The organism is Rhizobium sp. P1_B8 (genome assembly GCF_056406515.1).
Map to the genome: position 1 here is coordinate 1 of NZ_JBFTZZ010000030.1, position 56,157 is coordinate 56,157.

57 protein-coding genes and 1 pseudogene (1 of these 58 only partly in view) are annotated in these 56,157 nt (G+C 61.5%); 26 read left to right on the forward strand and 32 right to left on the reverse strand.

Annotated elements, in window-relative coordinates:
- Positions 1-335 (reverse strand): isocitrate/isopropylmalate family dehydrogenase (locus AC1D2N_RS28280; protein WP_477982430.1); only part of this gene is annotated, 335 nt, incomplete at its 3' end.
- Positions 336-521: 186 nt separating this feature from the next.
- On the opposite strand from AC1D2N_RS28280, the gene AC1D2N_RS28285 reads away from it, so the two are divergent.
- The 11 genes from AC1D2N_RS28285 (at position 522) to AC1D2N_RS28335 (ending at position 12,262) form a co-directional block, all read left to right on the forward strand.
- Positions 522-1,049, forward strand: coding sequence for a hypothetical protein (locus AC1D2N_RS28285; RefSeq protein WP_130652497.1), 528 nt, complete (start codon positions 522-524; stop codon positions 1,047-1,049).
- A 103-nt stretch (positions 1,050-1,152) separates the two neighbouring features.
- On the forward strand, positions 1,153-3,186 hold the full coding sequence (locus AC1D2N_RS28290) for an FUSC family protein (protein ID WP_130652496.1): 2,034 nt from the start codon (positions 1,153-1,155) through the stop codon (positions 3,184-3,186).
- Between the two features lie 4 nt (positions 3,187-3,190).
- Positions 3,191-4,021: an RNA methyltransferase gene (locus tag AC1D2N_RS28295; protein WP_018242212.1), complete on the forward strand. Its 831-nt coding sequence runs from the start codon at positions 3,191-3,193 to the stop codon at positions 4,019-4,021.
- Positions 4,002-4,805: a glutamate racemase gene (gene murI, locus AC1D2N_RS28300; protein ID WP_018242211.1), complete on the forward strand. Its 804-nt coding sequence runs from the start codon at positions 4,002-4,004 to the stop codon at positions 4,803-4,805. The genes AC1D2N_RS28295 and murI overlap by 20 nt, the downstream gene beginning before the upstream one ends.
- Positions 4,806-4,902: 97 nt before the next feature.
- Positions 4,903-6,078: an MFS transporter gene (locus AC1D2N_RS28305; protein ID WP_130652495.1), complete on the forward strand. Its 1,176-nt coding sequence runs from the start codon at positions 4,903-4,905 to the stop codon at positions 6,076-6,078.
- Between the two features lie 131 nt (positions 6,079-6,209).
- A complete protein-coding gene (locus AC1D2N_RS28310) occupies positions 6,210-7,721 on the forward strand; it encodes a helicase HerA domain-containing protein (RefSeq protein WP_018445195.1) in 1,512 nt (503 codons plus the stop codon).
- A 224-nt stretch (positions 7,722-7,945) separates the two neighbouring features.
- On the forward strand, positions 7,946-8,563 hold the full coding sequence (gene rpsD, locus AC1D2N_RS28315; protein WP_004676212.1) for a 30S ribosomal protein S4: 618 nt from the start codon (positions 7,946-7,948) through the stop codon (positions 8,561-8,563).
- 100 nt (positions 8,564-8,663) lie between these two features.
- A complete protein-coding gene (locus tag AC1D2N_RS28320) occupies positions 8,664-9,593 on the forward strand; it encodes a glutaminase (RefSeq protein ID WP_018242209.1) in 930 nt (309 codons plus the stop codon).
- Positions 9,594-9,653: 60 nt separating this feature from the next.
- Entirely contained in the window at positions 9,654-10,523 is an 870-nt protein-coding gene (gene ttcA / locus AC1D2N_RS28325) for a tRNA 2-thiocytidine(32) synthetase TtcA (protein WP_130652494.1), read from the forward strand.
- 46 nt (positions 10,524-10,569) lie between these two features.
- Positions 10,570-11,397: an inositol monophosphatase family protein gene (locus AC1D2N_RS28330; RefSeq protein ID WP_026188410.1), complete on the forward strand. Its 828-nt coding sequence runs from the start codon at positions 10,570-10,572 to the stop codon at positions 11,395-11,397.
- Positions 11,398-11,437: 40 nt separating this feature from the next.
- Positions 11,438-12,262 (forward strand): inositol monophosphatase family protein, encoded by an 825-nt coding sequence (locus AC1D2N_RS28335; protein ID WP_130652493.1) that lies wholly within the window; start codon positions 11,438-11,440, stop codon positions 12,260-12,262.
- 23 nt (positions 12,263-12,285) lie between these two features.
- On the opposite strand, the gene AC1D2N_RS28340 is transcribed toward AC1D2N_RS28335, so the two are convergent.
- The 7 genes from AC1D2N_RS28340 to AC1D2N_RS28370 form a co-directional block, all read right to left on the reverse strand.
- A complete protein-coding gene (locus tag AC1D2N_RS28340) occupies positions 12,286-12,759 on the reverse strand; it encodes a GNAT family N-acetyltransferase (protein WP_130652492.1) in 474 nt (157 codons plus the stop codon).
- Between the two features lie 74 nt (positions 12,760-12,833).
- Positions 12,834-13,673 carry an acyl-CoA thioester hydrolase/BAAT C-terminal domain-containing protein gene (locus AC1D2N_RS28345; protein WP_130652491.1) on the reverse strand — a complete coding sequence of 280 codons (840 nt, stop codon included), beginning with the start codon at positions 13,671-13,673 and terminating at the stop codon, positions 12,834-12,836.
- Between the two features lie 102 nt (positions 13,674-13,775).
- Positions 13,776-15,056, reverse strand: coding sequence for a multidrug effflux MFS transporter (locus AC1D2N_RS28350; RefSeq protein ID WP_130652490.1), 1,281 nt, complete (start codon positions 15,054-15,056; stop codon positions 13,776-13,778).
- A gap of 37 nt (positions 15,057-15,093) precedes the next feature.
- Positions 15,094-16,299 (reverse strand): multidrug effflux MFS transporter, encoded by a 1,206-nt coding sequence (locus AC1D2N_RS28355; RefSeq protein WP_032980411.1) that lies wholly within the window; start codon positions 16,297-16,299, stop codon positions 15,094-15,096.
- 137 nt (positions 16,300-16,436) lie between these two features.
- A complete protein-coding gene (gene grxD, locus AC1D2N_RS28360; RefSeq protein ID WP_018242201.1) occupies positions 16,437-16,772 on the reverse strand; it encodes a Grx4 family monothiol glutaredoxin in 336 nt (111 codons plus the stop codon).
- A 146-nt stretch (positions 16,773-16,918) separates the two neighbouring features.
- Entirely contained in the window at positions 16,919-17,740 is an 822-nt protein-coding gene (locus AC1D2N_RS28365; RefSeq protein ID WP_130652489.1) for a c-type cytochrome, read from the reverse strand.
- Positions 17,741-17,789: 49 nt separating this feature from the next.
- Complete coding sequence (locus tag AC1D2N_RS28370) at positions 17,790-18,020, reverse strand: hypothetical protein (RefSeq protein ID WP_018242199.1); 231 nt, start codon at positions 18,018-18,020, stop codon at positions 17,790-17,792.
- Positions 18,021-18,185: 165 nt separating this feature from the next.
- On the opposite strand from AC1D2N_RS28370, the gene AC1D2N_RS28375 reads away from it, so the two are divergent.
- Positions 18,186-19,439, forward strand: coding sequence for a hypothetical protein (locus tag AC1D2N_RS28375; RefSeq protein ID WP_130652488.1), 1,254 nt, complete (start codon positions 18,186-18,188; stop codon positions 19,437-19,439).
- Positions 19,440-19,473: 34 nt separating this feature from the next.
- On the opposite strand, the gene AC1D2N_RS28380 is transcribed toward AC1D2N_RS28375, so the two are convergent.
- The 4 genes and pseudogenes from AC1D2N_RS28380 to AC1D2N_RS28395 form a co-directional block, all read right to left on the reverse strand.
- The gene (locus AC1D2N_RS28380) at positions 19,474-19,707 is read right to left on the reverse strand and encodes a BolA/IbaG family iron-sulfur metabolism protein (protein ID WP_130652487.1); all 234 of its coding nucleotides are present in this window, start codon (positions 19,705-19,707) and stop codon (positions 19,474-19,476) included.
- Between the two features lie 19 nt (positions 19,708-19,726).
- Complete coding sequence (purL, locus tag AC1D2N_RS28385; RefSeq protein WP_130652486.1) at positions 19,727-21,958, reverse strand: phosphoribosylformylglycinamidine synthase subunit PurL; 2,232 nt, start codon at positions 21,956-21,958, stop codon at positions 19,727-19,729.
- Between the two features lie 132 nt (positions 21,959-22,090).
- A pseudogene (locus tag AC1D2N_RS28390) lies at positions 22,091-22,421 on the reverse strand (acyloxyacyl hydrolase); the annotation flags it as partial.
- 169 nt (positions 22,422-22,590) lie between these two features.
- Positions 22,591-24,009, reverse strand: a complete 1,419-nt coding sequence (locus tag AC1D2N_RS28395) for an aminotransferase-like domain-containing protein (RefSeq protein WP_130652485.1) — start codon at positions 24,007-24,009, stop codon at positions 22,591-22,593.
- A gap of 81 nt (positions 24,010-24,090) precedes the next feature.
- Here AC1D2N_RS28395 and AC1D2N_RS28400 point away from each other — a divergent pair, with 81 nt between their 5' ends.
- Positions 24,091-24,348: a DUF1127 domain-containing protein gene (locus tag AC1D2N_RS28400; RefSeq protein ID WP_130652484.1), complete on the forward strand. Its 258-nt coding sequence runs from the start codon at positions 24,091-24,093 to the stop codon at positions 24,346-24,348.
- A 43-nt stretch (positions 24,349-24,391) separates the two neighbouring features.
- Here the strand turns inward: AC1D2N_RS28400 and AC1D2N_RS28405 are convergent, their stop codons facing one another.
- The 7 genes from AC1D2N_RS28405 to AC1D2N_RS28435 form a co-directional block, all read right to left on the reverse strand.
- On the reverse strand, positions 24,392-24,784 hold the full coding sequence (locus tag AC1D2N_RS28405) for a hypothetical protein (protein ID WP_112903294.1): 393 nt from the start codon (positions 24,782-24,784) through the stop codon (positions 24,392-24,394).
- Between the two features lie 44 nt (positions 24,785-24,828).
- Positions 24,829-25,500: a phosphoribosylformylglycinamidine synthase subunit PurQ gene (gene purQ / locus AC1D2N_RS28410; protein WP_018445208.1), complete on the reverse strand. Its 672-nt coding sequence runs from the start codon at positions 25,498-25,500 to the stop codon at positions 24,829-24,831.
- Positions 25,497-26,051 carry an RNA 2'-phosphotransferase gene (locus tag AC1D2N_RS28415; protein ID WP_130652483.1) on the reverse strand — a complete coding sequence of 185 codons (555 nt, stop codon included), beginning with the start codon at positions 26,049-26,051 and terminating at the stop codon, positions 25,497-25,499. The genes purQ and AC1D2N_RS28415 overlap by 4 nt, the downstream gene beginning before the upstream one ends.
- A gap of 36 nt (positions 26,052-26,087) precedes the next feature.
- Positions 26,088-26,330: a phosphoribosylformylglycinamidine synthase subunit PurS gene (gene purS / locus AC1D2N_RS28420; RefSeq protein WP_018072257.1), complete on the reverse strand. Its 243-nt coding sequence runs from the start codon at positions 26,328-26,330 to the stop codon at positions 26,088-26,090.
- Positions 26,331-26,345: 15 nt separating this feature from the next.
- Positions 26,346-27,110, reverse strand: coding sequence for a phosphoribosylaminoimidazolesuccinocarboxamide synthase (purC, locus tag AC1D2N_RS28425; RefSeq protein ID WP_018242191.1), 765 nt, complete (start codon positions 27,108-27,110; stop codon positions 26,346-26,348).
- A gap of 250 nt (positions 27,111-27,360) precedes the next feature.
- The gene (locus tag AC1D2N_RS28430) at positions 27,361-29,658 is read right to left on the reverse strand and encodes a putative bifunctional diguanylate cyclase/phosphodiesterase (protein ID WP_130652482.1); all 2,298 of its coding nucleotides are present in this window, start codon (positions 29,656-29,658) and stop codon (positions 27,361-27,363) included.
- 96 nt (positions 29,659-29,754) lie between these two features.
- Positions 29,755-30,309, reverse strand: coding sequence for an RBBP9/YdeN family alpha/beta hydrolase (locus AC1D2N_RS28435; RefSeq protein ID WP_130652481.1), 555 nt, complete (start codon positions 30,307-30,309; stop codon positions 29,755-29,757).
- A 175-nt stretch (positions 30,310-30,484) separates the two neighbouring features.
- Here AC1D2N_RS28435 and AC1D2N_RS28440 point away from each other — a divergent pair, with 175 nt between their 5' ends.
- Together AC1D2N_RS28440 and AC1D2N_RS28445 are read left to right on the forward strand one after the other, a co-directional pair.
- Complete coding sequence (locus AC1D2N_RS28440; protein ID WP_026188409.1) at positions 30,485-31,291, forward strand: DUF2189 domain-containing protein; 807 nt, start codon at positions 30,485-30,487, stop codon at positions 31,289-31,291.
- A 132-nt stretch (positions 31,292-31,423) separates the two neighbouring features.
- On the forward strand, positions 31,424-31,903 hold the full coding sequence (locus AC1D2N_RS28445) for a low affinity iron permease family protein (RefSeq protein ID WP_047621273.1): 480 nt from the start codon (positions 31,424-31,426) through the stop codon (positions 31,901-31,903).
- A gap of 52 nt (positions 31,904-31,955) precedes the next feature.
- Here the strand turns inward: AC1D2N_RS28445 and purB are convergent, their stop codons facing one another.
- The 5 genes from purB to AC1D2N_RS28470 form a co-directional block, all read right to left on the reverse strand.
- Complete coding sequence (gene purB, locus AC1D2N_RS28450) at positions 31,956-33,263, reverse strand: adenylosuccinate lyase (protein ID WP_028733781.1); 1,308 nt, start codon at positions 33,261-33,263, stop codon at positions 31,956-31,958.
- A gap of 73 nt (positions 33,264-33,336) precedes the next feature.
- Entirely contained in the window at positions 33,337-33,822 is a 486-nt protein-coding gene (locus AC1D2N_RS28455; protein WP_047621271.1) for a hypothetical protein, read from the reverse strand.
- A gap of 32 nt (positions 33,823-33,854) precedes the next feature.
- Positions 33,855-34,580, reverse strand: a complete 726-nt coding sequence (locus tag AC1D2N_RS28460; protein ID WP_130652480.1) for a DUF2259 domain-containing protein — start codon at positions 34,578-34,580, stop codon at positions 33,855-33,857.
- Complete coding sequence (gene rpe / locus AC1D2N_RS28465) at positions 34,577-35,254, reverse strand: ribulose-phosphate 3-epimerase (protein ID WP_018242183.1); 678 nt, start codon at positions 35,252-35,254, stop codon at positions 34,577-34,579. Before rpe ends, AC1D2N_RS28460 begins: the two co-directional genes overlap by 4 nt.
- 64 nt (positions 35,255-35,318) lie before the next feature.
- Positions 35,319-36,401: an ABC transporter substrate-binding protein gene (locus tag AC1D2N_RS28470; protein WP_130652479.1), complete on the reverse strand. Its 1,083-nt coding sequence runs from the start codon at positions 36,399-36,401 to the stop codon at positions 35,319-35,321.
- Between the two features lie 286 nt (positions 36,402-36,687).
- On the opposite strand from AC1D2N_RS28470, the gene AC1D2N_RS28475 reads away from it, so the two are divergent.
- Together AC1D2N_RS28475 and AC1D2N_RS28480 are read left to right on the forward strand one after the other, a co-directional pair.
- Complete coding sequence (locus tag AC1D2N_RS28475; RefSeq protein ID WP_018242181.1) at positions 36,688-37,182, forward strand: flavin reductase; 495 nt, start codon at positions 36,688-36,690, stop codon at positions 37,180-37,182.
- Positions 37,183-37,214: 32 nt separating this feature from the next.
- Entirely contained in the window at positions 37,215-37,532 is a 318-nt protein-coding gene (locus tag AC1D2N_RS28480; protein ID WP_018072246.1) for a TfoX/Sxy family protein, read from the forward strand.
- On the opposite strand, the gene AC1D2N_RS28485 is transcribed toward AC1D2N_RS28480, so the two are convergent.
- From AC1D2N_RS28485 to AC1D2N_RS28505, 5 genes are all read right to left on the reverse strand, one after another.
- Positions 37,533-37,955 (reverse strand): NUDIX domain-containing protein, encoded by a 423-nt coding sequence (locus AC1D2N_RS28485; RefSeq protein WP_130652478.1) that lies wholly within the window; start codon positions 37,953-37,955, stop codon positions 37,533-37,535.
- 7 nt (positions 37,956-37,962) lie between these two features.
- A complete protein-coding gene (locus AC1D2N_RS28490; protein ID WP_130652477.1) occupies positions 37,963-39,525 on the reverse strand; it encodes a DEAD/DEAH box helicase in 1,563 nt (520 codons plus the stop codon).
- Positions 39,526-39,663: 138 nt separating this feature from the next.
- The gene (locus AC1D2N_RS28495) at positions 39,664-40,983 is read right to left on the reverse strand and encodes a peptidoglycan DD-metalloendopeptidase family protein (protein WP_130652476.1); all 1,320 of its coding nucleotides are present in this window, start codon (positions 40,981-40,983) and stop codon (positions 39,664-39,666) included.
- Positions 40,984-41,088: 105 nt separating this feature from the next.
- Positions 41,089-41,916 (reverse strand): ferritin-like domain-containing protein, encoded by an 828-nt coding sequence (locus tag AC1D2N_RS28500; protein WP_047621263.1) that lies wholly within the window; start codon positions 41,914-41,916, stop codon positions 41,089-41,091.
- Positions 41,913-42,386 carry a peroxiredoxin gene (locus AC1D2N_RS28505; RefSeq protein WP_018242176.1) on the reverse strand — a complete coding sequence of 158 codons (474 nt, stop codon included), beginning with the start codon at positions 42,384-42,386 and terminating at the stop codon, positions 41,913-41,915. The genes AC1D2N_RS28500 and AC1D2N_RS28505 overlap by 4 nt, the downstream gene beginning before the upstream one ends.
- 125 nt (positions 42,387-42,511) lie before the next feature.
- On the opposite strand from AC1D2N_RS28505, the gene AC1D2N_RS28510 reads away from it, so the two are divergent.
- On the forward strand, positions 42,512-45,910 hold the full coding sequence (locus AC1D2N_RS28510) for a YhdP family protein (RefSeq protein WP_130652475.1): 3,399 nt from the start codon (positions 42,512-42,514) through the stop codon (positions 45,908-45,910).
- Positions 45,911-46,132: 222 nt separating this feature from the next.
- On the forward strand, positions 46,133-46,453 hold the full coding sequence (locus AC1D2N_RS28515; RefSeq protein WP_026188406.1) for a hypothetical protein: 321 nt from the start codon (positions 46,133-46,135) through the stop codon (positions 46,451-46,453).
- Between the two features lie 58 nt (positions 46,454-46,511).
- On the opposite strand, the gene tyrS is transcribed toward AC1D2N_RS28515, so the two are convergent.
- A complete protein-coding gene (gene tyrS, locus AC1D2N_RS28520; protein ID WP_130652474.1) occupies positions 46,512-47,768 on the reverse strand; it encodes a tyrosine--tRNA ligase in 1,257 nt (418 codons plus the stop codon).
- 131 nt (positions 47,769-47,899) lie between these two features.
- Between tyrS and AC1D2N_RS28525 the strand changes: the two genes are divergently transcribed.
- Positions 47,900-49,018, forward strand: coding sequence for an anhydro-N-acetylmuramic acid kinase (locus AC1D2N_RS28525; RefSeq protein ID WP_130652473.1), 1,119 nt, complete (start codon positions 47,900-47,902; stop codon positions 49,016-49,018).
- Positions 49,015-49,542 carry a GNAT family N-acetyltransferase gene (locus AC1D2N_RS28530; RefSeq protein WP_130652472.1) on the forward strand — a complete coding sequence of 176 codons (528 nt, stop codon included), beginning with the start codon at positions 49,015-49,017 and terminating at the stop codon, positions 49,540-49,542. Before AC1D2N_RS28525 ends, AC1D2N_RS28530 begins: the two co-directional genes overlap by 4 nt.
- Here the strand turns inward: AC1D2N_RS28530 and AC1D2N_RS28535 are convergent.
- Together AC1D2N_RS28535 and AC1D2N_RS28540 are read right to left on the reverse strand one after the other, a co-directional pair.
- Positions 49,539-50,714, reverse strand: a complete 1,176-nt coding sequence (locus AC1D2N_RS28535) for an acyltransferase family protein (protein WP_130652471.1) — start codon at positions 50,712-50,714, stop codon at positions 49,539-49,541. The genes AC1D2N_RS28530 and AC1D2N_RS28535 overlap by 4 nt on opposite strands.
- Before the next feature lie 144 nt (positions 50,715-50,858).
- Positions 50,859-51,536 (reverse strand): alpha/beta hydrolase, encoded by a 678-nt coding sequence (locus AC1D2N_RS28540; RefSeq protein ID WP_003559715.1) that lies wholly within the window; start codon positions 51,534-51,536, stop codon positions 50,859-50,861.
- A gap of 217 nt (positions 51,537-51,753) precedes the next feature.
- Here AC1D2N_RS28540 and AC1D2N_RS28545 point away from each other — a divergent pair, with 217 nt between their 5' ends.
- The 5 genes from AC1D2N_RS28545 to sufD all read left to right on the forward strand — a co-directional run.
- Entirely contained in the window at positions 51,754-52,920 is a 1,167-nt protein-coding gene (locus AC1D2N_RS28545) for a cysteine desulfurase family protein (RefSeq protein WP_130652470.1), read from the forward strand.
- A 142-nt stretch (positions 52,921-53,062) separates the two neighbouring features.
- Positions 53,063-54,532 (forward strand): Fe-S cluster assembly protein SufB, encoded by a 1,470-nt coding sequence (gene sufB / locus AC1D2N_RS28550; RefSeq protein ID WP_018242169.1) that lies wholly within the window; start codon positions 53,063-53,065, stop codon positions 54,530-54,532.
- 60 nt (positions 54,533-54,592) lie between these two features.
- Positions 54,593-54,934 (forward strand): GIY-YIG nuclease family protein, encoded by a 342-nt coding sequence (locus AC1D2N_RS28555; protein WP_130652469.1) that lies wholly within the window; start codon positions 54,593-54,595, stop codon positions 54,932-54,934.
- Positions 54,935-55,035: 101 nt separating this feature from the next.
- The gene (sufC, locus tag AC1D2N_RS28560) at positions 55,036-55,791 is read left to right on the forward strand and encodes a Fe-S cluster assembly ATPase SufC (protein WP_018445225.1); all 756 of its coding nucleotides are present in this window, start codon (positions 55,036-55,038) and stop codon (positions 55,789-55,791) included.
- A 25-nt stretch (positions 55,792-55,816) separates the two neighbouring features.
- Positions 55,817-56,157: the beginning of a Fe-S cluster assembly protein SufD gene (gene sufD / locus AC1D2N_RS28565; protein ID WP_477982446.1), read on the forward strand. It continues 934 nt past the right edge of the window; 341 of the gene's 1,275 nt are visible here — the first part of the coding sequence; it begins with the start codon at positions 55,817-55,819; the stop codon falls past the right edge of the window.

The window sequence follows — 56,157 nt, forward strand, 5'->3', positions numbered from 1 at the left end:
ATCGGCTCGCGAAAGATGACGCCGCCGAGAATGTTGCGGATCGTGCCGTTGGGGCTCTTCCACATTTCCTTGAGGTTGAATTCCTTGACGCGGGCTTCATCCGGCGTGATCGTCGCGCACTTGATGCCGACGCCATACTTCTTGATGGCGTTGGCGGCATCGACGGTGACCTGGTCGTTGGTGGCGTCCCGGTTTTCGACGGAGAGGTCGAAATAGTCGATGTCGAGGTCGAGATACGGATGGATCAGCTTATCCTTGATGAGCTGCCAGATGATGCGCGTCATTTCATCGCCGTCGAGATCGGCGACGGGATTGGCGACCTTGATCTTGTTCATGTATCTGCCTCGTTCGAGCTTGAATGGGGACGGGGTCCCGGGTGGGTGATATGATCCGGAGCGCTATAGCATTGTGAACCGGGAACGCAAAGCTGCAAGGGGTTCGACAATGCGTTTTTGCCGCCATTGCCACGCGCTGAAATTTAGCTAGTGTCCGCCGCGATCTGCCGCTCCGGACATTCGACCATGAAGACAATCGCCGTTGTTATCGCAAGCCTTATCGCCTTTTCAGGCATCAGTCACGCTGCCGACATTACCGCTCCTGTGAAGGAGATCATGGAGGCGACAAGGAGCAACTGGGCCGACAACAACAGCGACTGGACCGACATCTTCGATGCGAGCCGGCTCGAGCATCTCTACAGCCGCGATTTCGTCGCGAGATACCAGGCGGCGGCGCAGTTTCCCGCCATCGATGACGACGGCATATCGCCCTTCGACTACGACGTCATCGTCAACGGCCAGGATGCGTGCCCGCTGGAGGATCTGACGATGGCGGCAGCGCCAGTGATCGACGGCGTGGCCGAGGTGACGGTGCGCTTCAGGAAATCCGCCTGCTCGGATGCGCCCGATGCCAAGGACTATACGACCGTTCGTTTCGAAGTGGTCGAGGAAGGTGGTAAGCCCGTCATCGACGATATCGTCACAGAGAATATCGAAACGCAGGCGCGCGATTCCCTGAAGACGACCATGGCGCTGATTGCCAAGGGCCAATAGGCGCGCGACATTCGAGAGCATCGAGATTCGATCTCGGGCAGTTTGATTTCCGCTGTTGCGGCGGTATCTGTTGATCCCTGGGCGGCATGAGGGGCTCTCGCATTTGTTTTCCGGTTTTCAGTTCCGCGACTGGCTGCTTGCCAACGATCCGGCGCTTTCGCGTCTGCGCATGGCCTCGCGTGTAACGCTGACGATCGTTTTCTCGTTTTTAGTCCTTCTCGCCATCCAGATGTTCATTCTGCCGTTGCCGACGGCCGCCTTCGGTCTTGGCATCGTGCTGTCGATCGAGGGCGGGGTGGCGGTTCGCGACAAGGGCAATACGCGCCAACTGGTGACGCGGCTCTTCGGTTGCGTCGCAAGCCTTGGCGTCGTCGCGATCGCGGCGGGCCTCGAAGATCAGCGTTTTCTCTCCGATCTCGTCTTCCTGGTGGTGATCGCGCTCGCATCGGCGGGCCGCGTGTTCGGGCCGCGCGGCTTTGCGATCGGCATGTTCGCCTTCACCTCTTATTTCATGGGCTCTTATTTCCGGCCTTCCCTTGCCGAGCTGCCTGATGTGGCGATCGGCCCCGTCGTCTCGGTGCTCGTCGGCCATTTGGTGAGAGCAGTGCTGCTGCCGGACGACTGGCGACGGGACCTGCTGCGCTCGCTCGAAAGCGTGCGCGGCCGGATCAACCAGATTCTCTTCAAGCTCGCCGCCCTTGCCGGCGGCGCTGAGATCGGCGAAGCCGACCGGCAGGAGCTGCGCCAGCTGGAAGACCGGCTGAAGGAAGTGGTGCTGATGGCGGAGACCTTTATTCCGCGCCCGCCCGGCGGGGTTTTCGATGGCACCGCTGATCCCGCCGCCGAGCTGGCGATCCGGCTCTTCGATGCGCATCTTGCTGCCGAGAGCGCGATCGTGCTGAGCTTCCAGAGTCCGCCGCCCTTTGCGCTCGTGCATGCCGTGATCGAGGCGGATGCGGTGGAACTTGGAAGATATGAGGAAATGGCCGAAACCATCAAGGACCAGCCGCAGGGCGAGACCGTGCGTGCGCTTCTCTGGCTCGGTAAGGCCCGGCAGGAATTGACGCAGGCGATCGGCGAGGGGCAGGCCTCCGGTTTCTCCGGCATTGACGCCGTCATGGATACGGCGCAACCTCAGCCGATCGACTTTTCGTTCGCCAATCCGCTGCTGCGCTTGGCGCTACAGATCACGCTCGCCTCGGCGATCGCCATGTGTTTCGGTCTGCTGCTGTCGCGCGAGCGCTGGTTCTGGGCAGTGCTCGCCTCCTTCCTCGTCTTCACCAATACCAATTCGCGCGGCGATACGGCGATGAGGGCCCTATCGCGCTCACTCGGCACGGTATTCGGCATCGCCATCGGCCTCGTGCTGGCAACGATGATTTCGGGCGAGCCTGATATCGCCATTCCGGTCGCCGCCATCTGCATCTTCCTCGCCTTCTATTTCCTGCAAGTTTCCTATGCGACGATGACCTTCTTCATCTCGATCGTGCTCTGCCTGGTCTACGGGATGACCGGCGTGCTGACGCTCGATCTGTTGAAGCTGCGCATCGGGGAGACCATGATCGGGGCGGCGGCCGGAACGGCGGTCGCCTTCGTCGTTTTCCCCACGCGCACGCGCGGCGCGCTCGATACTGCACTCGCGCACTGGTTCCAGGCGCTGCGCGACCTGCTTGCCGGGATCGGCGAGGGCAAAAGCGGTTTCGAGTTGATGGCGCTGTCGCAGACGATCGATGCCTGCTACCGCGACGTAACGGTGGCGGCGCGCCCGCTTGGCTCGTCCTGGTCGGTGGTGACGCGCCCAGGCCAGATCCGCCAGACGCTGGCGATCTTCCTCTCTTGCACCTATTGGGCGCGTATCCTGGCGAAGAGTTACGACGCGCCGGCCGCCGACGACAATCTGAAGACGCTGATCGCGGCGGATCTGGCGCTGATCGACAATGCAGCGCCGCGCGGCTCGACCTGTTTCCTCATTCAGCGCAAGGCATCGCGGACAACAGGCCGGCACCTGCCGCTGTCGCGCGAGGGTGCGAGACTCGGGCTCGAAATGATCGGTTCGGCGCTGGAAAGGCTTTATCCTGACGCAGACGTCTTGCCGTTTGCAGCAGGCGAGGCTATTGCGCGCTCGAAACAGGGATAGGACCATGGCAGGCACGAACAGCGAGCGTCAACTTCTGGCCGAAGGCCCGGCCATCATTCTGGTCGAGCCGCAGATGGGCGAGAATATCGGCATGGTGGCGCGCGCCATGGCGAATTTCGGCCTTGCTGAACTGCGCCTCGTCAATCCGCGCGACGGCTGGCCGAACGAGAAAGCCCTGGCGACTGCCTCCAAGGCCGATCACGTCATCGAGGCGACCAAGGTCTACGACACGCTGGAACAGGCGGTCGCCGATCTTAATTTTGTCTATGCGACGACCGCGCGCGAGCGCGACGGCTATAAGCCGGTGCGCTCTCCCGTCATCGCCGCCGAGACGCTCCGGGCGAGGTTCCGCGCCGGTGAGGGCACCGGCATCCTCTTCGGGCGTGAGCGTTGGGGGCTGACCAACGAGGAGGTGGCGCTTGCCGACGAGATCGTCACCTTTCCCGTCAATCCGGCCTTTGCCTCGCTGAACATCGCCCAGGCGGTGCTGCTGATGTCCTATGAATGGATGAAATCCGGCATGGAGGATCTCGGCGCCGTGCCTTTTCAGGCGATGGGGCAGACGCCTTCGACCAAGGACCAGCTGTTCGGCCTGTTCGATCAGCTGGAAGAGGCGCTCGATGCGCGCGGTTATTTCCATCCTGCCGGGAAAAAGCCGAAAATGGTCGACAATCTGCGCGCTGTTCTATCCCGCCGGGCCTTCACGGAGCAGGAAATCAGCGTGTTGCGCGGCGTCATCTCCTCTCTCGACCGCTTCTCGCGCAAGAGCCCGCGCGGCGGCAGGTTCCCGACCGCGACCAAGGAAACACCGCCAGATGACAGCGCCGACGCATGAGCTGAAACCCGTCCTCGTCTTCGATTCCGGCATCGGCGGGCTGACCGTCTTGCGCGAAGCGCGCGTGCTGATGCCGGAACGTGGCTTCATCTATGTCGCCGACGACGCCGGCTTTCCCTATGGCGGCTGGGAGGAGCAGGCGCTGAAGGAACGGATCATCGGGCTTTTCGGCCGGCTGCTCGAACAACACGATCCCGAGGTCTGCATCATCGCCTGCAACACCGCCTTCACGCTGGTTGGCGCCGATCTCCGCGCCGCCTTTCCTCAGATGACCTTCGTCGGCACCGTGCCGGCGATCAAGCCGGCGGCGGAGCGCACGCGCTCCGGCCTGGTCTCGGTGCTCGCGACGCCGGGTACGGTCAAGCGGGCCTATACACGCGATCTCATCCAGTCCTTCGCCCAGCAATGCCATGTCCGCCTCGTCGGCTCGGAGAACCTTGCGCGCATGGCAGAGGCCTATATTCGTGGTGACGCCGTCTCCGACGACGCCGTGCTTGCCGAAATCCACCAATGCTTCGTCGAGAAGGACAGTCAGAGGACCGATATCGTCGTGCTTGCCTGCACGCACTATCCCTTCATGGCCAATCTATTCCGCAGACTGGCGCCTTGGCCGGTGGACTGGCTGGATCCGGCAGAAGCCATTGCCCGGCGGGCGCGCACACTCGTTCCGCAGATCGCCGATGCCGTTCACCCCGATAATTTCGACTTTGCCGCCTTTACATCCGGCAATCCCGACTTTGCGACGCGCCGACTGATGCAGGGTTTTGGTCTCAGCACGCGATAAGGCACTGCACGCTTTATTTCACTGATCTCATCGCGCAAGATCTCCGCGGGGAATCGCGGGCGGGTGTTTATCGCTCAAGACATAAAAGGGATGCGCCGTGCCGCTGCAAAGACTTGTCATGCTGATCTTTTTTCTGCAGCCGATAGCCTTTGGCGCCTGGTTACCGCGCATTCCTGATATCCAGGCGAAGCTTGAACTCGGCACCGCCGATCTCGCGGTCGCACTTCTGGGATTGCCGATCGGCACGCTGATCACCCTGCCGTTTGCCGGCCGCCTCGTCTCGCGCATCGGCGGGCGCATGGCGATCATCTATGGTTTCATCTTCTTTCTTGCCGTGGTTTCGCTTCCAGCCTTCGCGCCCAGCGCCATGCTTCTATTCTTCGCCTTGATTGTCGTTGGGGTCGCGCTTTCGACGGTGGAACTCGGCATGAATGTCGAGGCCGATGTGACGGAGAAGGCGACGGGGCTGATCATCATGAGCCGCTGCCACGGCTTCTGGAGCTTTGGCATCATGGCCGGCAGCCTGATCGGCGTTGGTGCCATAGCCATCGGGCTTTCGCCGCACTGGTCGATTCTGATCACGGCGCTCGTCATCCTGCCGGCTGCGCTGATTGCCAGCCTGCGCCTGCCGAAATTGCCGGAAAGTCACCATGCGGAGAATTCGCAGGCAATGACCGGCTTCAAGCTGCCCGGTCTTGCCCTGCTCGGGATCTGCGCCTTCGTCTTCGGCGTGACGATGACCGAAGGTGCGATGGCCGATTGGTCGGCGGTCTACCTCCGCGATGTCATGAATGCAGAAGGCGCGCAAACCGGCCTCGGTTATTCGGTTTTCGCTTTCATGGTTGCGGCGGGGCGCTTCAGCGGTGATTACATGAAAGGCCGTTTCGGCGCGATTGCCATTGCCCGTGGTTGCGGCATCGCCTCGCTTGCCGGCATGCTCGTCGTTCTCCTTGCACCGGCGACGCCGCTTGCGCTACTCGGCTTTGCCGCAGTTGGTGTCGGTGTCTCGGTCGGGTTTCCGCTTGCGGTGACGGCCGTTGCTTCGCTGACTGACCGCCCGCCCGCTTCAAGCGTTGCGACGCTCTCCTTCGCAGCCCTGACCGGTTTTCTCATCGGGCCGCCGATCATCGGCTTTCTCGGCGAACTCCTGGGCTTGCGCGCGGGGCTTGCGGTCTTGCTGGTACCGCTTTTCGTCAGCCTGCTCTGCACACGTTTGCTGATTCCGACGCAGAAGGACATGGCGGGCGACCTCGTCGAGCGCGAGGCGGTGTGAAGCCTTATGTCCCTAGAGCGCAGAGCCGATGCTATAGGGCTGGGTTTCCCTGTGGGTTCTTGAAGGTTTGACGACAACAGTGCCTGCGAATCTGTTACAGACGGGCCGGGAATTTGTAAGGGGAATGGGACGTGCAGGTTGGCATCGATATGGGATTGGCGTCCGGCAGCCCGGCGACGCTCGATATCGAGGAGCTGCTGGCGACCCGTCTGCTCGTGCAGGGCAATTCCGGATCGGGCAAGTCGCATCTGTTGCGCCGCCTGCTCGAGCAATCGGCACAATGGGTACAGCAGGTCATCATCGATCCCGAGGGTGATTTCGTCACGCTCAGCGACAGGTTTGGCCACGTCGTCGTCGACGGTGAGCGCACAGAGGCGGAGTTGGCCGGCATTGCCAACCGCATCCGCCAGCATCGCGTTTCCTGCGTGCTGACGCTCGAAGGCCTCGATCTCGAAGATCAGATGCGTGCTGCCGCCGCTTTCCTCAACGGCATGTTCGATGCCGATCGCGAATTCTGGTATCCGGTTCTCGTCGTGGTCGACGAGGCGCAGATGTTTGCGCCGTCGGTTGGCGGCGATGTCTCGGAGGATGCGCGCAAGATGTCGCTCGGCGCGATGACCAACCTGATGTGTCGGGGCCGCAAGCGCGGCCTTGCCGGCGTAATCGCGACACAGCGGCTTGCCAAGCTCGCCAAGAACGTCGCCGCCGAGGCCTCGAACTTCCTGATGGGCCGCACCTTTCTCGATATCGACATGGCGCGCGCTGCCGACCTGCTCGGCATGGACCGGCGCCAGGCCGAGATGTTCCGCGATCTCAAGCGCGGCAATTTCGTCGCTCTCGGACCGGCGCTGTCACGCCGGCCGCTGCCGATCCAGATCGGCGCCGTGGAGACCTCGGCGCGCTCTTCCAGCCCGAAACTGATGCCGCTGCCGGATGCGCCTCAGGATGTCGAGGACCTGATCTTCACGCCCGATCCGGAGGAATTCCAGCGCCCGCCCGTGCGCCGCGCCCCACCGGCGCCGCGGCCGACGACCGACATTCTGGCCGAGCTCTCGCGCTCGACGCCGGCGGCATCGGCGGCACCTGCCGAGCCGAGGGCGAGCCAGGTGGAAGTGTCCGCCGAGGAGCGGGAGGAGCGCCTAGCCGGCGTTCTTGCCGAAATACTCGACGATCCCACCTCCGCCTTCCGCACCGATTCGGTGCTCTACCAGGATTTTCTCGTGCGGCTGCGCATGCGCCGCGTGCCGGGACCGCCGATCGCGCTGCCGGATTTCCGTCGGCGGGTGGCGATCTCGCGTTCCGGCGTCGATGCGACGACAGCTGCGACTGTTGCCTGGGCGACGGCGCTGTCGCTGTCATCGGGTGTCACCGACGACCTGCAGGGCGTCTTCCTGATGCTCGCCAAAGCCGCCGTCTGCGGCGAGCCGTGCCCGTCGGATGCGCGGATCGCCCGCGCCTACGGCACCCATTCCGCCCGCCGCGCCCGCCGCCTGCTTGGTTATTTCGAGGAGCAGGGCATCATCGTCGTGCACGCCGATTTTTCCGGCAAGCGTATCGTCGCTTTCCCGGATATGGACTGCCAGACGGCGCCGGGCGACGCCAACGCCCCCGACACGGGCGACCAGCCGCTGGCGGCGGAATAGTGGCGCTTTCGGGGTTTGCCGCTGTTGACATTTTCATGACGGCCCTCTAAAGACCGCCGCAAGCACCGGGCAGCAATGTCCGGTGTTTCATTTGACATGTCCCGTGGATCGTTCCTGTTCGCTAACCGGAACATCCTGTCAGATCTCGGCAGAGATCAGAGGAGGGCGTGTTTCCTTCGTGCGGTTTGGCAACAAACCGTCATAAACCTTTGAAAGGAAATACGATGAGCAAGCGCGAATCGTCCAAGTACAAAATTGACCGCCGTATGGGCGAAAACATCTGGGGCCGTCCGAAGTCCCCGGTGAACCGCCGCGAATACGGCCCGGGCCAGCATGGCCAGCGCCGCAAGGGCAAGCTTTCGGATTTCGGTGTGCAGCTGCGCGCCAAGCAGAAGCTCAAGGGTTACTACGGTGACCTGCGCGAGAAGCAGTTCCGCGCGATCTTCGCCGAAGCCGACCGCCGCAAGGGCGACACCTCTGAAAACCTGATCGGCCTGCTGGAATCGCGCCTCGACGCTATCGTCTATCGCGCCAAGTTCGTTCCGACGGTCTTTGCTGCCCGTCAGTTCGTCAACCATGGCCACGTCACCGTCAACGGTGTGCGCGTCAACATCGGTTCCTACCGTTGCAAGGCCGGCGACGTCATCGAAGTTCGCGAAAAGTCGAAGCAGCTGGTGACCGTTCTGGAAGCCGTCAGCCTCGCAGAGCGCGACGTTCCCGACTATATCGAAGTCGATCACAACAAGATGGTCGCAACCTTCGGCCGCGTTCCGACGCTCAGCGACGTTCCGTTCCCGGTCGTCATGGAACCGCACCTGGTCGTCGAATTCTATTCGCGTTAATGCATTCGTCTCGCAGTCGAAACCGATTGCGAGAACAGCATGCGTCGATATACGGAAAGCCGCTCTTTCGAGCGGCTTTTTTGCGATCTGGAGAGAAGCGATGGCAGATTTGCAGGCGATCCTCGATAGCATCTACGCCGATATCCAGCCGCGGATCGGCGAGGGCAAGGTCGCGGACTATATTCCCGAGCTCGCCAAGGTCGACCCGAAGCAGTTCGGCATGGCGATCGTCACTGTCGACGGCAAAGTCTATCGCGTCGGCGATGCCGACACTGCCTTCTCGATCCAGAGCATATCGAAGGTCTTCATGCTGACGCTGGCGCTCGGCAAGGTCGGCGAGGGGCTGTGGAAGCGGGTCGGGCGCGAACCCTCCGGATCGGCTTTCAACTCGATCGTCCAGCTCGAGCATGAGAGCGGCATCCCCCGCAACCCCTTCATCAATGCCGGCGCGATCGCCGTCAGCGACGTCGTCATGGCCGGCCATGCGCCGCGCGAGGCAATCGGGGAGCTGCTGCGCTTCGTGCGTTATCTGGCCGATGACGAGTCGATTACCATCGATGACAAGGTGGCGCGCTCGGAAACGCAGACGGGATACCGCAATTTCGCGCTTGCCAATTTCATGCGCGCCTACCGCAATCTCGACCATCCCGTCGACCACGTGCTCGGCGTTTATTTCCATCAATGCGCCTTGTCGATGAGCTGCGAGCAGCTCGCCCGCGCCGGGCTGTTCCTGGCGGCGCGCGGGAGCAATCCGACGACCGGCCATTCGGTGGTTTCGCCGAAGCGGGCGCGGCGTATCAATGCGCTGATGCTGACCTGCGGCCATTACGACGGCTCGGGCGACTTCGCCTATCATGTCGGCCTGCCCGGCAAGAGCGGCGTCGGCGGCGGCATCTTCGCAGTGGCGCCCGGTATTGCCTCGATCGCGGTGTGGTCGCCGGGGCTGAACAAGGTCGGCAATTCGCAGCTCGGCGCCGCGGCGCTGGAAATGCTCGCAGCGCGCACCGGCTGGTCGGTTTTCGGCGATTGATGCTGTGTTGCGAGGCGCGTTTCTGCTAGAGCAAATGTGGAATTTCTGTAGGACGAAGCAATGAATATCGCAGCCAATATTGCCGACGAGTTGGAGAGTGGCGAGGCCGATAGCAGCGGCCATGCGCTGTTTGCCGACGCGCCGCGTTCGGTCTCCTTCAACAAGCTGCGCAAGCGGCTGCTGCGGCAGGTGCGCCAGGCCTTCGACGATTTCGACATGCTGAAGGGCCAGAAGCGCTGGCTGGTCGGCCTTTCCGGCGGCAAGGATTCCTACGGGCTGCTGGCGCTGCTGCTCGATCTCAAATGGCGCGGCCTGTTGCCGGTCGAACTCATCGCCTGCAATCTCGACCAGGGCCAGCCGAACTTCCCCAAGCACGTGCTGCCGGATTATCTCACCAAGATCGGCGTTCAGCACCGGATCGAGTATCGGGATACCTATTCGATCGTGAAGGACAAGGTGCCTGAAGGCGCCACCTATTGCTCGCTCTGTTCGCGGCTGCGCCGCGGCAATCTCTACCGCGTCGCGCGGGAAGAGGGTTGCGATGCGCTGGTGCTTGGCCACCACCGCGAGGACATTCTCGAAACCTTCTTCATGAATTTCTTCCATGGTGGCCGGCTCGCCTCGATGCCGGCGAAGCTTCTGAACGACGAGGGCGATCTGATGGTGCTCCGGCCGCTCGCCTATGCCGCAGAGGACGATCTCGCGAAATTCGCCGTCGCCATGCAGTTTCCGATCATCCCCTGCGATCTCTGCGGATCGCAGGACGGGCTGCAACGCAATGCGATGAAGGACATGCTCGCCGATATCGAGCGGCGGATGCCGGGCCGCAAGGAAACAATGCTGCGGGCGCTTTCGCATGTGAACCCGTCGCATCTGCTCGACCCAAAACTCTTCAACTTTTCCACCCTTGGTGTCACCGATCCTTCATGAAGGGCCGGCTATGGAGGCTGGCTATTGAATGAAGGCAGGATTTCGCATGACTATTTCAGACCAGGATATTCTCTTTCTCGGCGACTGCGTCAGGGAGGCCGCGCGTGCCGAGATCATGCCGCGTTTCCGCAATCTCGGCGCTGCCGATGTTTCGGAAAAGACTTCGGCAATTGATCTGGTGACGCAGGCGGACGTGCTTGCCGAACACCGGATCACCGCGGCGCTGAGAGAGCGCTTTCCCGCAGCACTCGTCGTCGGCGAGGAGGCTTATGATGCCGACCGGTCGGTCGTGCCGGCCCTTGCCGATGCGGAGCTCGCCTTCGTCATCGACCCTGTCGACGGGACGTTCAATTTCGCCGCCGGGCTTCCCGTTTTCGGGACGATGCTGGCGGTGACGATCAAGGGCGAGACGGTCGCCGGCATCATTCACGATCCCGTTCTCGGCGATACAGTGACCGCGATCAGGGGCGCAGGCGCCTTTCTGACGCGTCGGGACGGGCAGTCGACAAAGCTGAAGGTCGCTGAGCCTGCTAGCCTGAACCAGATGGTCGGTGGCCTGTCATGGAGCCACATGGACGAACCGGATCGCGCGCGTATCTGCGCCAACATGGCAAAGATCCGGATGACCTTCGCCTTCAACTGCTCGGCCTACGAATACTGGATGGTCGCCTCCGGCAAGATGCATTTCATCGGCCATGCGAAGCTGATGCCCTGGGATCACCTGGCCGGCGTGCTCGCGCATCAGGAGGCCGGTGGCCATACGGCGAAATTCGACGGTACGCCCTATCGCCCCGGCGAGACGACGGGTGGCATCATCTCTGCGCCCGACCGGGAGAGCTGGCAGCTCATCCGGCGCGAGATCGTCGGCATCTGATTCAAGGTTCTCCGGAGAGACCTAAGCGTGAGGATTTGACATGACTTCGACTGTTGACGTGACCGTTCTGGCCGATCTGCTGCGCCGCGCGGCGAAGGCAGAGATCCTGCCACGCTTCCGCCGGCTCGGTCAGGACGATGTGCGCGCCAAGAGCGAGGCGACCGATCTCGTCACCGAGGCCGATGAGCAGGCCGAGCGGATGATCAAGGCGGAAACTCAGCGGCTCTGGCCGGGCGCGCTGTTCCTTGGCGAAGAATCGGTCGCGGCCGATCCTGATTTGCTTGGCAGCCTCGAACATGCCGATCTTGCGATCGTCGTCGATCCGGTCGACGGCACGTTCAATTTTGCCGCCGGTATCCCGGCCTTCGGCGTCATGGCGTCCGTCATCTCCGGCGGCGAGACTGTTGCCGGTATCATCTACGATCCGATGGGCGACGACTGGGTGATGGCGGAAAAGGGCGGCGGCGCCTGGCTGCGGCGGCCGGAAGGCGGCGCCGAGCGGCTCTCGGTCGCAGCGCCCGTGGGACTGGAGCATATGGTCGGGATGGCCTCGACCGGCTACCTGCCGAAGGAGAAACGCGCCGAAGTGCTCGGCAATCTCGCCAAGGTGCGCTTCCTCACCAATTACCGCTGTGCGGCCCACGAATACCGCACCTTTGCCGGCGGCCATGTGCATTACCTCATGTACAACAAGCTGATGCCCTGGGATCACCTTGCGGGCACGCTGATCTCGCAGGAGGCAGGCGCCTATGCGGCGCGCTTCGACGGCTCGCCCTACCTGCCGCATCATCTCGATGGCGGGCTGCTGATTACCCCCGACAAGGCCTCCTGGGAGGTGCTGCGGCGTGAGGTGTTCACGGTCTGATCAACCGCTCGATCTGCCGCATATTACTGGTAGAGCTTTTCCATGAGAAAGTTTTCCAGGCCTTGCCCACGCTTCTCGACGATTTGCTTCGTTATGACGCGGAACCCTTTGCGCTCAAAAAACGGTCGGGCCGTTCGGCTGGCTTCGGTATAAATTCGGCTAAACCCCAGTTTCAGAGCTTCGCCTTCGACCCTGCTTAACAGGTGGCTTGCTATTCCAAGCCCCTGAAACTCGGGGTGCACAAACATCATGTCCAGGCATCCGTCGCCGGTCAGGTCGGAAAACCCGACAGGCTGTCCGTCAAATTCTGCGATCCAGGCAGGCCTGCTTGTCCTTCGCTCTGCCCATAGTCCGCGATCTTCCACCTTTGCCCAAGCCTGGATCTGAGCGGGTGAGTAGTCTTTCGACGCGACCTCTCGTATGGCGCTCAGAAAAATTTCAATCGTCGCGTCCACGTCGCCTGGCGCGTAAGGCCTGATCAGAATTCGGTCGTCCATCGAGAGCGCCTTTCGCGCAATGCTGCGCCAATCCGATGGATTGAACCATCGATCAAATCACTGCAGCGCTCACGCTACAGCATCTCAAGAATATGTTCCCATGCGAGTCGTCCCAATTTGGCGTCGGCCTCGTCACTTCCACCATGAGCGCGCAGCGATGATCGGGGGGTGGTTTCGCCCGGCAGCAGAATGCGATGGCCCGCATCTTCTCCCAACACAAGCTGGGTGAGTAAGCCCGAAGCTGCGCGCCTCCGAACAAGTGACGCGGCAAATTTGTCTGATGGCCAGAGCGCGTCATCGCATCCTGCTACGAGCAGAATTTCGGCATTCGTTCTCTCCAAAGGGATAGCCGCTGCTTCGATCTCAGACTCGTGCACCTGAAGGCATCTTTCGAACAGGCCTCGATAGGAGACCAGCTCGTCTCTGTATTCTCGCACCCATTCTGGGTCCGACGAAACAAAGGGAAGCGGTGTGCCTCGCAATGTCCACGACGAGCGTTCCGGCCAGCTAATGCCATCAAGCCCTGGACCAATATTTCCCCACACGACTGACGAAGGGCTCATCGCGACGACCGCGCTGATGCGCGGATCGTATACCGCCGTGAGCAGCGCAGCTTCGGCGCCTTTCGATGTCCCCACCAGGACGAGGCGTTTGCAACCGAGTTCGATCAAATAATCAGTAGCAGCGAAGAAGGTTTCCAGCGGCACCTCGCAAATGCCTGGCGCCTGGCCTTCGCCGCCGAACCAGCGAAGCGCGATGACCGTTGCCCCTTGGCTGGCAAACAGCCTGGCACGGGCCACATCCACCCGGCCACTGGTGCCGCCGAGTACCACAACGCCAGTGCCGGTATCTGGTTTGACTTGAAATATCTCGCCCTGCAATGGCGGGGGGAGACGTTGATATCCTGCATCCAAAACCAGGCTCCTTCTTCCAGGGGCATCCAGATTTAGGAACGTGCCGACTTGCCAACTAATGCAATGCCGCCGGGGATCAATCGCTCCGGCATATTTCCTATTTCAGAAGTGGGCAGGACCGGGATCGAGCTGCGGGCTGTCTCCCGGATGGGTGAAGAGCTTACCGTTCTCAGCCCAGAGGGTGGCTGCGATGGTGACCGCACCGAAGAGGGCGAAGCCGCCGAAGAGCGGCTGCACCGTGCCGTTGAACATCTGGCCAACCAAGCCACCGAGAATGGCGCCGGCCGTCGTCGAGACGAAGCCGGTGATGGCGGTCGCCGTGCCGGCGAGATTGCCCATCGGCTCGAGGCTGATGGCGGTGAAATTGGTGGCGATCACGGCAAACATCATCAGCACGATGGTGAAGATGCCGTAGGCGACGGCGAAATCCGGCTTGCCGGCCAGTGAGAGGAAAAAGCCGGCGGCCGACAGGGCCGTGAAGATCAGCAGGGCGGCGTGCGAGATGCGGCGCATGCCGAATTTGCGCACGAAGAAGCCGTTGGCGAAATTGGCGACGGCGATGCCGCCTGCGGTGGCCGCAAAGGCGATCGGCAGCCAGTCGCCAAGGCCATAGACCTCGCCGAAGACCTGCTGCACCGAGATCACATAGGCGCTGATGACGCCGGTGAACATGGTGAGGCCGATCATGTAACCGCAGGTGATGCGGTTGGTGAGCACGGTCTTGAAGCCGTCCAAGACAGAGCTGACCGACAGCGGCAGCCGCTCTTCCGGTGGCAGCGATTCCTTCAGCCGCAGAAGGGCCCAGACGAACAGGATGGTGGCGATGATGCCGAGCAGGATGAAGATCCAATGCCAGTTGGCATAGAGGATGATGAGTTGGCCAACGGAAGGGGCAACGATCGGCACGATCATGAAGACGATCATGACATAGGACATCACGCGGGCCATTTCACGGCCGCCGAAGCAGTCGCGGACGATGGCCATGGTGGTGATGCGCACCGCCGCTCCGCCCACGCCCTGAACGAAGCGCATGACCAGCAGCATTTCGAAGCTGCCGGTTGCTGCTGCGGCAAACATTCCGACAATGTAGCAAGCCAAGCCGCCGAGCAGGATGTTGCGGCGGCCGAACGTATCCGAAAGGCTGCCGAAGAAGATCTGCGAGACACCGAAGCCTAAGAAGAACACGCCGATGATGAGCTGGGCGTCGTTGGTATTGGTGACGCCGAGGGAATGGCCGATATTGGGCAATGCCGGCAGCATGCTGTCGATCGCCATGGCGATGCTGGCGGTCATGATGGCGATGGTGACGATGAATTCGCCAAAGCCCATGCCGATGCGGCGAGAGCCCTGGTTTTCCTGGTGCGGTTTATGCGGCGGCGTCATGTGATTGGAAATCCCGGATGCGGAGGAGGGCGGCCGTTCAGACGGCGGGGTTCTGCGATTGGAAGAGGCGACCCTTCTCGGCGATCAGCACGAAGACGAGCCCGATGATCGACACGGTGAAATAACCGGCAACCATCGGCAGCGCCGTGCCGTCGAAGGCCTGGCCGATGCCGGCGCCGATGATGGCGCCGCCGACCGTGCTCATGAAGCCGAGGACGGAAGAGGCGGTGCCGGCGACGTGGCCAAGCGGCTCCATGGCGAGCGAATTGAAGTTCGAGCCGATCCAACCGAACTGGAACATGGCAAGGCCGAAGAAGGAGATGAACAGAGCAAAGGGCATCGGCTCGGTGCTGGCCATCTGGACGATCAGCCAGATGGTGTTGATGGCGATGAAGCCGATGAGCGAGCCGTGCGACAGGCGGCGCATGCCGAGCTTACCGACGAAGCGCGAATTGAAGAAGGACGACAGCGACATGAAGATCGCCACACCGGCGAATGCGAAGGGGAAATAGACGCCGAGATCGTAGATGCCGACATAGACCTGCTGGGCCGAATTGATGAAGCCGAACAGCGCGCCGAAGATAAAGGTGCTGGCAATGGTGTAACAGAGCGCGACGCGATTGGTCAGCACCAGCTTGAAGGCGCCGAAGATCGAGCGGGCGGTAAATGGGCGGACATTCTGCGGATGCAGGGTTTCCGGCAGACGGAGATAGGCCCAGACGGTGATGCCAGTCGCCATGGTGGCGATGAAAAGGAAGATCAGGTGCCAGTTGCCGAAAAACATGACGATCTGGCCAGTGCCGGGCGCAATGACCGGCACGATCATGAAGACCATCATGATCAGCGACATGACCTCGGCCATCTGCCGGCCGCCATAGATATCGCGAACGATGGACACAGTGATGACGCGGGTTGCGGCTGAGCCGACACCCTGGATGAAACGCAGCATCAGCAAGCCGGCGAAGGTGGGGACGAAGACGATGCCGATGGCGGAAACGATATAGATGACGAGACCGACCAGAAGCGGCGTGCGGCGGCCGAAGCGATCGGAGAGCGGGCCGTAGAACAGCTGGGCGCAGCCAAAGCCGAGCAGATAGGTGGAGACGACGAACTGCCGGTGATTCTCACTCTCGACGCCGAGGCTCGCGCCGATCTGCTGCAGGGCCGGAAGCATGATGTCGATCGCCAGCGAGTTGACGGCCATCAGGAAGGCTGCGAGCGCGATGAATTCACGCTTGCCCATGGGCAGGCGGCCCGCGGACACGGCTTGTGATGAATCTGTCACAATGAAATTCCCATAAACAGGTCAAGGCGCTGCTGGCCGCAGCGCCTCGAACTCAAGAAACAGATTTGGAAACCGGGCGGACGTCCGGTGACCGGTCAGGCGGCGCCGCGAACGGTGATGCCATTTTCCTGAAGATGCTGCTGCAGCTCACCAGCCTGGAACATTTCCCGGACGATGTCACAGCCGCCGACGAACTCGCCTTTTATGTAAAGCTGCGGGATTGTCGGCCAGTTGGAATATTCCTTGATGCCCTGGCGGATTTCCGAATCGGCGAGCACGTTGACGCTCTTGTAGTCGACACCGATGTAATCAAGAATCTGCACGACCTGACCGGAGAAACCGCACTGCGGAAACTGCGGCGTGCCCTTCATGAAGAGGACGACGTCGTTGGTCTTGATTTCGTTGCCGATGAATTCGTGAATGCCGCTCATGGGATCTAATCCTTTCAACAGGCGGGTTAAAGGCCCACCGTTTCAATCGTTGCCTTTAGATAGCATGCGACGGCAGGAATTCCAGCCGCCCGAACCAAAAAAAAGACCAGTTCGCGCAGGCCGTTGCCGGGGTTGTTGCCGTCGCGTTACGGTCGAATGGCGAGATAGGTCTGAATCTGTTCGATTTCGACATCGGTGAAATGGCTGAAATCCCATTGGGAAACCTGTGTCATCACGCCGAGATCCCGGCCGCCGACGCCCTTGCCGGTGCGCAGCAGCGTCTTGAAATCGGCAGCTGAATAGGATTGCGCCAGGGGCTTAAGCGCCGGCGCCAGGAAGGCTTCCGACTGCTTTGCCGTATCGAGATTATGACAGTGGCTGCAATCTGTCCTGAAGGCGTATTCGCCGATATCGGTCGGACGCGTCGCGGCAGGGGAGACGACGGCAGGCACCAGATCGGCCTCGAAGGGGATCTTGTCGAGCGCCAGGCCGATTCGCCCGAGCGGTCCCCATTGCGTCGTTCCGGCCACAGCATCGGGAAGCTGCTTCAAACTGCGCATCCACGCAATGATCGCCGCCATATCGTCATCGGTGATATTGGCGAAGTTGCTTGCCGGCATGATGAAGGCGCCGGTACCGTCCTTCTTGACGCCATGGCGGATGAGGCGCACGAGTTCAGCATCGCTGTACATGGGCACGAAGCGGGTCAGGTTCGGCGCGACGATGCGGCCGATGCCCGGCTCGTCGATGAGCACGTTGCCGGCATCGTGATGACAGCCGCCGCACATCAGCGTGCGGGCACGACGTTCGGCTTCCTCGGCAGGCAGCGTCGTCTTGACGGTGAAACCGGCAACCGCAACGTCATAGGTCCTGGAAAGGCGCATCTCCGACAGGGCGTAGACGCCGGCGACGGCGATGAGAGAGATCGCGACGACGGCCGCGAGAGTGATTTTCAGAATGCGTTTCATCGGTTCAGTCCCCCAGTGTCCCGAAGATGCAGCTTTTGCTCGAAAGATATCAGCTGCGTCGCTGACGGCTGCGGCCAGCGGCGGTGCGGCGCTTGCTGACTTGTTTGCGGGCGGGCTTAGGCTTGGCCGAGGTCGTCTTGCGCGCAACCTTCGTCGTCGCGGCGGGGCGTGTCTTACGCCTCCTGCGCTTCGTCGTGGCGCGGCCGGTGGTTTTTTTCAGGATCTCCTTCAGCACGCTGTCGACGACGCCTGATATCAATTCTTTGACTAGGTCGACCACAAAACCCCTCCGTTCGTGATGGAAACGACATGGATGCTATTGAATTCCGGAAGAGTTCGGTTAGCAAGACGGCTTCGAGACCATAGCTGCTTTTTTACCCCTATCAGCGGCGCAGCAGCCGGATCGCAGCAACATGCCGGTCATTTGCCCGGCCGGAAGAGTGGAATGAAACTGATCGAGAAGCGGGTCGTCCTGCATTTCACGGGCTTCGAGCCGCTCGACGGCGTTGCCCACAGGGCGCGCTACGAGCGTTCGGCCAGGCAGAGTGCCGCCGTCTGGGACTATTCGCTTGAAACGGGCGCGCCGGAGGCGGGAAGTGATCCCCTCAGTTTCGTGGTCACGACGGGCGAACGGGCAGCCAAAGCGGCGCCCGCGGCAGCCGAAGCGGCGCCGGTGGCAGCCGAAGCGGCGCCAGTGGCAGCCGACAAGGCGGCGACCGGGGAAGGGACCGGTTCCGACGGCTGGCAGACGAAGAGCCGGATCCACATGGTCGATCACGATAAGCTGGTAAGCAGGCTGCGCGGCGGAAACACGCTGAGCCAGATCATGGCAGGCTTCCGGAGCTGCGCCGAGATCATGCTCGAAGGCGGCATGCGCGGATATTTCCGCCACGCCTGGCGCTTCGGCCTGTTCTTCCTCTTCCCGTTCCTGCTGACGGCGCTGGCGATCGCACTGACGGCGCAGATTGCCATCCTGCCCTATGGTCTCGGCTTTTCGCCGTGGCACATGCTCTGGAGCGGACCGCTGGCGCTTTGTTTCTTCATCTTCGCCTTCCTGCCGTTTTCTGAACGCTTCCATACGCTGCATCTGTTCGCCGATTGGGCAATGGCTGTAGCGCTCGGCCGCATGGACCGGACAGATTTCAACGACTGGCTGGAAGGCCGGGCCACTGCCGTGCGCAAGGCGCTTGACGAACAGGCGGACGAATATGTGATCTCCTCGCACAGCATGGGATCGAGCGTCGCCGCCCATGTCATCGGCATATTGCTGGAAAGGGAGCCGGAGATCTTCAAGGGCAAGCGTGTGGTGTTTGCCACACTCGGCAGCGCCATCCTGCAATGTGCGCTCATGTCATCGGCAACACTGCTTCGCGCCCGCGTCGGGCTGATCGCCCGCTGTCCCGACATTTCCTGGCTCGATGTGCAGTGCCTGACGGATTCGATCAATTTCTACAAGGTACCGGTCGTTGCTGTCTCCGGCCATACGGATGCGCCTCAGGCGAAAATGATCCTGATCCGCGTCAAGCAGATGCTGACGCGCGAGCACTACCGCAAGATCCGCAAGGACCAGCTACGCGTCCACCGGCAATATGTGCTTGGGCCTGATCTGCAGGCACCCTTCGACTTCACGCTGCTGACATCTGGGCCGATGCCGGCCTCGGTCTTTGCCAATCCCGACGAAAAGAGAATGCCCGGCTGAGGGCCGGGCATCGTCATCGGGATCGCGTCGGGCTCTATTCCGGCGCGGAGGTCTGCAGCGCCAGCGCGTGTAGTATGCCGCCCATATTGCCCTTCAGCGCCTCGTAGACCATCTGGTGCTGCTGCACGCGGCTCTTGCCGCGGAAGGCTTCGGCGACGACTTCGGCGGCGTAGTGATCGCCATCGCCCGCCAGATCGCGGATCGTCACCCTGGCACCGGGAATCCCAGCCTTGATCATGTCTTCGATATCGCCGGGTTTCATGGCCATGATCGTTACTCCTTGCGCATCATTCCGCAGCAAGTTCGCCGCGGCCTTCCATGAAATCAGGGAACCACGATTCATGGGCATCGCGCAATTGTTGAATCGGCAGCGAGATGAGATCGCCGACGATGAGCGCCGTTCCCCCGACCGTGCCGAGACGGCGGAAGGGAACGCCACCACCTTCTGCATTGACGCAGACGAAATCGGCGACATCGGCAGGCAACGTCAGGACGTAGCGCGCCTGATCCTCGCCGAAGAGCAGCGCATGCGGCGCACCCTTGCCTTCGCTCAGATCAATCGTCAGGCCTTTGCCTGAGGCCATCGCCATTTCGGCGAGCGCCACGGCAAGGCCGCCCGAGGAGATGTCGTGGCAGGCGGTCGCCTGGCCGTTGCGAATCACGGAGCGAACGAAATCGCCGTTGCGGCGCTCGGCAAACAGATCCACCTCCGGCGCCGGACCCTCGCGGCTGGAAAGCACGTCGCGGAGATAGACGGACTGGCCGAGATGGTTGCCGTCGACGCCGATCATGATGACCTTATCGCCATCGTTGGCAGCGCCGATGCGGGCCATCTTGCGCCAGTCCGGCAGCAGGCCGACGCCTGCGATCGTCGGGGTCGGCAGGATGGCGACGCCGTTGGTCTCGTTGTAGAGCGAGACGTTGCCGGAGACGATCGGGAAGTCGAGCGCGCGGCAGGCCTCGCCGATGCCCTTCACCGCCTGAACGAATTGGCCCATGATCTCGGGCTTTTCGGGATTGCCGAAATTGAGATTGTCGGTGGCGGCGAGCGGTTCGGCGCCTGTCGCTGTGATGTTGCGCCAGCATTCGGCGACCGCCTGCTTGCCGCCTTCGAACGGGTCTGCCTCGACATAACGCGGGGTGACGTCGGAAGAGAAGGCGAGCGCCTTGGAGGGATGGCCGTCGACGCGCACGACGCCGGCATCACCCCCCGGAAGCTGCAGCGAATTGCCCTGGATCAGCGTATCGTATTGCTCATAGACCCAGCGGCGGCTCGACTGGTTGGCGGAACCGACGAGCTGAAGCAGCGCCTGGCCATAATCCTCGGGTGCGGCGACGAGATTTGCCGGCAGGGGGCCATGCTTGCCGGATTCGCGCCAGGGGCGGTCATATTCCGGCGCCTGGTCGCCGAGATCCTTGATCGGCAGGTTGGCGACTTCCTCGCCCTGATGCATAACGCGGAAGCGCAGATCGTCGGTCGTCTTGCCGACGATGGCGAAATCGAGGCCCCACTTGACGAAGATCGCCTTGGCTTCCTCTTCCTTTTCCGGCTGCAGCACCATGAGCATGCGCTCCTGGCTTTCCGACAGCATCATTTCGTAGGCCGTCATTCTCTCTTCGCGCACCGGCACCTTGTCGAGCTCGAGCAGGATGCCGAGATCGCCCTTGGCGCCCATTTCGACGGCCGAGCAGGTCAGGCCGGCTGCACCCATATCCTGGATGGCGATGACGGCGCCGGTCTTCATCAGCTCGAGGCAGGCTTCCAGCAGGCACTTTTCGGTGAAGGGGTCGCCGACCTGAACGGTCGGGCGCTTCTCCTCGATCGATTCGTCGAATTCGGCCGATGCCATCGTCGCGCCACCGACGCCGTCGCGGCCGGTCTTGGCGCCGAGATAGACGACCGGAAGACCGACGCCCTTGGCTTCGGACAGGAAGATGGCGTTGGACTTCGCAATACCGGCAGCAAAGGCGTTGACGAGGATGTTGCTGTTGTAGCGAGCGTCGAATTCGACTTCGCCGCCGACCGTCGGCACGCCGAAGGAATTGCCGTAGCCGCCGACGCCGGAGACGACGCCGGAAACGAGATGGCGGGTCTTCGGATGATCCGGCTCGCCGAAGCGCAGGGCGTTCATCGCGGCAATCGGGCGCGCACCCATGGTGAAGACGTCGCGCAGGATGCCGCCGACGCCGGTCGCAGCACCTTGATAAGGCTCGATATAGGAGGGGTGGTTGTGGCTCTCCATCTTGAAGACGACGCAATCGCCGTCATCGATGTCGACCACGCCGGCATTTTCACCCGGGCCCTGGATGACGCGCGGCCCCTTGGTCGGCAGCGTGCGCAACCATTTCTTCGAGGATTTGTAGGAGCAGTGCTCGTTCCACATGGCCGAGAAGATGCCGAGCTCGGTGAAGGTCGGTTCGCGGCCGATCAGATCCAGAATACGCTGGTATTCGTCGGGCTTCAGGCCATGACCCGCGATGAGTTCCGGCGTGATCGGGATGGTGTTTGGAATGGTCATGAGCTCTCGAAAGTCCCTGCCGTTGCGCGTTTTCCGCTCTTTAGCCTATGTAGGGACGGCGCGCGACAGGAAAATGCCCGCCGTCAACAGCGGGCGGTCAACTTCTTCCTGACGATGAAATGCGGTCGCTGCCTAGAATTTGTAGCCGATCTGCAGACGGGCGCGTGTCATGCCGTCGTTCGGCCCATCGCAGAGATTGGCATGCGAGGAGTGGGCGATCTGGGCCATGATGTTCCAGTGGGCGTTGAAACGATAGCCGGCGCCCAGATATTCGTGGAAGTGGACGCGACAGCCGAGTTCCGGGCAGTCACCATCGCCCTCGAGATCGCCGGTATGAATGACGCCGCCGAAGCCGGCTTCGGCAAAAAAGCTTCTCGTTCAAATCGACCGTCCAGGTGAAGTCGGTGAAGAACTGGCTGGCCTCGCCTGACGTGCCGATCGAGGTGCCGAGATGCACACGAGGTGCCATACCCAAAAAACGCAACGGGATCTTTCCGAAGTCGACCTCATTTGCTGTCCTTTGATTCGCGTCAGACGGGAACAACAAGGAGGTAATATGGAGGTTGAGTCGGTGAAGCGCTCCGAATAGGCTCCGGCGTTTTTTCCAAATTATGACGTGTAATTGCAACACGTCATATTTCGCCGTCATAGGCGGAGCCGCCATTTTCCAGCAGCCGGCGCAGGATCATCAAGCCCGAGATCAGTTCCTGCCCCGTCTTCGGCGAGGAAAAGCCGATGCGAACGCGATGATAGGGTCTCTCTCCGCGCGCCGACTTGAACTCGTCCTCATCGTCGACGAGCACGCCGTCGCGGAAGGCGGCATTTTTGAATGTGCCGGACATCCAGGGCTCCGGCAGTTTCAGCCAGAGGAAGGGCGCGTGTACGTGCGATTCGAAATCGAAGCCCTGCAGCTGCTCGCGGGCGAGACGGACGCGCCGTGAAAGTTCCTCAACACTTGCCTTGCGGATCTCGTGCGCCGTGCCGCTTTCGACGAGGCGCGCGCAAGTCTCGGCCAGGATGAAGGGCAGGCCGCCAGTAATCATCCTATGCGTCACCTTGATGCGCTGGGCAAAATGCGGCGGGCAGGCGACCCAGCCGCCGCGCACGCCGGCGGCGACCGATTTCGACAGGCCGTTGACGAGGAAGGTGCGATCGGGCGCAATCGAGGCGAGCAGCGGCGTATCGTCGTCGGCCATGCCGCCGTAGAGGTCGTCCTCGATCAGCCAGACACTGTGTTTCCTGGCGATTGCGGCGATATCAGCGCGCCGCTCATAGGGCATGATCGCCAGCGTCGGATTGTGGACGGTCGGCATCAGGAAGGCGATCTTCGGATGCTGCTGCTGGCAGAGCCGCTCGAAATCCTCGGGGATCACGCCGAGCTCATCGGAATCGACCGTGAGTGTGCGGCGGCCGAGCAGGCGGGCGCTGCGGCTGACCTGCGTGTAGGTGAGATCTTCGAAGACGATCTTGTCGCCCGGCGCAGAAACGGCGGCGATAACTGATATCGCCGCCGCATGGGCGCCGAGCGTCGGCACGATGTTTTCGACCTCCGGCGTCCAGCCGCTGCGGGCAAGCCAGAGGCGACCGGCCTCGAACCAGTTGCGCGGGAAACTGCGGGAATAAGAGGAGATTTCAGAAAGATGCTGTTCGCCGATCTCGGCGAGAATGCCTGCTATGATCTTGCCCTGGCCGAGATCGGGCGCGGCTGTCGTGTCGAAGCGGATCTTGTTCGCCGGCGCTTCCTGGACGCGGGTACCGCCGAGCGAGACGGTCAGCGGATCGATCTGTTCGCCGGGCGCCGTCTCCGAGCGGTTCAGCACATAGGTGCCGCGCCCCACTTCGCCGGCGACCAGACCCCGCTCATGCACCAGCGCATAGGCGCGGCCGATCGTGCCGATCGTCACGCCGATATCATAGGCGAGGTTGCGCTGCGGCGGCAGTTTGCTGCCAGCGGGCAGGGCGCCGCTTGATATGGCGGATTCGATGCTGTCGGCAAGCCGGAGATAGACCGGCCCGGAACCGCGGGAAATATCGGGAAGCCAATTTGTCATGGTGACAATTGTATATATTGGCACATTGTATCGGTCAAGCGTATGAGTCAATTCCAACGGCACGCCGAGAGGATTCCTGGAATGTCTGCCTTACCTGAGATCAAAATGCCGATTGTACCGATTGTCTCTTATGAAGACAGGAGACAGATTGTCCTTCCCGTCTCGCCCGCCGAGGCGACGACGCGTTTGGGCCGAATCTGGGCTGCCATTCTTCTCTGGCATCAGAAGCGGGAAGGCCGGCGCGCTCTGAGGGGCCTGACAGCGACCGAGCTCAAGGATATCGGAGTGTCACAGTCCGAAGCCGCGCGCGAAGTCGGCAAGTCGTTTTTCTGGGACTGATCTTGCTTTCGAGCAGATCATTCTTTCAGGGCCGATTGGGCGATCAGCTGCAGGCCTTGTTGCCTGCCGACCAGCGATTGACGTCGGTGGTGATGCGGCCAGCGACCGGCTCCTGCATCATCGGCCCGAAGGCCTGCAGGCGCGACGGGCTTCCCTCGGCCTGCACGACGAGCAGCGGCCGGCTCTCCGGGCTGCCCTTGTGGACAAGCAGGATGCGTGGACGGCCGGAGAAGGAGTTGAGCTCGGGCGCCAGCTTGTAGGCAGCAAAAGCCGGATCGCCCGATTTGAACCAGCAGGCATTGGCGCCGAGCGCCACGCGTTCCATCGTCGGCAGTGCGGCGCGGTTCGGGCCTGTCGTTGGCGCCGGCGTCTGGCAGGCTGTCACCGTGGCTGCGAGAGCGGTCAACAGGGCGGCGTTTGCGAGGCGAGGGCGCATCGATCTTGCTCCAGATCCGGATGAGAGGATTTTGAGTGCAGGGCTCAGGCGGCGATGACGTCGAGCGCCGAGGCGAACAGGCCACGGCCGTCCGAACCGCCATGGGCGGCCTCGATCAGGTTTTCGGGATGTGGCATCATGCCGAGCACGTTGCCCTTTTCATTCATCACGGCGGCGATATTGTTGATCGAGCCATTCGGATTGGTGCCCTCGGCATAACGGAATACCACCTGGCCATTGCCTTCGATTGCAGCCAGTGTCGCTTCGTCGGCGAAATAATTGCCGTCGTGATGGGCGACCGGGCAGCGGATGACCTGACCCTGCGCATAGGCGCGGGTGAAATCCGTCTCGGCATTGACGACTTCCAGCTTGATCTCGCGGCAGACGAATTTCAGCGAGGAATTGCGCATCAGCGCGCCGGGCAGCAGGCCGGCCTCGACGAGGATCTGGAAGCCATTGCAGACGCCGAGCACCTTCACACCCTTCGCAGCCTTGTCGATGATTGCCTGCATGACCGGCATGCGGGCGGCGATCGCACCGCAGCGCAGATAATCGCCATAGGAAAAGCCGCCGGGAATGACGATCAGGTCGACATCGGGGATCTCGGTTTCCGTCTGCCAGATCGTCACCGGTGGCTGGCCGGAGATCTTGGTCAAGGCGGCGATCATGTCGCGGTCGCGGTTGAGGCCCGGAAGTTGAACGACGGCTGATTTCATGGGGTCCCTGCGTTTCGCGAAAGATATTGAACTGGAACGCTTTCGGCGAGCCATACTCCATTGTCGGAGACAAAGAAAGAATGACCCTCTGAAAACATGCGGGCCGCGTCTACGCATAGGATGAGATGTTCACCCTTGCAGCGCATTGCGACGATTTTCGCCGTTTCGACATCTGCTGACAGATGAACGTGGTGCCGTTGCATCTTCTTCAAGCCTTCGCGCTCGATCGACTGCCAGTTCGTCAGAGACGTGCCGTGAAAAAGAGCGGCAGGCGGCTCGTCCTGGTTCAATGCGAGATCGACGTCGACACTATGACCTTGGTTTGCGCGAATTCTATTATCGGCGAGCGAGAAGCGCTTCTTTGGATTGTTTTCGACAATCTCGATGATCTCGGCGCGGGAAACGTCGTATTTCGACGACAACGCTTTTTCGAGTTCGTCGAACGCCACCCAACCCTCGCTATCAAGCGTCAAGCCCGAAGATTCAGGCGCATGACGCAAAACATAGCTCATATATTTCGAGACTTCCGTCTCCAGCTTTGCTTTCATCATGACGCCAAATCCTGAAAGGCGACGGGTCTGTGATCATCAGTCGATCGCGATTGCGTAGTTCTCGATCACCGTGTTGGCGAGCAGTTTTTCGCACATGGCCTTGAGGTCGGCCTCGGCCTTGCCCTTGTCGGCGCCTTCCAGCTCAAGGTCGAAGACCTTGCCCTGTCTTATATGGCCGACGCCAGAGAAGCCGAGGGCGCCAAGCGCACCCTCGATAGCCTTGCCCTGCGGATCGAGAACGCCGTTTTTCAGCGTGACGGTGACACGAGCCTTGATCACTTTGTCTTTCCTGCCTTACTTGACGAGAACCGGGCCGGTGCCGCGCACGGGCTCGTTTTCATTGATGATGCCGAGACGGCGCGCAACTTCGGAATAGGCTTCGAGCAGCCCGCCGAGGTCACGGCGGAAGCGGTCCTTGTCCATCTTCTCGTGGGTTTCGATATCCCAGAGCCGGCAGCTGTCCGGCGAGATTTCGTCGGCAAGGATGATGCGCATCATATCGCCTTCGAAGAGGCGGCCGCATTCGATCTTGAAATCGACGAGCTGGATGCCGACACCGAGGAAGAGGCCGGTCATGAAGTCGTTGACGCGGATGGCAAGCGCCATGATGTCATCGAGTTCGGCGGGATTTGCCCAGCCGAAGGCGGTGATGTGCTCTTCGGAGACCATCGGATCGTCGAGCGCGTCGGACTTGTAATAGAATTCGATGATCGAGCGCGGCAGCACGACGCCCTCGTCGATGCCGAGGCGCTTGGCGAGAGAACCGGCCGCGACATTGCGCACGACGATCTCCAGCGGGATCATCTCTACTTCCTTGATCAACTGCTCGCGCATGTTGAGCCGGCGGATGAAATGAGTGGGGATGCCGATCTTGTTCAGATGGCTGAAGATATACTCGGAAATGCGGTTGTTGAGGACGCCCTTGCCATCGATGACTTCGTGTTTCTTCTTGTTGAAGGCAGTGGCATCGTCCTTGAAGAACTGGATCAAAGTGCCCGGTTCCGGGCCTTCATACAGAATCTTTGCCTTGCCCTCGTAAATACGGCGGCGACGGTTCATCGTGGTCATTCTCTGTTGTTGGCGCTCTTGGGATAGCGCGAGTGGATCGATCTCGTGGCGTCCCCTTAAAGGAAAAGAGAGGGTTTCACAATCCGCCTGTCGCTCCTTCCCTGGTTTCCGGATTTCGCGGCCCTGGTTTCCAATTTTACGGAATACCGCAAAGAGAATCGAATGAATTCGCAAGACAAGTGTAGCGCCTTTTCCTCTACGGTGGAATGAAGGCAAAATGGCGGGCCGCTTATGCAGGTTTTTATTTGGCGGCTCTGCTTCGCAGCGCGCGACGAAGTTGCGTCTGCAAGGCGCGAGCGGCGATTTGCCCGTGGCGCCAGCTTCCGGCGCGGATGAAGGAGGGGATCTGCATGGCCGGCATCGGCCGGGCGAGCGCGTAGCCCTGCAGTGTGTCACAGTCGAGTTCTTCGAGAATGCGGATATGATCCACCGTCTCGACGCCCTCGGCGATGACGAGGATGTTCAGCGAACGGCCGATATCGATGATCGAGCCGACCAGTTTGCGCTGCTCGGACGATTGCGGCAGCATGCGGATCAGTTCGCGGTCGATCTTCAGCGTCTTCGGGCTCAGGCGCAGCAGGCTGACGATCGAGGCATGGCCGGTGCCGAAATCGTCGATCTGGATGTCGATGCCGAGCTTGCGCAGCTTTTTCAGGTTGGCGGCCACCGCCTCGTCGCAATCGTCGAGCGAGATCGATTCCAGCAGCTCGAAGGAGATGGTGCCGGGCTCGATCTTCAGGGCGCGAAGCTTCTTGCCGAGATCGGGGTCGGCGAGCCGCCTGGCGGAGACGTTGACCGATATCTTCGGGATCGGCAGCCCGTCCTTGATCCAGACGCTGCGGTCGGCCAGCGCTCGCTCCAGGATCAGGGCGTCGATGGTCGAGACGACGTCGAGATCCTCGGCGATATCGAGGAAGCGGTCGGGCGTCAGCAGCCCGTGCACCGGGTGCTGCCAGCGGGCAAGCGTTTCAATGCCTGCGACATCGAGCGTGCGGGCATCGAACTGCAGCTGATAGAAGGGCACGAATTCATTGCGCTCGAGGCCGATCAGGATCTCGTCGGCGAGGTGCTTGGCGGAGATGATGTCGCGGCGGGCAGAGGCCGAGAAGAATTCGAAGCGGTTGCGGCCCAGGCCCTTGGCCCGATAAAGCGCGATATCGGCGTCGAGCAGCATCTGCTTGGCGTCGAGCGTCGATCCGCTATCGATGGCGATGCCGATGCTGGCGCCGAAACGGCAATCGTGACCCTCATATCTGACGGGTTTGCGCAATTCGCGGATAACACGTTCGGCAAGGCCGGCGATCTTCTTCGACGCGGGATCGACGGCGCAGAGGATGACGAATTCATCGCCGCCAATGCGGGCGACGAAATCGGTGGCGCGGACGGAATTTCTCAGCACGCTTGCAGCATGCTGCAGCATGGCGTCGCCAGCCCGGTGGCCAAGCGTGTCGTTGATCTGCTTGAAGCGGTCGAGATCGATATGCAGGATCGCCAGCGCCAGGCCCTTTGCCCGGCATTCGGCCGAACGCTCGCCCAGCATCTTGTCGAGATAGCGGCGGTTCGGCAGGCCGGTGAGATAATCGTGCAGCGCCAGGTGCTCGATGCTCTCCTTGGCGGCTTCGAGCTCGCGGTTGCGCGCCTCGGCCAGATCCTTGGCGCGCTGCAGCTCGTTGCGGAGCGCGACTTCCTCGGTGACGTCCCAGTTGGCGCCGATAAGCTTGCGGTGGCCGTTGCCGTCGATGAAGAAGGCCGAGCGGGCACGGATGACGCGTTCGACGCCGTCGCCGCGAATGATGCGGTATTCCTGCTGGAAATCACTGCCGCTTTCGACGCTACGGTCGGACAAGCCAAGCACGCGCTCGCGGTCGTCGGGATGCAGGCTTTTCGCCCAGGCGTCGCTGCCGATCTGCCGCGAGGCGCCCTGCAGGCCGTAAATGGCAATGAGGCGCTCGTCCCATTCGACGGCATCATGCTCGATATCCGCCTCGAACACGCCGATGCGGGAAATCTCCAGCGCCAGATCGAGCCGGCGCGACAAACGCGACAGCGTCTCCTCGGCCTGCTTGCGGGCGGTGATATCCATATCCGTGCCGACGATGCGCGTCGGCACGCCACTCTCGTCCCATTCCACGCAGGCGCCGCGACACTCGATCCAGACCCAGTGGCCATCCTTATGGCGCTCGCGATACTCGAAGATCTGATAATTGGGATCGCCGGCATTCTGCCGGTCGATCGCATGGACGACGAAATCGCGATCATCGGGATGGACCAGTTGCAGCCAGGCATCGTAATCGCCGGCGGCTTCCTCATCGGGCGCCATGCCGCGGATAGTTTTCCACGTCTGCGAGTAATATTTTCGGTCGAGACGGTAATTGTGATCCCATACGCCAAGGCCCGAGCCGACGAGCGCATGGTTCCAGCGGCTTTCCCGCTCTGCCAAGTCGGAATCGTCGGTCGCCCCGTTGCCGATACCTGCCTCAGCCGCTGCGGCATCGCCATACGGATCACCGGCCTCTGGATGGGCTTTCTTCACGGGCATTCTCGCTTATCTCACCTCGGCGCAGTCTGCGGTCATTCCATTAAGAAAGACTTAGAAAGCACTTGCTCACCAAGCGAGAAGGCGGGTTTTCCTCGATCAGGGGGTGAGCCGGCCGAGGAACTGGGCAAAGACCATGGTGCCTTCCGGCCAGGGACCGTGACCGGAATCGGCATTGATATGACCGGACTCGCCGGCATCGACGAGGAAGGAGCCCCAACTGCTGGCAATCTCGTCGGCATGCTCGTAGCTGCCGAACGGATCGTTGCGGCTGGCGACCGTGATCGACGGGAAGGGCAGCGGATCACGCGGATAGGGACCGAAAGTCATCAGGTGCTTTGGGCGGATGTCGGGATTGGCCACATCGGGCGGGGCGACCAAGAAAGCGCCCGCCACGCGGTTGCGGAAATGCGGGATGGCGTGGATCACCGAGGGCACGCCCAGCGAATGGGCGACCAGGACGACCGGACGGGTCGAGGCGTTCACCTCCTCGGCGATGCGGGCGATCCAATCCTCGCGAACCGGCTTCGTCCATTCGGCCTGTTTGACGCGCCGCGCCGTGCTGAGCTTTGCCTCCCAGCGGCTTTGCCAGTGGCTCGGGCCGGAATTGGTGTAACCGGGGATGATGAGGATATCTGCGTCTGAGGCTTTCATAGTGCCGCCGATGTGAGAAAGCTGGTCCAAGATGTCAAGAGGGGGTGCCAAGGGAGAGAGCGACACGGGCGTTGAAAGTTGCTATATTGCTCCAGTGCCGGTTGCGGATTTCGTGTCGGCTTGCCCGCCGATGCTGTCCGCCGCCGATCAGGTCTCGGCTGAGGAGGAGAAAACCATGGCGGCATTTCATGTCATGACGGGTGCTAGCGAAAGCTTGGCGCGGCCCGTCGTCAATCGCATCGGTATAGCTGACGTCTTCGACGCGCTGAAGCGCGGATACGAGGATTTCATGGAGAAACCGTCCCACTATGTGTTCCTGTGCCTGATGTATCCGATCGCCGGCGTCTTCCTGACGCTGTGGACCTCGGGCGCCAACCTTTTGCCGATGGTCTTCCCGCTTATGGCGGGTTTTGTGCTGATCGGCCCGATCGCTGCGATTGGCCTCTATGAAATCAGCCGCCGGCGCGAGGCCGGCCTCGACGCGTCCTGGACGCATGCGCTCGATGTGCGCCATTCGCCGGCACTGCCGTCGATTGTGGCGGTCGGGCTGATGCTCTGCGGCCTCTTCGTCGTCTGGCTGGTGACCGCACAGACGCTCTACAGCAATCTGCTCGGCGAGGTCTTTCCGCGCAGCATGGCGGATTTCTTCCGCCAGGTCTTCGGCACGTCAGAGGGCATGCAGCTGATCATCTGGGGCAATCTCATCGGCTTCGTCTTTGCGCTCGTGGTGCTGGCGATGACCGTCATCACCTTTCCGCTGCTGCTCGACCGCGATGTCGGGGCGGTAGCCGCCGTCACGGCGTCAATCCGCGCGACGATTCTCAATCCGGTGCCGGTGCTGCTCTGGGGCCTGATCGTCGCAGCACTCCTCGTCATCGGCACCATCCCGGTCTTTGCCGGGCTTGCGCTGGTTATCCCGATCCTCGGCCATGCGACCTGGCATCTCTATCGCAAGCTGATTGCGCGGGAAACCACAGCGTAACCACAGCCCTTTCAGCAGGGAATCTCGGATCCCTGGGGAACCTCGAACCTGCCTCGGAGTTTGTTTAGCCAGAGCATGATGTCCGTCGACCTCATGCTCCGGAGACTTCGAGGGAGGATCTTTGAGGTGACGATGAAGCATCTGTTTGCCCACTTCGCAACCAAGGTATCGGAATGGGCGGGCAAACCCATCATCTTCATCCTGGCACTGATCGCCGTCGCTATCTGGGCGGCCCTCGGCCCCTTCTTCGATTATTCGGAAACCTGGCAGCTGGTCATCAATACCGGCACGACGATCATCACCTTCCTGATGGTTTTCGTGCTGCAGAACGCCCAGACACGCGACACGCGGGCGATCCAGGCCAAGCTCAATGAAATCATCCTGACCAGCCATGCCGAGAACCGTTTCATCGGTATCGAGAATCTCGACGAGGAAGAGCTGAAACGTCTCGACGAGCTGGTCGCCAAGGCCGCCAAAGGCAGGGGCGAGACGGAGGCTTGCCGGACAGCGGAGACAGTGAAAGCGGCGCCGTTGAAAAAGGCGGAGGCACGCAAGCGTCCTGTGGCTGCCAAAGCACCGAAGCAAAAACAACGGCCGCTTGAGAAAAGCTAGACATAAAAACGGCGCCTGCAAGGGCGCCGCCATATGGTTGATCTCGAACCGCTCACGCGTTGCCAAACACCCGTCGGAAAATCGTGTCGACATGTTTGGTGTGGTAGCCGAGGTCGAATTTTTCGCGGATGTCCTCTTCCGACAGAGCAGCGCGGACTTCGGCGTCGGCAAGCAGTTCTTCCAGGAAGTCCTTGCCCTGTTCCCACACTTTCATGGCGTTGCGCTGGACGAGGCGGTAGGCATCCTCGCGGGAGGTGCCGGCCTGGGTCAGCGCCAGCAGGACGCGCTGCGAATGGACGAGGCCGCGGAATTTGTTGAGGTTCTTCTCCATATTCTCGGGATAGACCAGCAGCTTTTCGATGACGCCGGCAAGCCGCGACAGGGCGAAATCGAGCGTCACGGTGGCATCTGGGCCAATCATGCGCTCGACCGAGGAATGCGAGATATCGCGCTCGTGCCAGAGGGCGACGTTTTCCATCGCTGGCATTGCGTAAGAGCGGACCATGCGGGCAAGGCCGGTCAGGTTTTCGGTCAGAACCGGGTTGCGCTTGTGCGGCATGGCCGAGGAGCCCTTCTGGCCAGGCGAGAAATATTCCTCGGCTTCCAGCACCTCGGTGCGCTGCAGGTGGCGGATCTCGGTCGCCAGCCGCTCGATCGATGAGGCAACGACGCCGAGCGTGGCGAAATACATCGCGTGGCGGTCACGCGGGATGACCTGTGTCGAGACCGGCTCGGCCTTCAGGCCAAGCGCTTCGGCGACATGTTCCTCAACGCGCGGATCGATATTGGCGAAGGTGCCGACGGCGCCTGATATGGCGCAGGTCGCGACTTCCTCGCGGGCGGCGACGAGGCGCTGGCGGCAGCGTTCGAATTCGGCATAGGCGAGCGCCAGCTTGACGCCGAAGGTGGTGGGCTCGGCATGGATGCCGTGCGATCGGCCGATAGTGACGGTGTCCTTGTGTTCGAAGGCGCGGCTTTTCAGCGCTTCGAGCAGCCGGTCGATATCGGCAATCAGGATGTCGGTGGCGCGTACCAGCTGGACGTTGAAGCAGGTGTCGAGCACGTCGGACGAGGTCATGCCCTGGTGGACGAAGCGCGCATCCGGGCCGACGATCTCGGCGAGATGGGTGAGGAAGGCGATGACGTCATGTTTGGTGACGGCCTCGATCTCATCGATGCGGTCGACGTCGAAGGTGGCGGCGCCGCCTTTCTCCCAGATCGTCTTTGCCGCCGATTTTGGGATGACGCCGAGTTCGGCCAACGCGTCGCAAGCATGCGCCTCGATCTCGAACCAGATGCGGAACTTGGTTTCGGGAGACCAGATGGCGACCATTTCGGGCCGGGAATAACGCGGGATCATGAGCGGCTGCCTTCACTTCAAGAGGTTTGCTTTATCGAGGTTAGCGCCCCTGTAGCAAAGACGGGCGGCAATCTCAACGCATGCGTTTGGCAAGATGATAGCTGCTTGCGACAAGGCAGACGAGGCCAAGCGGCAGGAAAAGGCGCAGGCCGATCACCAGGAACTGGTAGACGGCGCTGGCACCGGTGAAGACGAACTGGAAAGCCCAGACGACGCTGCCGAAGGGCGCATGCCAGCGCGAATAGAACATCCGGTATTCCATGGCGAAGAGGAAGGCGGTCATCAGGATCGTTGCTGCTGTCAGCGTCACGAAAAAAGCGGCAAAACGCGCTTCCGGCGGCCTGCCATAAGCAAAGAAACGGGCGACCGGCAGGGCAAATGGCCAAGCGAACAGACCGCCGGCGAAATAGAGTGCTGCGACCTCGGCAAGGCGGCTCGTCTGCAGGCCGTTGCGCAGGTAAAGGCCGAGCATGGCGGCGGCAAGCATCTGCATGCCCCAAAGCAACGCGCCGGCGATCAGATCGGGGTAGGGCGGCCGTGCAGCTCTTAGACGATCCATCCTGGGGCGATCCGTCCTCGGGTGGTCCGTGCTCAGGGATGAACCGGAACGGCGATCCAGCGGCCGTTCCGTTCGGCATCGAAGGCCAGGACGAGGGCGATATGGACCTGGTTTCCGGTTTCGGGCTGGTAGACCACAGCGCCGCCGATCCGGTATTCGACGGAACATGCGCGCTCGGCCGGAACCGCCATCGCCTGGCGCGCCGCCTGCCGGTTCGGAGCGCCTTCCTTTTCGATCATTTGCAGGCTGAAGCCGATGACCCGCTTGTTGGAAGCAGCGCAGTCCTTCGGCGTCGGCACCGGCATCTCGCCGAGCGAGAGCGTATAGGGCGATTTCGGCGGACCGTCGGTCGCAAGTGTCGTGTAGCGGATCGTCTTCGAAGGGGAGCCGAGTTCGGTCGGCGGATTGAAGGCGGCGATCAGGCCCGGATTGGTCAGAAGATCGTATTTGTCCATCTGGCTGCGCGCCGCCGTCAGGTTCTGCCGCCGCGCCTTGGAAAGATTGGCGTCCTTATCGGTCAGTTCCGTGTGGAAGGGCGTGCCCTCCAGATATTGGCCGCTGTCGGTATCGACAAAATAAGTGTTGGAGTAGGGGACGTCGCCGCTCTGCTCGATGCCGAATTCCTGGAATCCGAAAACCTTGCCGTCGGCGGAAAAGCCGATCGGCTGGATATTGGCGATGTCGCCGGCAAGTGACAGGCCGGGCAGGCCGGCAAATGCAACGGCAAGCATGCCGCCGATGATCAGACGTTTTTTCATGCTCGTGCCCCTTCGGCTGCCTGACGCAGATCGGCGACAGTCCGGCGATAATCCTCGACCGTATCGCCCTTGAAAATTGCCGAGCCGGCGACGAGAACGTTGCCGCCCGCCCGGGCGATATCAGGCGCCGTTTCCACTGTGACGCCGCCGTCGACCTGGAGTTCGATCGGCCGGTCACCAATCAGTGACTTCGCCGCGGCAATCTTTGCCGCCATCGCAGGAATGAACTTCTGTCCTCCGAAACCGGGATTGACCGACATGATCAGGATGAGGTCGACATCGTCGAGCACGTTCTCGATGGCGCTGAGCGATGTCGCCGGATTGATCGTCACGCCGACCTTCTTGCCGAGATTGCGGACGGTCTGCAGCGAGCGGTGCAGATGCGGTCCGGCCTCGGCATGGACGGTAATTCGGTCGCAGCCGGCCTTGGCGAAGGCTTCGAGATAGTCGTCGACCGGCGAGATCATCAGGTGGCAGTCGAAGGTGGCTGATGTATAGGAGCGCAGCGACTTGATGACATCGGGGCCGAAGGAGATGTTCGGCACGAAATGCCCGTCCATGACGTCGAGATGGATCCAGTCGGCGCCAGCGGCCGTCACGTCGCGCACCTCCTCGCCAAGCCTGGCGAAATCCGCCGCGAGGATCGAGGGGGCAATGCGAATGGGCAGCGTCATCGAATCTTACTCCGTATGGGCCGCCATTTGACCGCGGCGCCCGAATTCAAGGCTGGCGCGCCGCTCATTGTGTCGGCGCGCCAGGTGGAAAAAAGCCGTTGCCCCGCCATTCGAGCAGGCGGTAGGGGTTTTGCGAAAGCTCATGCGCATCGGTGAAGACGATGGCGCCGACCGGCGTTTGGAATGTCGTGCCGAGAAGCGTCTCCTGCAGGGGCTTGCCCGCCGCAGCGGCGGCTTGCCCCGCCTGGCCGGCAATGAGTGCCGCGGCCAGCGACGGCAGGACATAGCCTTCCGGCTCGATGCCTTTGGCGCGCAGCGCGTCGGCCGCAGCCGTGCCTTCCGGTAGAACGGCGTATTCGGGCAGGGCGACAGCGCGCACGCCTTCATTCAGCGGCAGCGGCTGGTCGGCAGCGCGCATGGCATCGCCGCCGAGGATGGACAGCGGGATATTCTCAGCCTTGGCATCGCGGGCGATGACGGCGACGTCGTTGCGGTCGCCGCCGATGAAGACCCTGGTGGCACCGGCCCGTTTCAGGCGGCGGACAAGGGCAATCTGCTGCTCCTGTCCTGGCCGGTAGGTATCGGTAAAGACCGGCTTCAGGCCGTTCTGCTCCAGCGCATTGCGCACCGCTTCCGTCAGTTCGCGGCCATGAATGGTGCCGTCCTCGATCAGGGCGATCGGATCGGCGGCCCAGTCCTTCAGGATCGCCTCGATGATCTTTGCCGCCTCGGCACCGTCGGCGGGTGCTGCCCGGAAGAGCGGCCAGCCGTTCTTCAACGCATCCTCCATAAGGATGCGGGAGCGCACCGAGACGGTGATCGCGGGAATGCTGGCGTCCTTCAGCTTCGGCAGCGCGCCTTCCAGCGTTTCGCTACAGAGAAAGCCGATCGCGACCTGCACCTTGGCATTGACAAGCGCATCGGCGACCGCAGCACCACTATTGTCCTCGCAGGTCTCGTTGATGGCGACGAGGGTATTTTCTGACTGCTGAATCTCGAAGCCGGCACCGGCGGTAATCTGGGCGCCGAGCAGGGCGAGCGGGCCGTTCTGGGGGGCGACGACGCCGATTGTCACGCCGGCCGCATGGCCTTGCGCCGCCGCTCCCAGCAGCGCCAGACAGGCTGCTATGCCACGCAGGTTGATCATGAAAGGCGGAGATCCCTAGCCATCGTCCATGCCCTTTTATCCGCAAGGCCGCGATCGTCAAAGAAAAACAAGCGCAACACAGCGCTTTTCACCGGTCCTATTGTAGAAAAGGTAACCGATGCTCGCCATATTGGCGCGATAGCAAGTCGAACTACAGCGCCGCGCGTCCTTTCAGGCGCGCAAACGACGCTGTAGCACTTTGAATGGCTGCATAATTTTGTCCTTAAATCGATTCCGATTTAAGGATTTATGCAGTAGGCAGAATAAGCGCGTACGGGAGAAGCAGGTGTTGAACAGGCAGCATATCGACCCTGGCCTTTATCGCGATGCCATGAGCCGTTATGCCGGCCATGTACAGCTCGTGACGACGGCGATGGGCGAGCTGCGCCGCGGCGTCACCATCACGGCCGCCTGCTCGGTTTCGGACAATCCGGCCTCGGTGCTGGTCTGCCTCAACAACACCAATCCGAAGAACGAGATCTTCTTTCGCAGCGGCATTTTCGCGCTGAACACGCTCGGCGCCCATCATCAGGGCGTTGCTGATGCCTTTTCCGGGCGCACGTCGCTTGCCAATGACGACCGTTTCGCCAGCGCCCGTTTCGAGATGCTTGCCACCGGTGCGCCCGTGCTCGCCGACGCGCTTGCCGCCTTCGATTGCCGGGTGATCGATATCAAGGAACTGCCGACGCACAACGTCATCTTCGGCGAGGTCGCGGCCGTCCGATTCAGCGAAAAACACCCGGCGCTCATCTATCTGAACCGGGATTATCACGCGCTGTGATTGGAGTGGCCGGGATTTCGAAGGAATAGCGAATGGACAATGCCGGGATCGAGGAAATGTTTCAGGGGCTTGGCCCCGTGACGGTCAAGCGCATGTTCGGCGGCAAAGGCATCTATCATCTCGGGCGCATCATCGCGCTTGAAGTGCGTGACGAGATGCTGCTGAAGGCCGACGAGACGAGCGCCCCGGAATTTGCCGCTGCCGGTGCCACCCAATGGACGTATGAGGGCAAGAACGGCAAGCCGGTGAAGATGCCCTACTGGTCAATCCCCGACGAGGCCTACGATGATCCCGATCTAATGGCGAAATGGGTGCGGCTTGCCTATGAGGCGTCGCTTCGCGCCGAATGACTAGCCGCGTTCGGCGGCCGGCAAGGCTGCTATGGCAGCCTTGGTGAAGGCCGACAGCGGCTCGGGCAGATCGGTCAGAGGAAACCAGCCGAAATCCGAAAGCTTGTCCGGTTCGGTCAGTTGCGGCTCGCCGTCGACGTCATGGGCGAGATAGAGGATCGAAATCCAGTGTTGGCGATCGGCCTCGATGATCTGCTCGCTCATGCAGAGGCGCTCGATGCGGCCGATCGTCAGGCCGGTTTCCTCTTCGGCCTCGCGGCGCGCAGCTTCCTCAGCCGGCTCCATGTGATCCACCTTGCCGCCGACGATATTCCAATAGCCGGCTTCAGGTGGACGCATGCGTTTGTAGAGAAGGATCCTGGCGTCGCGCAGAATCACCAAGCCGACGCCGAGACCCGGAAAATCAATACCGGGCCTGCCCATTGGAAGTTCAGACCTTGGCGCTGCCGGCGATCAGCATGAAGGCGGGGATATCATCGCCGAAGCCGATCGGGGTCGGGCCGTCGTCGTGATCGCGATGACGGCGGCGGTCGCGGCTGTCATCATTTGCCGGGTAAGGCCGATTGTTACGCGCATTGTTCTGCGGCTTCTGCTCTGCTTTGCGCTCGTTCTTCACGATGTCGGCCTTTACTGGTGCTGCTTCGATCACGTCTACGCCATTATCCTGGATGTCGTTGTCAGATTTATGACTCGCAGCGCTGCGACTGCCGCGTCCGCGGCCACGATCCCTGTCGCCATTCTCTCTCGGCGCGCGATCTCGGGTTGCGCCATCTCTGGCACCACGCTCGCGGCTGTTGCGCCGCGGGCGTTCAGTTTCCCGGCTTTCTTCTGCCGGTGGCAGGGAATTCAGGTCGCCGCTCAGCCATTCGACCTTTTCGCCGATCAGCTTCTCGATGGCGTCGACAAATTTGGTATCGCGCTTGGTGACCAAGGTGAAGGCGGCACCCGAGCGGCCGGCACGGCCGGTGCGGCCGATGCGGTGGACGTAATCCTCGGAATGGATCGGCACGTCGAAATTGAAGACGTGGCTGACGTCGGGAATGTCGAGGCCGCGGGCGGCGACGTCGGAGGCAACCAGAAGCTGGAGGTTGCCGTCGCGGAAGCTTTGCAGCGTCATCGTGCGGGAGCGCTGGTCCATATCGCCATGCAGGGCGCCGACGGAGAAGCCGTGGCGTTCAAGCGAACGGAAGAGATCGGCGACATCCTTCTTGCGGTTGCAGAAGACGATAGCGTTCTTGAGCTCGGTCTGGGCGCGGACGAGTTCGCGCAGAACCGCTCGCTTCTCGTAATCCTTGCCGTGCGAAGCGACGAAGCGCTGAGTCACGGTCGCGGCAGCGGAAGCCGGCTTTGCGACCTCGATGCGCTCTGGATTCTGCAGGAAGCGGTCCGCGAGCTTCTGAATCTCCGACGGCATGGTTGCCGAGAAGAACAGCGTCTGGCGGGTGAACGGGATCATCTTGGCGATGCGTTCGATATCGGGGATGAAACCCATGTCGAGCATGCGGTCGGCCTCGTCGATGACGAGGATCTCGACGCCGCTCATCAGCAGCTTGCCGCGCTCGAAATGGTCGAGCAGGCGCCCGGGCGTGCAGATCAGCACATCGGCGCCGCGCTCGAGCTTGCGGTCCTGGTCCTCGAAGGAAACGCCGCCGATCAGAAGGGCGACGTTCAGGCGGTGGTTCTTGCCGTATTTCTCGAAATTCTCGGCGACCTGAGCGGCGAGTTCGCGCGTCGGTTCCAGAATCAGCGTGCGGGGCATGCGCGCACGCGCACGGCCCTTCTCCAGAAGCGACAGCATCGGCAGAACAAAGGATGCCGTCTTGCCAGTGCCGGTCTGCGCGATGCCGCAAATATCGCGGCGCTCGAGCGCAAACGGGATGGCGCCCGCCTGAATAGGCGTTGGGATCGTGTAGCCCGCGTCCGTAACAGCGGATAGCACTTTTTGGCTTAAGCCAAGGTCAGCAAATGTCGTCAAAGGGAAAACTGTTTCCATTCCGTTCGGCCGAGCTCTGAACGAGTCGGCGGGATTGCATGCCGCAATGCAGCGCGACATAGCCCCGAATGGCCGGCAAGTCAAGAAATAGAGACGCCGCACCCATTGCAGAGTGAAGCGTTGGTTACCGGGCAGGAGTTACTTGATATAGGTGGCGAGTTTAAGGCCGGCATTCATGAAATATACTGGATCGACCGCGTGGCCGTCCTGGCGCACTTCATAATGCAGGTGCGTGCCCGTCGAGCGGCCGGTGCTACCGGCAAGGCCAATGACGTCATCGCGATCGACCGTGTCGCCGACCTTGACCAGGACCTGGGACATATGCCCGTAGCGCGTCGAGATGCCGTTGCCGTGATCGATCTCGACCATGTTGCCGTAGCCGCCGGTCCAACCGGCCGAAATCACCCTGCCGGGGGCCGTCGGGCGGATCCTTTCGCCCGGCGAAAAGCGGAAGTCGATGCCGGAATGGAGCGCGAGGCGGCCGAGGAAAGGGTCGCGTCGATTGCCGAACGGGCTCGTCACGTCCTTGCCGATAGCGGGATTGCGGAAAGGCAGGGATTCGGCGGTGCTGCGCACCTCTTCGAGACGGGTCAACGCGCCGTCGAGCGCGACCAGAGAACTGTTGAAGTCGTCGTTGCTTTCGGGCTCGACATAGGGGCCGCCGACGGCATCGTCATCGTCTTTCTTGGCGGCGGTCTCGGGCATCGGAATCTTGAAGTGGGTCAGCACGGTCTCGATGGCGTTGGCGGCATTGCCGGCATCGCTCGTCAGCTGTTCGACACGGCTGCGCTGGTCCTGTTCGACATCTTTCAGCGATAGCGTCACCTTGGAGAAGATGCGGTCGGCACGGTCGCCGACCGTGTCGGTCGCCGGCACATAGGCAAGCGTCGAATTGTCGGGCGTCGCATCGGCGGGCGCGCCGCTTGCCAGCTGTTTCTCGATCGCCTCGATGCCGCCGCCGGTGAGTGAAGCACGCTTGTCCTTGATATCAGGCGCATAGGACTGAACGGGCGAGGACGGCGCAGGCAGGGCGCCATCTTTTTCCGTCAGGCCGGAGCTTTCGGCCCGGTCGAGCAGATTGTCGAGTTTGCCATGGCGCGAGGTGAGCGCCATCTGCTGCTCCATCAGCTTGTCGACCTTGTCTTCGACCACCTGCTGGTCGAGAAGCTGGCGGGAGGTGATGCGGTCGACCTGCGCGCGGAGGGCAGCGATGCGGTCTTCATAGTCGTGCTGCATGCGGGCCTGGCGGGCCATGGTGGCGCCGATCAGGTCGTCGCGCAGCACGAGATAGGACGTGGCCAAGAGGTAGCCGATCGAGAAGACGCCGAGGAAGCAGAAGGCCACCGCAGCCATCCAGGGCCGGACCGTCATATGGCGAACCTTGTCACCGCTTGCCAGGATGAGGATATGTTCCTGTGCCCGCCTGCCGAATACCCGGTGCTGATGTCCGCTGTTCACGCAGGCTCTCCCGATTGATGCTCTACGCCTCTTTCGGAAAATTAGACACTGTTATGGTTAATGAATGCTTTCATTGCCGCCGTCGCATCATAAATTTCAGTGACTTCAAGCGTGGCTGATCGATGCCAACGATCTGTAGAAGGACGGCGTCAGCCCGGCTTCGGCGCGGGCAAGGTCGTTGAAGGGCGGCTTCAGCGGCCCGCGGAAATTGGCCCGTACCAGCTCCTGGAAGGCTTTTGCCGGGTCGCGTTTCTCGCGGGCGCAGAGGAAGCGGAACCATTTGGCGCCGACGGCGACATGGCCTTTCTCGTCGTTATAGATGACGTCGAGGACATCGGCACTTTCGAGATCGCCGGTCTGGCGCATCTTTGTCTGCAACGACGGCGTAACGTCGAGGCCACGGGCTTCCAGAATCAGCGGCACGACGGCCAGCCTTGCCGTCAGGTCGTTGCGCGTCGAATGGGCGGCCTGCCAAAGCCCGTCATGCGCGGGTAGGTCACCGTAATCAGCACCGAGATCCTTGAGCCTGGCGCGCACCATGCGGAAATGCTTCGCCTCCTCGAAGGCGACCTGCATCCAGCCGTCGAAAAAGGAATTCGGCACCTGCTCAGTCGCGAATCGCGCAACGATATCGAGCGCCAGATCGACGGCGTTAAGCTCGATATGGGCGATGGCGTGGAGCAGAGCGATCCGTCCTTTGAGCGTATGCAGCGAGCGCTTCTCCACCTGGGTCGGCGGCGTCAGCACCGGTTTGTCGGGCCGGCCGGGCCTGTCGGGCAGGGCTGCATCGAGTGGCGAGCGCAGCGACACCCGGCGGGCGAACCAGCGGGTGGCGCTTTCCTGCGCAAGTGCCGTCTTGCGGTCGAGATCGGCCGAGCTGATCGCATCGATGGCGCCGCCGCGCAGCGAGCTTATCGCCAGATGCCCGGTCACGCCGCCAGATTCCTCACGGCCTCGAGTACGGTTTCGGCATGGCCCTGCACCTTCACCTTCTGCCAGATGGTGGCGATCGTGCCGTCCTGGCGGATCAGGAAGGTGGTACGCTCGACGCCCATGAAATTGCGGCCGTACATGCTCTTTTCCTTCCAGACGCCATAGGCCTGCAGCGTCGTCTTTTCCTCGTCCGAGGCAAGCGCCACCGAAAGACGGTGCTTCTTGATGAACCTGTCATGGCAGGCGGCCGAATCGGGCGACATGCCGATGACGGCAGCACCGGCCGCTTCGAACTCGCTTGCTAACGCGGTGAAAGCCAATGATTCTGCGGTGCAGCCCGTCGTGTCGTCCTTGGGATAAAAGAACAATACGAGCGGCTTGCCGTGGAATTCGGCCAGCGTGACGCGGCCGCCGCCGTCGCGGGGAAGGTTGAAATCAGGGGCCGAGACGCCGATGCCGGGAACCGCCATTGGGAAAACCTTTCTTTTGCCGGGTTTGTGGATGACACTTTCTCTCCCCGAATTATATAGTGGACGGATACCCGTCCAGCATGGCCGGGTTCAATTCTTCACTTAAAGGGAGAGCCCGAGGGCGCATGTCAGCCATCCGCGGCGAAAAGGTCACGTTTCGCAAGAAGGATATCGTTGCGCTGGACCGCTTGCCGTCCGCCCAGGCCGAGGATCCGATCATCGTTCATTGCCCGCCGCCGCGTTCGCCGATGCGCCGCACGGCGAAGCTGACCTCAGGATTTCTGGGACTGATTCTCCTTATTCTCGCTGGCATCGTTTTCACCGTCGAGAGCGGCATGTTCGACAAGCCGCTGTCGCAGCAGGCTCAGGCGGCGCTGAATGGTGTGGCCGGACCGCGCTACCGCGCTGAGGTCGGCTCCACCGTCATCCGCTTCACTTCGGATTTTCGGCTGGCGCTTGAAGCGCGCAACGTCAACATGATCGACGAGGAGAGCGGCCAGCACCTGTCGACGACGGGTTCGGTGCGGCTGGGGCTCGATCCGCTGCAGCTTTTCCGCGGCCGCATCGCCGTCGCGGATATCGAAGCGGAGGATATCGCGCTCGATACCGCGCTTCTGCCCTCCGGCAATCCCGTCAAGCTCGACGATCTGCGCATCGACGCCGTACCGGGGGCGATGGAGAGGATCTTCTCGCAGTTCGACATGTTCGACAGCATTGTGACGCGCGGCTCGACGAATTCGGTGCGTATCTCCGGCATCGACATCAAGCTTGCCGATACCGCCAACGGTCCGCTGTCGCTTGTCATCGACAATCTCGTCTTTGCCCATGCCGGCCCGTCCTCGTTGCAATTGACCGGCGAAGTCGCGCTCAACGGCGAGGTGGCGGAGCTCGACATGCTGGCCGAGAAGGAAGACGGCCACGTGTCGAAGGTCGTGGCGACGCTGAAGCATGCCGACCTCACGCCCTTTGCGCTGAAACGCAACGATCAGGGCGTGATCCGGCAGGGGCTCAGCGCTTTTGTCGACCTGACGGTGTCGGCCACCAGAGCGCGCGATGGGGCGCCGCCGGCGCTTGCGGCGACGATCGACATCGATCCTGGCCAGATCTATGCGGATGGCGATCCACAGGAGCTGTCGGGCGGCCAAATCAATCTCGTCTATGATTTCTCCAAGCAGACGCTCGAGATCGCCAGGTCGAACGCCCGATTCGGCGCGACCACGCTTCCCATCAACGGCGCCCTGATCGATCTCGACAAGCTCGACCCGCAGGCCGGCAAAGGCTTCGGCATCGACCTGCTCGTCAGCGGCGGCACGGCAGCCCCCGGCGGCTCCGGCGAGCAGCCGCTCTCCTTCGACATCCAGGCGACGGGGCGCTACATGGTCGCCGGCCGCGAATTCCAGTTTCCCAACATGACGGTTTCCAGCCCGCTTGGGGCGCTCTACGGATCACTTGATGTCAAGCTCGGCGACAAATCACCGGAGATCAGCTTCGCCGGCCAGTCGTCGCAGTTGCAGACGATAGCGATCAAGCAGCTCTGGCCGTTCTGGATGGCGCCCAAGGTGCGCAACTGGGTGCACGGCAATCTCTTCGGCGGCACCGTCACCGATGCCGCCATTTCCGTCTTCATTCCCTTAGGCAGGCTGGACGAGGCAGCCGGCGGCAAGGGATTGAAGCTTGACGCCAACCAGATCCGCATCGGCTTCGACATCACGGGTGCGCGGATGAACGTTGCCGGAGACATTCCGCCGATCCGCGACACGTCAGCACATTTCGACCTGACCGGCCCGGTTGCGACGATCGCGATCAAGAGCGGCACGTCTTATTTCCCCTCCGGCCGGTCCGTCGGTCTCGGGCAGGGGACGTTCATCTTGCCTGCCACCTACGATAAACCTCTGATGGCCGATATCGATCTTGCGGTCTCCGGAGCGGCGGACGCCGTTGGCGAGCTTCTGACCTACAGGCCGATCCGGGTGCTGCAGCGCGCCGGCTTTACGCCCGACGATCTCAAGGGCCGGATCGAGGCAAATGTGAAGGCGCATTTCGGTCTGCTCTCCTCGCAAAACCCGCCGCCGGCCGAATGGACGGCGGCAATGAAGCTCACCGATATCGATCTTGCCAAGCCGTTTTCCGGCCGCACGATCAGCAATCTCGACGGCACGCTGAACGGCAATCCGAAACGGATCACGCTCGACGCCAAGGCCCAGATCGACGGTGTCCCGGCCGATATCGACCTTACCGAACCGGTCGAGGCATCCGACACGGCGGTGCGGCAGCGGGTGATCACCGCGACGCTTTCCGAGGACCAGCGCAACAAGCTGATACCCGGCCTTTCCGGCATCGTCGGCGGCAGCGTGAAGATGGTGCTGACGCGGATCGACGACGACCGGCAGGACGTCCAGCTCGACCTCACCAAGTCGCTGCTCGAACTGCCTTGGATCGGCTGGTCGAAGGGCAGCGGCATTGCCGCCACGGCCGAATTCGAAACGTCCGGCCCGGCCGACAATACCCAGATCAAGAATTTTCGACTGAAGGGCGATGGTTTCGGCGCCAACGGATCGCTGAACATTGGCAAAGGCGGGCTGATCTCGGCTGATTTCGACAGCGTCAAGCTGTCCTCGCTCGACGATTTCGCCCTGTCGGTGAAACGTAGCAAGGGCAATTTCGACGTCTCGGTCTCCGGCGACAGCGCCGATGCGCGGCCGGTCATCGCGCGGTTGAAATCGGGCTCGGACGGCGATGATGATGGGGATGCCGGCGACACCGGCGTATCGGTGCGTGCCAGGCTGAAAAATGTCATCGGCTTCAATGACGAGAAGGTCGGCAATTTCCAGGCGCAAATATCACTGCGCGGCGACAAGCTGCAGGCGCTCAATTTCTCCGCCGTTACCGACAGCGGCGAGGCCGTGGTCAGCCAGATGAAGGACGGCGGCGTCATCAACATCACCAGTGGCGATGCCGGCGCGGTGTCACGTTTCGCCGATCTCTATCAGCACATGCAGGGCGGCCTGCTTAATCTGGCGATCCGGCTGGGGGCAGAGGGCGGCTGGGATGGCTCGCTCGACGTGCGCCGCTTCGCGATCGTCAACGAACAACGCCTGCGGTCGATCGTTTCGACACCTGTGGGAAATGAGCAGCGCAGCCTCAACGAAGCCGTCAAACGCGATATCGATACCTCGTCGCAGCGCTTCCAGCGCGGCTTTGCCCGTGTCGTCTCGCGCAATGGCATGGTCGGCATCGAGAACGGCGTGCTGCGCGGCGACCAGATCGGCGCAACCTTCCAAGGCATCGTGCGCGATCGCAAGGGCAACATGGACATGACCGGCACCTTCATGCCGGCCTACGGCCTCAACCGGCTCTTTGCCGAATTGCCGCTGATCGGCGTCATTCTCGGCAATGGCAGCGACCGCGGCCTGATCGGCATCACCTTCAAGCTGACAGGCAAGTTCGACCAGCCGAACCTGCAGATCAACCCGCTGTCGATCATCGCGCCTGGCGTTTTCCGGCAGATCTTTGAGTTCCAGTGAGGCGGGTGAAGCCGGGAGGTCGCAAATCCCGGCAGGTGCAAAAGGTTCCGACAAAGCGTCCGGTGTGTGACTTGTTGCCGGATCGCAGCAGAGGAATGCGCGGGTTCGTTCTCGGCAAGGCCAATTCCGACCTATCCTGACAAGTCCGACATTGATGCTTTGCCTATTTTAGGAAAATCTGATGTACTATATTGTCCCGGCCAGGAAGCAACGGTCGGTGCAATGTCGGAGGATGCGATGCAGTGCGCCCGGACAGTTTCTTTCGCATCGGCCGCCATGATGGCTGTGACAATTGCCGACACTTCGCTTGCCGCGGAAAAGGTCGTGCGGCTGAAGTCGCAAGAGGCGGTCATCCGTTCCGACCACGTCCTCATGGTTCCCCTCGACGCGATGATGACGCCGCCGATCTTCTCGATCAGTTGGTGGTCGCGAGTGAAGCCCGATTCAAGCGTCGATCCGCCGGCTATCTTCTCCGGGAGACCAAACGAGATGACGCGGAATGCCGACGGGGAGCTGAATGATCTTGCTCGCCGACCCGAATAGTGAGGCACAGAAAAAGCCGGCGCGGGCGCCGGCTTTGGTATCTGTTCGGTAAAGCCGCTTACGCCGCGCGGCGGATCAGGATGTGTTTCTTCTTACCGAGCGAGAGCTTGATGATGCCGTCGGCGGTGATTTCGCCGCTGCCGATCATCTTGCGTTCGTCGCTGACCGCCTCGTCGTTGATGCGGACCGCGCCGCCCTGGACGTGACGGCGCGCTTCGCCGTTCGAACCGGCAAGGCCGGCACGTACGATCAGCGACAGAAGGCCGATGCCAGCGTCGAGCTCGGAGGCGGGCACGTCGACCGACGGGAGATTTTCCGAGAGGCCACCTTCCTCGAAGGTCTTGCGTGCCGTTTCGGCAGCCTGTTCAGCGGCCTGGCGGCCGTGCAGGATTGCCGTTACCTCGGTCGCAAGGATCTTCTTGACCTCGTTGATCTCCGAGCCGCCGAGTGCGGAGAGACGGGCGATTTCATCCATCGGCAGCGTGGTGTAGAGCTTCAGGAAGCGCGAGACGTCGGCATCCTCGGTGTTGCGCCAGTACTGCCAGAAATCATAGGCCGAGAGCATGTCGGCGTTCAGCCAGACAGCGCCTGTTGCCGACTTGCCCATCTTGGCGCCGGATGACGTCGTCAGCAGCGGCGATGTCAGCGCATAGAGCTGCTGTGTCCCCATGCGGTGACCGAGATCGATACCGTTGACGATATTGCCCCACTGGTCCGAACCACCCATCTGCAGGCGGCAATCGTAGCGCTTGGCAAGCTCGACGAAGTCATAGGCCTGGAGGATCATGTAGTTGAATTCCAGGAAGGACAGGGACTGTTCGCGGTCGAGACGCGTCTTGACGCTGTCGAAGGACAGCATGCGGTTGACCGAGAAGTGCTTGCCGACATCGCGCAGGAATTCGAGGTAGTTCAGCGAGCGCAGCCATTCGGCATTGTTGATCATCAGCGCGTCCTTCGGACTGTCGCCGTAGTTCAGGTAATTGGAGAAGACGCGCTTGATCGAAGCGATATTGCCTTCGATCGTATCTACGGTCATGAGCTGGCGCGCTTCTTCCTTGAAGGAGGGATCGCCGACCATGCCGGTGCCGCCGCCCATCAGCGAGATGGCGCGATGACCGGTCTTCTGCATCCAGTGCAGCATCATGATCTGGATCAGCGAGCCGGCGTGCAGGCTGGGCGCCGTCGGATCGAAGCCGATATAGGCTGTCACGGTTTCCTTGGCGAACAGGTCATCGAGGCCGCTTTCATCGGAGACCTGATGAATGAAGCCGCGCTCTTTCAGCGTGCGGAGGAAATCGGACTTGAACTCGGACATGGGTTTCGTCTCTTGGTGTCTGCGCTACCCCGTGCGGGCCTCACGCAAGTTCGTTGTTGTTGATCTGTCGCGGCGCGTTTAGCACTGTTTTTACAAAAGTGCATCCGGGAATCGCATGGGAGGCAAGCCTCATGAATGTCATCAGGACCGCGATCGGTTTGATGAGCGGCACGTCGATGGATGGAATCGACGTCGCGCTGATCAGGACCGACGGTCGCGGCTTCATCGAGCGCGGGCCGTTCATGGGCGTGCCCTATGATGCCGATTTTCGTGGGCAGCTCAAACGGGCGCTGGAAATCGCACGTCCACTGAGCGACAGGAACGAAAGGCCCGCTGAGCTTCGTGCTATCGAGCTTGAATTGACCTTACGGCATGTAATTGCCGTTACGGCATTCATGGAGCGTTTCGAGCTTTTAGCCGATGGCGTCGATGTTCTCGGCTTCCATGGCCAGACGGTGCTTCATCGCCCTGATGAGGGATTGACGATCCAGATCGGCGACGGCCCGGAACTGGCGCACCGAACCGGCATACCGGTGGTCTACGACATGCGCGCCAACGACATGGTCCATGGCGGGCAGGGTGCGCCGCTGGTGCCGGCCTATCACGCAGCACTTGCGGGAAAATTCCAGCAGCAGGGACAGGCGGTGTGCTTCGTCAATATCGGCGGCATCTCCAATCTCACCTCTATCGGCACGGACGGCCGGATATCGGCCTTCGACAGCGGGCCGGGCAATACGCTGATCGACCAGTGGGTGGAGATGCAGACCGGCAGAACTTATGATCCCGGCGGCGAGATCGGCGGGCGCGGTAAGGTCGTTGCCAGCTTGGCGGAGCGTTATCTGCAAAGCCCGTTCTTTCGCGGCAATGTTCGTCGTTCCCTCGATCGGGGCGATTTCGCGCCGCTTCGGCCCGAGGAAGCAAGCCTTGAAGACGGCGCCCGGACACTGGCGCATGTCGCCGCCGCCTCGATCATCAAATCCGCCAGCTTCCTGCCCGAGACCCCAGTGGTCTATATCGTCTGCGGCGGCGGGCGGCTGAACGCCACTCTGATGGCGGAATTTTCGGTCATGGCCGAAAGGTTTGGCTCGAAGGTACTGAGCGCCGAGGAGGCAGGCTTCGATGGCGACGCGATGGAAGCCGAGGCCTGGGCCTATCTCGCCGTCCGGTCGCTGGACGGGCTGCCGTTGACATTTCCCGGCACAACGGGAGTGGGCGTCCCCGTCAGCGGCGGGGTGGTGGCAACGCCATGAGAGAGCAGAGGGTCATACTGAAGACGCCACGGCTCAGCTTGGTCATGTGGGACGAAGGCGATGCGGCCCTGGTGCGGCAGCTGCATTCGACGATGGCGACGAGCCGCTATCTGTCCGGCAATGCGCCGTGGAGCCTCGAGAAGGCTGAGCAGCGGCTGAAGGGCTGGTTCGAAGAGCAGGCGCGCGACGGCACGACCAAATACAAGCTCCTCGCCGAGGACGGCAACTTCGTCGGCCGCGCCGGCATTTCGAAGTTCAGGAGCGAGCAATTCGAACTCGGTTATTCCCTGCGCGAGGAGGCGTGGGGCAAGGGCCTGGCAACGGAGGCGGCAGGCGCCTTGGCCGACTGGTTCTTCGAAAGGCAGTTTGCATCCGGCTTCATCGCCTTCACGCATCCCGAAAACATCGTCTCGCAACGCGTCCTCAGAAAGATCGGCATGCGCGAACGCGCGCCGATCCCGATCGACGGAGTGCTTGGCACGGCTTTCGAACTCACCGCCGACATGCGGCCGCCAATGCCCTAACTTTTTACCGCGACCGGCCGGACATTTGATTCGCGACCAGCCTGGTTGCCATCCTCGACGCCCCTGACCTGAGCAATGAACGAGAACTTCTTGCGAAGGCCAAGGATCGGCTTCTCGATGAAATGCCAGGACAGCACCGCGACGGCGAGAGCCGATGGCAGGCCGACGAGATAGAGCGCCAGCGCACCATATTTCGGATAGAGAAACACCGACGGGAACGAGCTGATCCAGATCTGCAAAAACGGGTCGTGATAGAGATAGACGCCGTAGGAATAGTCGCCCTTCCTGAAAAAGGCCGGAATGGGCACCTCGGACAGGCCGACGAAGACGGTGATGTAAACGAGAGAGGTGATGACCAGGGGTCGGTTCATCACCGACTCCGTCGCCCGGCTGTCCAGGGTCAGAATGGCGACGATGCAAATCAGGCAGGCGGCGGCGAACAGCCAGCGGGAATGCGGAATGACCGCTTTGAACTGAAAGGCGACGATGCCCATCATGAAGGCGGTTATCAGCTGGGAGCCTCGGCTCATGAACAGGAAGCGAGCGATCGGCTTGATTGTATCAGGTAACAGATAGGGCATCTTTTGCACGACAAGGCCGATGGCGATGTAGGCGATCGTTACCGCAAGCAGCTTGTAGCGCGTCTTGACGATGGCGGTGATCATCAGGAACGACATGATGATGTAGCAGAAAATCTCCCAGGGAACCGTCCAGAGAGCGCCATTGACCCGTTGACTCGGATTATTCTCGAACACGCCCGGAAGCTCGTAATGGATCCAGCCGACGATATTCAGGAAGTATTTGAAAAATCGCTGATCGGTAAAATATTCGGAATGATAAACGACCGTTATGATCGGCCCGATAATCAACGAACAGACGACGATATCGACCGCAAGGGCCGGGACGATGCGCAAGCCTCGGTTGATCAGGAAATTCCGGAGGCTCAGTCGCTGGGCGCTGCCGGCGATCAGAAATCCGCTCAAAGCGAAGAACATCGGAACAAGAGCGTATTCAGTAAACCAGAATACCGACCCCCTGATGAAGTCATTGTTCTCGGTTAACAAAAAGGAATGGGTCAATACGATGGAAAAGGCGAGCCCTATTCGAAGAAAATCGAACCCCGGACCAATTCCCCTATACTTATCCAGGACTTCCCCGAACGACTTGGTCATTGCGGACCTCGCTTTTGTTAGGATCGCGAGGACCCTACCGCACTGCAACATACATTGCAACACGGTAGGTGATCTGTTCTGACACATCCGGCCCGGTGGTGTTCCGGACCGTCACGGCATCGATGCGGCCGAGATTTTGTGGTGTCAGCGAATCCGCTTGGCGGCCGGTTCCGGCACCAGTTCGCCGTTGAGGCGACGGTCGAGGTAATCCTCGCATTCGCCCATCAGCGTTTCCACCTGGCCATTGAAGAAGTGGTTGGCGTTGGCAACGGTGCGGTGGGTGATGAGGATGCCCTTCTGGGTCTTCAGCTTCTCGACCAAGCCGTTGACATCCTTTTCCGGCGCCACCTTGTCGGCTTCGCCGTTGATGATCAGTCCGGAAGAGGGGCAGGGCGCCAGGAAGGAAAAGTCGTAGGTGTTCGGCTGCGGCGCGATCGACATGAAGCCTTCGATCTCCGGCCGGCGCATCAGGAGCTGCATGCCGATCCAGGAGCCGAAGGAATAACCGGCGACCCAACAGGTCTTGGAATCGGGATGCAGGCTCTGCACCCAGTCGAGCGCCGAGGCGGCATCCGAGAGTTCGCCGGCGCCATGGTCGAATTCACCCTGGCTGCGGCCAATGCCCCGGAAGTTGAAGCGCAGCGTAGTGAACCCGCGCTTCTGGAACATGTAGAAGAGCTGATAGACGATCTGATTGTTCATCGTGCCGCCGAACTGCGGATGCGGATGCAGAATCAGGGCGATGGGCGCGCTTTTTTCCTTGGAGGGCTGGTAGCGGCCTTCAAGACGGCCGGCTGGGCCGTTGAAAATAACTTCGGGCATTGGTACTCCGGGTTTTATTTCGCGTTCGCGCTGCGCTGGATGACAACATGACTTGACTAGTGTTGTCAGCTTTTCTAAAACGCAGTTTAGAACAATTCGAAACTTGCATGGCGATCCACGCATCGTGGAACGTGTCATAAGGCAAGCCCGGCGGAAATTTCAAGAAAAATGAACCGCGGCCGCTGAAGCAAGCTCGTCAAGCGCAGGACTGAAGATCATGGCGCCGCCACGCCTTTATCTCGACTGGAATGCCACAGCGCCGCTGCACCCCGCAGCACGCGCGGCGATCATGCGCGCCATCGATGTGTTTGGCAATCCGAACAGCGTGCACGGAGAGGGCCGCGCCGCGCGCGCCGCCATCGAAGGCGCACGGCGCAAGGTGGCAGCACTTGCCGGCACCGGTCCTGGCAATGTGGTCTTTACCAGCGGTGCGACCGAGGCCGCTAACCTGGTGCTGACACCGGATTTCCGCATGGGCCGCACGCCGCTTCGGCTGGGCCATCTCTATTTTTCGGCGATCGAGCATCCGGCTGTGCGCGAAGGCGGCCGCTTCGCCAGGGAGAGTATGACGGAGATCCCGGTGACGGAAGCCGGTATCGTCGATCTCGATGCGCTCGGCCTCCGGCTTGATGCGCATGACAAGGCCGCCGGCCTGCCGATGGTCGCTATCATGCTCGTCAACAACGAGACGGGCATCGTGCAGCCGGTTGAGGCGGCGGCAAAGATCGTCCACGCCCATGGCGGGCTCTTCGTCGTCGACGCCGTGCAGGCGGCAGGCCGCATCGCGGTCGATATCGAGAAGATCGGCGCCGATTTCATGATCGTCTCCTCGCACAAGATCGGCGGGCCGAAGGGGGCCGGCGCGCTCATCGCACGCGGCGAGGCGCTGATGCCCAGGCCGCTGATCCAGGGCGGCGGGCAGGAGCGGGGTCACCGCTCAGGGACACAGAATTCTCTGGCGCTGATCGGCTTCGGCGCGGCGGCAGAAGCTGCGTCCGACGAACTCGAGGCGCGCAATGCGACGGTCGGCGCGCTACGCGAGCGGCTGGAAGCCGGCATGCGTGAGGCGGCATCCGATGTGATGATCCACGGCGAGGGCGGCGAGCGCGTCGCCAATACGATCTTCTTCACCCTGCCGGGGCTGAAGGCTGAGACCGGGCAGATCGCCTTCGATCTCGAAGGCGTTGCCCTTTCTGCAGGTTCGGCCTGCTCATCCGGTCGGCTCGGGGAAAGCCACGTGCTGACGGCAATGGGACGTGACGCCAAGCTCGGAGCGCTACGCATCTCGCTCGGCTTTTCGACGACGGAAGACGATGTCGACAGGGCGATTGCGGCTTTCGCGAAGATTGCCTGTCGGCGGAGGTCGGCGGGCGAGGCGGCCTGACCCGTCAAAACTTGCGGAAACGCAAATTTCTGCTTGCCAATCGGGCTGAAAAGTCCCTTTTGGCCTCTTACATAAAGGGCAAGACAATTGCCCAAACGCTACAAGCTGCCGGACCTTGTATCCGGCGAGATTGGAGAATGAGATGGCTGCCGTGCAGGAAACAATCGACCAGGTCCGCCTGATCGATGTGGACCAGTACAAATACGGTTTCGAGACCGTCATCGAGATGGATAAGGCGCCAAAAGGCCTGTCCGAGGACATCATTCGTTTCATTTCGGCGAAGAAGCAGGAGCCGGAGTGGATGCTGGAATGGCGTCTCGAGGCCTATCGTCGCTGGCTGACGCTGGAAGAGCCGACCTGGGCGCGCGTCAACTATCCGAAGATCGATTTCAACGACATCTATTATTACGCCGCGCCGAAAAGCACGCCGGGTCCGAAGTCGCTCGACGAGGTCGATCCGGAGCTGTTGAAGGTCTATGAGAAGCTCGGCATTCCGCTGCGTGAACAGGAGATTCTTGCCGGCGTCGAGAAGCCGAAGATCGCCGTCGACGCCGTTTTCGACAGCGTCTCGGTCGTCACCACCTTCAAGGCAGAGCTGAAGAAGGCCGGCGTGATCTTCATGTCGATCTCGGAAGCCATCCGCGAATATCCCGATCTCGTCCGGAAATATCTCGGCTCGGTCGTGCCGACCTCGGACAATTATTACGCGACGCTGAATTCGGCGGTCTTTACCGACGGCTCCTTCGTCTTCGTGCCGAAGGGCGTTCGTTGCCCGATGGAGCTGTCCACCTATTTCCGCATCAATGAGAAGGGCACCGGCCAGTTCGAGCGCACGCTGATCATTGCGGAAGAGGGCGCCTACGTCTCCTATCTCGAAGGCTGCACGGCGCCGCAGCGCGATGAAAACCAATTGCATGCCGCCGTGGTCGAGCTGGTTGCGCTCGATGACGCCGAGATCAAATATTCGACGGTGCAGAACTGGTATCCGGGCGACAAGAACGGCAAGGGCGGCATCTACAATTTCGTCACCAAGCGCGGCGATTGCCGCGGCGACCGTTCGAAGATCTCCTGGACGCAGGTCGAAACCGGCTCGGCGATCACCTGGAAGTATCCGTCCTGCATCCTGCGCGGCGACGACAGCCGCGGCGAATTCTACTCGATCGCCGTTTCGAATGGCCATCAGCAGATCGACAGCGGCACCAAGATGATCCATCTCGGCAAGAACACGTCGAGCCGCATCGTCTCCAAGGGTATCGCCGCCGGCGTTTCCAACAACACCTATCGCGGCCAGGTCTCGGCTCACCGCAAGGCGTCGAATGCGCGCAACTTCACCCAGTGCGATTCGCTTTTGATCGGTGACAAGTGCGGCGCCCATACCGTGCCCTACATCGAGGCGAAGAATTCGACGGCGCAGTTCGAGCATGAAGCGACGACTTCGAAGATCTCCGAGGACCAGCTGTTCTACTGCCTGCAGCGCGGCATCCCGACCGAAGCGGCGATCGCACTGATCGTCAACGGCTTCGTCAAGGAAGTCCTGCAGGAACTGCCGATGGAATTCGCCGTCGAGGCGCAGAAGCTGATCAGCATCTCGCTCGAGGGTTCGGTGGGGTAACCACGGTTTCCGTCATCCTCGGGCTTGTCCCGAGGATCTGCAGCGGCCAGAGAACAAAGGATGAGTGGTTTCGTCTACATGATGTCCGACAAACCGCGAGGCGTGATCTACACCGGCGTCACGAGTGATTTGCACGGACGCATATGGGAACACCGCAACGAGATCCAGAAGGGCTTTACGCAGAAATACAGAGCGAAGAATCTTGTCTGGTTTGAGAACCACCCGAACATCGTGTTGGCGATCCGACGAGAGAAGTCTTTGAAACGCTACCTGCGTGAATGGAAAATCAAGCTTATAGAGGGCATCAATCCGACCTGGATCGACCTTTACGAGCGGATCGATGAAATCGAGAATATCTATCGACCGCATCCGAATACGCGGGAGTGGAGCGATTACAATTGAAGGCTTAGATCCTCGGGACAAGCCCGAGGATGACGATCGAGACCGATGAGCACGGTCAATCAGGCGGCACTTGGACCCGCCTTATGGACAGGAAGAACGAAATGCTTGAAATCAGAAACCTCCATGCCCGCATCGCCGAGGACGGCACCGAGATCATCCGTGGCCTGAACCTGACGGTGAAGGCCGGCGAAGTTGCCGCCATCATGGGGCCGAACGGCTCCGGCAAGTCGACGCTCTCCTATGTGCTCTCCGGCCGCAGCGATTACGAAGTCACCGAGGGCGACATTCTCTATAATGGCGAGAGCATCCTCGAGCTCGATCCGGCCGAGCGCGCCGCCAAGGGCATCTTCCTCGCCTTCCAGTATCCGGTCGAAATTCCGGGTGTTGCCACCATGCAGTTCCTGAAGGTGGCGATGAACGAGCAGCGCAAGGCGCGCGGCGAGGACGAACTGACGACGCCGGATTTCATGCGCCGGGTCAAGGATGCTGCCGGAAAGCTGCAGATCAATACCGAGATGCTGAAGCGGCCGCTGAATGTCGGCTTTTCCGGCGGCGAGAAGAAGCGCGCCGAAATCCTGCAGATGGCGCTGCTCGAACCGAAGCTCTGCGTGCTTGACGAAACCGATTCCGGCCTCGACATCGATGCGCTGAAGATCGTGGCCGACGGCGTCAATGCGCTGCGTTCGCCGGACCGCGCGGTTGTGGTTATCACCCATTACCAGCGCCTGCTCGACTATATCGTGCCGGATACCGTCCACGTGCTCTACAAGGGCCAGGTGATCAAGTCGGGCGACAAGACGCTGGCGCATGAGCTGGAAGCCAACGGCTATGCCGACATTATCGGCACGGCGGCCTGAGTTTCGGGTGGAAAGGACGACGTCCATGAACATGCAGACGACGAGCCGCCTGACTGCGGCCGAGACGGCGTTGATCGAGGCCTTCAACCAGCAGATCGGCGAGCTGCCGGGCAATGGTGCGGTGACGGCCCTGCGCGACCGGCTTCTCGACGACCTGAAGAAGGCCGGCCTGCCGACGCGCCGCATCGAAGCCTGGCATTATACCGACCTCAAGAATCTGCTGCGCACCGTTCCGCCGCAGGCAGGCGATGCCGGCTCGGAGGCGTTGGAGCCGCTCGTTGCTGATGCCACGGTGCTGGCGGTGATCCAGGGCCATTCCAACCAGAAGGCTACGGCCGACGGTCTTGGCGTTTCGGCCTATTTTGA

Excerpts from the sequence above, each read along its gene's own strand:
- AC1D2N_RS28285 (WP_130652497.1), top strand. The coding sequence starts at position 522 with ATGAAGACAATCGCCGTTGTTATCGCAAGCCTTATCGCCTTTTCAGGC.
- AC1D2N_RS28295 (WP_018242212.1), top strand. The coding sequence starts at position 3,191 with ATGGCAGGCACGAACAGCGAGCGTCAACTTCTGGCCGAAGGCCCGGCC.
- murI (WP_018242211.1), top strand. The coding sequence starts at position 4,002 with ATGACAGCGCCGACGCATGAGCTGAAACCCGTCCTCGTCTTCGATTCC.
- rpsD (WP_004676212.1), top strand. The coding sequence starts at position 7,946 with ATGAGCAAGCGCGAATCGTCCAAGTACAAAATTGACCGCCGTATGGGC.
- AC1D2N_RS28320 (WP_018242209.1), top strand. The coding sequence starts at position 8,664 with ATGGCAGATTTGCAGGCGATCCTCGATAGCATCTACGCCGATATCCAG.
- ttcA (WP_130652494.1), top strand. The coding sequence starts at position 9,654 with ATGAATATCGCAGCCAATATTGCCGACGAGTTGGAGAGTGGCGAGGCC.
- AC1D2N_RS28330 (WP_026188410.1), top strand. The coding sequence starts at position 10,570 with ATGACTATTTCAGACCAGGATATTCTCTTTCTCGGCGACTGCGTCAGG.
- AC1D2N_RS28335 (WP_130652493.1), top strand. The coding sequence starts at position 11,438 with ATGACTTCGACTGTTGACGTGACCGTTCTGGCCGATCTGCTGCGCCGC.
- AC1D2N_RS28340 (WP_130652492.1), bottom strand. The coding sequence starts at position 12,759 with ATGGACGACCGAATTCTGATCAGGCCTTACGCGCCAGGCGACGTGGAC.
- AC1D2N_RS28350 (WP_130652490.1), bottom strand. The coding sequence starts at position 15,056 with ATGACGCCGCCGCATAAACCGCACCAGGAAAACCAGGGCTCTCGCCGC.
- AC1D2N_RS28355 (WP_032980411.1), bottom strand. The coding sequence starts at position 16,299 with ATGGGCAAGCGTGAATTCATCGCGCTCGCAGCCTTCCTGATGGCCGTC.
- grxD (WP_018242201.1), bottom strand. The coding sequence starts at position 16,772 with ATGAGCGGCATTCACGAATTCATCGGCAACGAAATCAAGACCAACGAC.
- AC1D2N_RS28365 (WP_130652489.1), bottom strand. The coding sequence starts at position 17,740 with ATGAAACGCATTCTGAAAATCACTCTCGCGGCCGTCGTCGCGATCTCT.
- AC1D2N_RS28375 (WP_130652488.1), top strand. The coding sequence starts at position 18,186 with ATGAAACTGATCGAGAAGCGGGTCGTCCTGCATTTCACGGGCTTCGAG.
- AC1D2N_RS28380 (WP_130652487.1), bottom strand. The coding sequence starts at position 19,707 with ATGGCCATGAAACCCGGCGATATCGAAGACATGATCAAGGCTGGGATT.
- purL (WP_130652486.1), bottom strand. The coding sequence starts at position 21,958 with ATGACCATTCCAAACACCATCCCGATCACGCCGGAACTCATCGCGGGT.
- AC1D2N_RS28395 (WP_130652485.1), bottom strand. The coding sequence starts at position 24,009 with ATGACAAATTGGCTTCCCGATATTTCCCGCGGTTCCGGGCCGGTCTAT.
- AC1D2N_RS28400 (WP_130652484.1), top strand. The coding sequence starts at position 24,091 with ATGTCTGCCTTACCTGAGATCAAAATGCCGATTGTACCGATTGTCTCT.
- AC1D2N_RS28405 (WP_112903294.1), bottom strand. The coding sequence starts at position 24,784 with ATGCGCCCTCGCCTCGCAAACGCCGCCCTGTTGACCGCTCTCGCAGCC.
- purQ (WP_018445208.1), bottom strand. The coding sequence starts at position 25,500 with ATGAAATCAGCCGTCGTTCAACTTCCGGGCCTCAACCGCGACCGCGAC.
- AC1D2N_RS28415 (WP_130652483.1), bottom strand. The coding sequence starts at position 26,051 with ATGATGAAAGCAAAGCTGGAGACGGAAGTCTCGAAATATATGAGCTAT.
- purC (WP_018242191.1), bottom strand. The coding sequence starts at position 27,110 with ATGAACCGTCGCCGCCGTATTTACGAGGGCAAGGCAAAGATTCTGTAT.
- AC1D2N_RS28430 (WP_130652482.1), bottom strand. The coding sequence starts at position 29,658 with ATGCCCGTGAAGAAAGCCCATCCAGAGGCCGGTGATCCGTATGGCGAT.
- AC1D2N_RS28435 (WP_130652481.1), bottom strand. The coding sequence starts at position 30,309 with ATGAAAGCCTCAGACGCAGATATCCTCATCATCCCCGGTTACACCAAT.
- AC1D2N_RS28440 (WP_026188409.1), top strand. The coding sequence starts at position 30,485 with ATGGCGGCATTTCATGTCATGACGGGTGCTAGCGAAAGCTTGGCGCGG.
- AC1D2N_RS28445 (WP_047621273.1), top strand. The coding sequence starts at position 31,424 with ATGAAGCATCTGTTTGCCCACTTCGCAACCAAGGTATCGGAATGGGCG.
- purB (WP_028733781.1), bottom strand. The coding sequence starts at position 33,263 with ATGATCCCGCGTTATTCCCGGCCCGAAATGGTCGCCATCTGGTCTCCC.
- AC1D2N_RS28455 (WP_047621271.1), bottom strand. The coding sequence starts at position 33,822 with ATGGATCGTCTAAGAGCTGCACGGCCGCCCTACCCCGATCTGATCGCC.
- AC1D2N_RS28460 (WP_130652480.1), bottom strand. The coding sequence starts at position 34,580 with ATGAAAAAACGTCTGATCATCGGCGGCATGCTTGCCGTTGCATTTGCC.
- rpe (WP_018242183.1), bottom strand. The coding sequence starts at position 35,254 with ATGACGCTGCCCATTCGCATTGCCCCCTCGATCCTCGCGGCGGATTTC.
- AC1D2N_RS28470 (WP_130652479.1), bottom strand. The coding sequence starts at position 36,401 with ATGATCAACCTGCGTGGCATAGCAGCCTGTCTGGCGCTGCTGGGAGCG.
- AC1D2N_RS28480 (WP_018072246.1), top strand. The coding sequence starts at position 37,215 with ATGGACAATGCCGGGATCGAGGAAATGTTTCAGGGGCTTGGCCCCGTG.
- AC1D2N_RS28485 (WP_130652478.1), bottom strand. The coding sequence starts at position 37,955 with ATGGGCAGGCCCGGTATTGATTTTCCGGGTCTCGGCGTCGGCTTGGTG.
- AC1D2N_RS28490 (WP_130652477.1), bottom strand. The coding sequence starts at position 39,525 with ATGGAAACAGTTTTCCCTTTGACGACATTTGCTGACCTTGGCTTAAGC.
- AC1D2N_RS28505 (WP_018242176.1), bottom strand. The coding sequence starts at position 42,386 with ATGGCGGTTCCCGGCATCGGCGTCTCGGCCCCTGATTTCAACCTTCCC.
- AC1D2N_RS28510 (WP_130652475.1), top strand. The coding sequence starts at position 42,512 with ATGTCAGCCATCCGCGGCGAAAAGGTCACGTTTCGCAAGAAGGATATC.
- AC1D2N_RS28515 (WP_026188406.1), top strand. The coding sequence starts at position 46,133 with ATGTCGGAGGATGCGATGCAGTGCGCCCGGACAGTTTCTTTCGCATCG.
- tyrS (WP_130652474.1), bottom strand. The coding sequence starts at position 47,768 with ATGTCCGAGTTCAAGTCCGATTTCCTCCGCACGCTGAAAGAGCGCGGC.
- AC1D2N_RS28525 (WP_130652473.1), top strand. The coding sequence starts at position 47,900 with ATGAATGTCATCAGGACCGCGATCGGTTTGATGAGCGGCACGTCGATG.
- AC1D2N_RS28530 (WP_130652472.1), top strand. The coding sequence starts at position 49,015 with ATGAGAGAGCAGAGGGTCATACTGAAGACGCCACGGCTCAGCTTGGTC.
- AC1D2N_RS28535 (WP_130652471.1), bottom strand. The coding sequence starts at position 50,714 with ATGACCAAGTCGTTCGGGGAAGTCCTGGATAAGTATAGGGGAATTGGT.
- AC1D2N_RS28540 (WP_003559715.1), bottom strand. The coding sequence starts at position 51,536 with ATGCCCGAAGTTATTTTCAACGGCCCAGCCGGCCGTCTTGAAGGCCGC.
- AC1D2N_RS28545 (WP_130652470.1), top strand. The coding sequence starts at position 51,754 with ATGGCGCCGCCACGCCTTTATCTCGACTGGAATGCCACAGCGCCGCTG.
- sufB (WP_018242169.1), top strand. The coding sequence starts at position 53,063 with ATGGCTGCCGTGCAGGAAACAATCGACCAGGTCCGCCTGATCGATGTG.
- AC1D2N_RS28555 (WP_130652469.1), top strand. The coding sequence starts at position 54,593 with ATGAGTGGTTTCGTCTACATGATGTCCGACAAACCGCGAGGCGTGATC.
- sufC (WP_018445225.1), top strand. The coding sequence starts at position 55,036 with ATGCTTGAAATCAGAAACCTCCATGCCCGCATCGCCGAGGACGGCACC.